We start from the raw sequence: 42,869 nt of genomic DNA, 5'->3' as shown, positions 1-42,869 counted from the left end.
CCCCCCCCCCCCCCCCCCCCCCCCCCCCCCCCCCCCCCCCCCCCCCCCCCCCCCCCCCCCCCCCCCCCCCCCCCCCCCCCCCCCCCCGCTCCTGTTCGCTGTGCGGAGGACTCCCGCCCGGGTCCGCCGGCGTCAGGCCGACTTCCGGCTGTCCCGGGGGTGGACCGCGATGTTCATCGCACCGGAACGCAGGACGGCGAGGCGCTCCTCGAGGACCTCTTCGAGCTCCTCTCGGGTGCGCCGCTCCATCAGCATGTCCCAGTGCGTACGCGCGGGCTTGGCCTTCTTCTCCTCGGGGCCGTCGCCGTCCACCAGGAGTGCCTGGGCACCGCAGACCTTGCACTCCCACTCCGGCGGGATCTCCGCCTCGACCGAGAAGGGCATCTCGAAGCGGTGCCCCTTCTCGCATGCGTACTCCACGGCCTGGCGCGGGGCCAGGTCGATGCCGCGGTCCGTCTCGTAGCTGGTCACCACGAGGCGCGTGCCGCGAAGAGCTCGCTCACTCATGAATCGTGCCTCCCGGGCTTGTCGCCCACAGGACAGGTGTCGCTGTCGTCGTCATCCGGTCAACGTCCGGGCGGCGATAAAGATTCCCGTACCGAGTCCCGTTCCGGGTCAAGCGTCGCCGTCGTAGCCGCAGCCTTGTCAACCAGTGCAGTACCCTCCGACGTCCGGTTTGTCACCTCTACTGGCAGATGTGACCCAGCGTTTCGGTGTTTTTGACGCGCAGTAACGGTACGCCTGGCAGGCCAAACGCGTACACTACCGCCCTTTCGTGCCCCGTGTTAAATCCTTTCGGGGACCGGGTTCCCCGCGTCGGCGATCGCCCGCCGCACCGGGACCCGCGCGAGCAGCACGAACCCGAGCACGAAGAAGCCCACCAGGGAGACGATCGCGTCCCGGTAGCTGCCCGTCGTCTGGTAGGCGAGCCCGAACAGCAGCGGCCCGAGCCAGCTCATCCCGCGGTCGCTCATCTCGTACGCCGAGAAGTACTCGGCCTCCTTGCCGGGCGGCACGAGGTGGGAGAACAGCGACCGGGACAGCGCCTGGCTGCCGCCCAGGACCAGCCCGATCCCCGCGGCCAGGACGAAGAACCACCCCGGGGCGCCCGCGGGCAGGAAGTAGCCGGCGACCAGCGTCAGGGTCCAGGCGACCAGCGAGCCGAGGATCGTGCGCTTCGCCCCGTACCGCCGGGCCAGCCGGCCCAGCGCCAGCGCGCCGGCCACGGCCAGCACCTGGACCAGCAGCACGGCGACGATGAGCGTCGACTGCCCGAGCCCCAGCTCCCGCGAGCCGTAGACCGAGGCCTGCGAGATCACCGTCTGGATGCCGTCGTTGTAGACCAGGTAGGCCAGCAGGAAGCCGAGCGTCAGCGGATGGCGGCGCATGTCGCGGACGGTCGCCGCGAGCTGCCGGAAGCCCGGCAGGGCCGCCTCCCGCGCCGGGACGCGGCGGTCGCGCAGCCGGCGCAGCGGTATCAGCGCGAAGGCGCCCCACCACAGACCGGCCGACGCCAGGCAGATGCGCACCGCCGTGCCCTCGGAGACCCCGAAGGCGTCGTGTCCGGTGTACAGGACGAGGTTCGCGACCAGGACCAGGGCCCCGGCCGCGTACCCGAAGGCCCAGCCGCGGGAGGAGACCGCGTCGCGCTCCTCGGGCGGGGCGATCTGCGGCAGGTAGGCGTTGTAGAGCATCATCGCCACGGACTGCGCCGCGTTCGCCACGACCAGCAGCGCCCCGCCGAGCAGGTAGCGGTCGCCGTCGAGGAAGAACATGCCCGCCGTCGCCGCGGCGCCCGTGTAGGCGGCGGCCGCCAGGAACGGCTTCTTGCGGCCGGTGCGGTCGGCGGCGGCGCCCACCAGCGGCATCACCAGCACGGCCAGCACCACCGACAGGGACACCGCGTACGCGAAGAAGGAGCCCGCGCGCACCGGGACGCCCAGCGGGTGGACGAAGCCCCCGGCGTCCGCGGCCGACTCGGCGACCGACGTCAGATAGGGGCCGAGGAAGACGGTGAGCACGCTCGTGGAGTACACGGAGCACGCCCAGTCGTAGAAGTACCAGCCGCGCTGCTCGCGCCGCCGGGCGGCGGTCTCGTCCGCCGCCGGTGACCGCACGGTGTCGGTGCCCACCCCGTGCCCTCGCTTCCCCGTGAACGCGCGAGGGCGCCGGGGCGCGGTGTCTCAGACCCAGGCGCCGCGGTCCTCCATGACCTCGCGCAGTGTGCCGATGTGATCGGTCATGATGCCATCCACTCCCAGGTCCAGGAGCCGGTGCATCCGCTCGGGTTCGTTGACCGTCCACACGTGCACCTGCAGCCCGCGCGCGTGGGCCGCGCGCACGAAGCGCCGGTCCACCACCCGGACGCCCGACTGCACCTCCGGCACCTGGGCGGCGACCGCCGACCGGCGCACCGCGGCCGGCAGGCCCCACGCCCGCAGCCGCAGGTTCAGCACACCCCGGGTCCCGTACGACGTGGCCAGCCGCGGACCGGCCAGCCGCTGGGCGCGCGCCACCCGGGCCTCGGAGAACGAGCCGAGGCAGATCCGCTCCCAGGCGTTCGCGCGCCCGACCAGTTCCAGGAAGGGCGCCAGGGCCGGTTCGGCCTTGACGTCGACGTTCCAGCGCACCTCGGGGAAGGTCTCCAGGAGTTCCTCGAACAGGGGGACCGGTTCCTCGCCCGCCACCCGCGCGTGCGCCACGTCCCGCCACGGCAGGTCGGCGATCCGGCCCGCGCCGTCCGTCACCCGGTCCAGGGTCGCGTCGTGGAAGGCGACCAGCCGGCCGTCGCGGGTGGCGTGGACGTCGGTCTCGATGTATCGGTAGCCCGCCTCGACGGCGCGCCGGAACTGGCGCACGGTGTTCTCCAGGCCGTCCGCCGCCCCGCCCCGGTGGGCGAAGGCGATCGGGCCGGGGTGGTCGAGGTAGGGGTGGCGTATCCGCGGGGTCACGGACGCAGTATCGCCTCCCGCGGTCGCCCCGTGACGACGGCCGTGCCGGCGTCGGGCGCCGAGGGGACGGCGAACAGGCGCAGGAACAACTGCGCGAGCGGGCCGATCGTCACCGCGTACAGCAGGGTGCCGACGCCCACCGTGCCGCCGAGGAGGAAGCCCGTGACCACGACGCCGACCTCGATGGCCGTGCGGACCAGGCGGATCGAGACGCCCGTGCGCCGGTGCAGCCCCGTCATGAGCCCGTCGCGCGGGCCCGGACCGAAGCGCGCCGCGATGTACAGCCCGGTCGCCGCGCCGTTCAGCACGATGCCCGCCGCCGTCAGGGCCCCGCGGACCGCGAGGCCGTGGGCGTCCGGCAGCACGGCCAGCGTCGCGTCCATCGCCGCGCCGATCACCAGGACGTTGGACACCGTGCCCAGCCCCGGCCGCTGGCGCAGCGGGATCCACAGCAGCAGGATCACCGCGCCCAGGACGGTCAGCACCACGCCCATGGGCAGCCCCGTCCGCTCGGACAGGCCCTGGTGCAGCACGTTCCACGGTTCGAGGCCGAGTCCCGACCGCACGAGCAGTGCCGAGCTCGCGCCGTACAGCGCCAGGCCGGCGTACAGCTGGAACAGCCGCCGCGCGAGGTGCCCCTGCCGGGGTGAATGGCTGGACAAGACGTGCCCCCCTGTGGTGGAAGTGGACCGGTGCGTGACACCCTGTGGCACGGAAGGAGCGGCCATCCATGGCCAATCCGGGGAAGGTGGACTGATTCTCATGGCGCAGTGGACCTCGGCGGTGGGCGCCGCACAGCTCGCCCGGCTGCTCAACTCCCAGCAGGACCGCCCGGCCGGTCCCGGAACCCGCCGCCCGCCCGCCTACCGCGCGCTCGCCGACGGCATCCGGCTGCTGGTGTTCGAGGGGCGCGTGCCGGTCGCCGCACGGCTGCCCGCCGAACGGGAGCTCGCCCTCGCCCTGTCCGTCAGCCGCACCACCGTCGCCGCCGCCTACGAGGCGCTGCGCACCGAGGGGTTCCTGGAGTCACGGCGCGGCGCGGGCAGCTGGACCGCCGTCCCGGCCGGCAATCCGCTGCCCGCGCGCGGGCTCGAACCGCTGCCGCCCGAGGCCCTCGGCTCGATGATCGACCTCGGCTGCGCCGCGCTGCCCGCGCCCGAACCGTGGCTCACGCGCGCCGTGCGGGGCGCCCTGGAGGAGCTGGCGCCGTACGCGCACACCCACGGCGACTACCCCGCCGGACTGCCCGCGCTGCGCTCGATGATCGCCGACCGCTACACCGCGCGGGGCATCCCGACCATGCCCGAGCAGATCATGGTGACGACCGGGGCGATGGGCGCGATGGACGCCATCTGCCACCTCTTCGGCGGGCGCGGCGAGCGCATCGCCGTCGAGTCGCCGTCCTACGCCAACATCCTCCAGCTGATGCGGGAGGCCGGTGCCCGGCTCGTCCCGGTGGCCATGGCCGAGGGCCTGGCCGGCTGGGACCTGGACCGCTGGCGGCAGGTGCTGCGGGAGGCGGCGCCCCGGATCGCGTACGTCGTCGCCGACTTCCACAACCCGACCGGTGCGCTCGCCGACGAGGACCAGCGGCGCCGCCTGGTGGACGCGGCGCGTTCGGCGGGAACGGTGCTCGTCGCGGACGAGACGATGGCCGAACTGTGGCTCGAGCCCGACGTGGAGATGCCCCCTCCGGTCTGCGCCTTCGACCCGGCCGGGTCCACCGTGATCACGGTCGGCTCGGCGAGCAAGGCCTTCTGGGCCGGGATGCGCATCGGCTGGGTGCGCGCCTCCCCCGAGGCGATCCGCAGCCTGGTCGCCGCGCGCGCCTACGCCGACCTGGGCACGCCCGTGCTGGAGCAGCTGGCGGTGAACTGGCTGTTCGGCACGGACGGCTGGGAACAGGCCGTCGAGGTGCGCCGCGCGCAGGCCCGGGAGAACCGGGACGCGCTGGTCGCGGCGGTGCGGCGGGAGCTGCCCGGCTGGGAGTTCGAGGTCCCGCGGGGCGGGCTCACGCTGTGGGTGCGCGCCGGAGGGCTCTCGGGCTCGCGGCTGGCCGAGGCGGGGGAACGGGTCGGCGTGCGCGTGCCGTCCGGGCCGCGCTTCGGGGTCGACGGGGCGTTCGAGGGGTACGTGCGGCTGCCGTTCACCGTGGGCGGCGCGGTGGCGCAGGAGGCGGCGGTACGGCTGGCCGCGGCGGCACGGCTGGTGGAGAGCGGCGGGACCACGGGGGCGGAGGCGCCGCGCACGTTCGTGGCGTAGCGGTCACGGCGGCGGCGCGGCACGGGGACGTGTGCCGGGGTCCGGCAGCCTCTCCGGCGGGCCCCTTCGGGACCCCTTCAGGAGGGCTCCGCGACCGCCGCTTCCCTGGGCACCGCTCCCGCGGTCACCTCCTGCGGGACGGCGGCCCCGGGGGACTCCTCCCCGGGACCGGCCGCCACCGGGCACGGCCCGCCGGGGAGCGCCTTCACGGGCAGCGGCTCCTTCTCCTCCGGCTCCCCCTCCGCCACCTCGTTCCGCACCGTTTCCCCTTCCTCCTCCGCCACCGCGTTGCTCACCGGTTCCTTCTCCACCGGTTCCTTCTCCACCGGTTCCTTCTCCAGGGGCACGGGATCCACGGGCAGCTTGTCCAGGAGCACGGACCCCGCCGGAGCCGCTTCCGGGCCCGGCCGCCCCGTGTCCTTCGCCGGGGCCGTGCGCGGCGGCAGCAGGTCCAGCACGGCCTGCCGGTGGGCGTCGCTGGTGGCGTCGTCGTACGGGTCCGGCGTGGCCGGCACCTGAAGGCGGTGGACCGGTCCCGCGCCCAGGCGGGCGTAGCCCCGGCCCGGGGGGACCTGGTCGACGGGGGTGGTGTGCGGCGGCGCGCCCAGGACGGCCTCCAGCTGCTCCGCCGTCGCCGGGCCGAGGACGACCCGCGCGCGCGTGTGCTGCCGCACCGGGGCGCTGAGGGTCTCCAGGCCGTCGAGCTGGTCCGCGACGACCACGGTGACGTTCGCCGGGCGGCCGTGGCGCAGCGGGAGGCGGAGCAGCGACTGGGGGTCCTCGCGGCCCTCCTCGGCGGCCAGGTGCGTGAACGCGCTCGGCCGGTCCAGCAGGATCCACAGGGGCCGCCTGGTGTCCTCGGGCGGCGGATCGCCCGCCTGGTGGGCGCGGTTCGCCGCGCTCAGCCGACGCTCCGTCTCGCGCGCGGCCCACTCCAGGCTCGCCAGCGCCCCCGCCGGCCCGCACTCGACGGCGAGCACGCCGTCCCGGCCGGTCAGGCAGGCGTACTCACCGGTGCCGCCGCCGTCGACGATCAGCACGTCCCCGTGGTGGAGGGCCTGCAGGGCGATGGAGCGCAGCAGGGTCGAGGTGCCGCTGCCCGGCTGGCCGAGCACGAGCAGATGGGGCTCGGTGGAGCGGATGCCGGTGCGCCAGACGACGGGCGGCACGTCGCGCTGCTCCTCGCCGCGGGTGAGCGGCAGCGTCCGCCGCACCCGGGTGGGGTCGGTGAAGCCGAGCACCGTCTCGCCGGGGGAGGTGACGAAGGGCTGGGCGGCGATGTCGGTGGGCAGGGGCGGGAGGACCTGGACCGTGAGCTGGTTGCCCTCCTCGTCCCACGCGAAGTGGTACTCGCGGTCGCGCCCCGACTTGGCGCCGAGCAGGTGCTCGATCCGCGCCCGGGGCTCCGGCTCGCCGTCGGTGAAATAAGCGGGATAGCTGACCACCAGGCGGGTGATGCGGCCGGTGTCGTCGAACTCGTACTCCGGGAAGGCCCTCTTCCAGTCGCCGCCGTGGGAGTAGAGCGGATCCGGGTCCTCGGCGGTCGAGAAGTACGGCACCAGTGCCTCGTACAGGGTCCTCAGGCGCCGGAGACAGGACTCGTCGGGCCCTTCGGCCGCCGACGGGGCGCGGTCCCGTCCCTGCCAGGCCGCGACCGCCGTCAGGGCGGTGACGGCGAGCAGCGGGCCGTACGGCGCGAGTGCCACGACCAGCACGACCGACGCCACCAGGAAGAGCAGCGCGCCGCGCCTGTCCTGGGGCGTGTCGGCCCACCGGCGCCGTCCGGCCGAGGCCAGCCGGCGCAGGCCGCGCGCGATGGTGATCAGCGGGTGGAGGATGTCCGTGGCGCCGTCGGCCGCGGTCCTGGCCAGCTCCCGGCTCCGGGCGAGCTGCGCGCCGCCGTTGCTCAGGATGCGGGGGAGAGGGCGCCGGGCCACTGCGGTCTCCAGAGGGTGCGTACGGACGGGGGGCGCAGGGAGCCGGATCAGAACCTGAACCCGCCCAGGAGACTGGCCAGGCTTTCGCCGCCCGCCTTGATGCTGGGCGCGAGGGCCGTACTGGCCAGATAGAAGCCGAACAGCATGGCCACCAGGGCGTGCGACGCCTTCAGTCCGTCCTTGCGGAAGAAGACGAAGACGACGATGCCGAGCAGGACCACGCATGAGATCGAGATGATCATGTCAGTTCTCCTGGTTCACGGGGACAGTCACCATGAGTACTTCCAGGATCACAGGATGTATCTATACGACAAAAGGTGCAACTGGGTGGTTCCTCGGGTTTTTCGCCCGGTCGGTGGAGTGTCCCGCGCCGGTCCGCCCGACGACTGGGACGGTGTCCTCGCGGCCGGGAGGACCCGCCCCGATCCTCACCCCGGACGCACCGGGTCATGCGCCGCGCGAGCCAGTACCCTGGCGATTCACCCGTACGGCTCTGCACCGACCGCAGACGTACGCCCTGTCCCCGATGCACGAAGCACTGCGCACTGAGAGGCGGTCCGGCCGATGACCGACACCCCCGACCCGGAGGTCGTGGAACTGGCGACCAAGATCTTCGGTCTGGCCCGGAGCGGCCGGACCGACGAACTCGTGGCCTACGTCGACGCGGGGGTCCCGGCCAACCTCACCAACGACCGGGGCGACTCGCTCGTGATGCTCGCCGCCTATCACGGCCACGCCGGGACGGTGCGCGCGCTGCTGGAGCGCGGCGCCGACGCCGACCGCGTCAACGACCGGGGCCAGACCCCCCTCGCGGGAGCGGTCTTCAAGGGGGAGACCGAGGTGATCGAGGCCCTGCTGGAGGGCGGCGCCGATCCGTCCGCCGGTACCCCCTCGGCCGTCGACACGGCCCGGATGTTCGGCCGCACGGAAGTGCTCGGCCTGTTCGGCGAGCAGTGAGCGAAACGCTCTGAGCTGCGAAAATACAGAAAACGGGGGAGGCGGTACGGGGCCGCCGAAATTTCGGTCGCGGGAGATGTGACCGCCGGGTCATCATGACGACGTGATTCACGGACGCGATGGCCGGGCAGGTGTTGCCGCACCGCGCGGGCCGTGACGCGGCCCGCACGGGCCACCGACGAGAGGCAGAGAGATGGTCTACAGCGAGCAGGAAACGGCGGGTGCCCCGACGTGTTGTCACGCGGCCAGGTAATGCACGTCCCCGGTTGCGTCGACGCTTGATGTGAGGCTGTTTCCCATGTTCGATCCGGTCATAGCGCCCAGCGGTACGCTGCTCGGCCTGCTCCAGCGGGGCCGCGGCGACGGCACGCTGCACGCGCTCACCGCCCCGCGCCCCGAAGCGCTCGCGGCGCTGAACCACTGCGTGCTGCGCGACCCGCGCCACGACTGGCAGGTGGAGAACCGCTCCCTCTACTACGCCCGCCTCTACCTCGATCTGCACGGCGAACTGGACGCGATCGAGGCCCACCTCTTCGACCCCGAGGACGTCCTCGACACCGACGAGTCACGCACCGGACTCGCCCTCGCCGTCCTCGGACACCTCGCCTCCTACGGCAGGCGGGACGCGCTCGAACTCCTGCGCAGGTACGCCGCCCACGGCACCAACTGGGCCTGGGCCCTGGACGAACTCGCCCTCCGGGACGACGACGCGGGCCTGCGCGCCCTCGCCGTCCCGGTGCTGGCGCGGTTCACCACCGACGCCGAGGGCGAGGCGGAACTGGCCGCCGCCGTCCGCGACGCCTTCGAGCCGAGGCCCTGGCGCCTGTGGGCCGACGACCCGCGCGCCTCCGTCGCCGCGCGGGTGCGCGCCGCCCGCGAGGCCGGCTGCTTCGACCGCTGGCAGCGGCAGATGCGCCCCACCGGGCCCCGTCCCGGCTGGAGCGTGCAGGCCGTGTTCGCGTGGGCCCAGCAGGGCGTGGAGCGCGGCGCCGCGCTCCACGTACCGGCCGCCCGCTGTCTCGCCGCCGTGGCGGGCCCCGAGGACCGGCCCGAGATCGTCCGGGCCGCCCGGGACGGCACCGAGGGAGCCCGGTGCACCGCCCTGCGGTACCTCGCCGACGGCAACGATCCCGACGTCCTGGAGCTGATCGAGGGCGCCGTGGCCACGGGCTCGCCGGCCGTCGTGGAGGCCGCCGTCGACGCCTTCGAGCGCATGCGCGGTCCCGAGGCCGTCGACCGGGCACGCGGCTGGGCCCGCCGGCCCGGCCCGCTGGGCGCCGCCGCCGGCCGCGTCCTCGCCTGCCGGGGCGGGACCCGGGACCGCGACCTGGTCCTCGCGGCGCTCCGCGAGGCGGTGCGGGGCGAGGGTCCCGACGCCCTCACCCTGTGGACGCTCGTCGACGGCGCCGGACGCCTCGGCATCGCCTGCGCCGCACCCGTCCTCCGGCACGTCTACCGGGAGACCGCCTCGTCCCACCTGCGGGGCCGGGTGGCGCGCGCCCTCGCCGCCACCGACCCCTCCTTCGGCACCGGCTTCGCCGTCGAGTGCCTGTGGGACTGCGAGGAGTCCACCCGCGAGATCGCCGCCCGGCACGCCGAGACCGGGGACACCCGGGTGGTCGAGCGCCTGCGCCGGCTCGCCGCCGACCCGGCCGAGGAGGCCGAGGTGCAGACCGCCGTCCGCAGCCGGATCGGCCCCGAGGAGACCGCCGTGTGACCCGCTCGGGCGAGCGGCGCGAACGGGAGGTGACCCGCGGGCCGGGCGTGCGCGGCCCCGTCCGACCCGGCCGGGCGCACGGGGCAACGCTCACGGCGCGTTCCCCGGACGGAAAGATCCACTCTGGCGCGGCCACGTCCGGTGCGGCGACAACACCGGTATGCGTGTCGTCATCGTGACCGAGTCCTTTCCCCCCGACGTGAACGGCGTCGCCCACTGCGCGTTCCAGACCGCCCGGCACCTCGTCGACCGCGGTCACACCCCCCTCGTCGTCGCTCCCGCCCCCGCCGGCCCCGCTCCCGACGACCGGGCGCCGTGCCCCGTCGTCCGCGTCCCCTCCCTTCCGCTCCCCGGTTACCCCCAGGTCCGCGTTGCCCTCCCCGGCCGCCGCCCCGCCGCCGCGATCGCCGGGCACCGGGCCGACGTCGTCCACCTGGCCGGCCCCTTCGTCCTCGGCGTGCGCGGCATGGCGGCCGCCGCCCGCCTCGGCCTGCCCGCCGTCGCCGTCTACCAGACCGACCTCGCCGGCTACGCCCGTACGTACCTGGGCGCGGGCGGGGCGGCGGCCTGGCGGCGCATCCGCGCCGTGCACACGGCGGCCGACCTCACCCTGGCCCCGTCCGGCGCCGCCCTGCGCGACCTGGAGGCGCACGGCGTGCCCAGGGTCAGGCTGTGGCCGCGCGGTGTGGACACCGCCCGTTTCCGGCCCGGCCTCCGTGACGAGGCGCTGCGCCGCGGGCTCGCCCCGGACGGCGAACTCCTCGTCGGCTACGTCGGCCGGCTCGCCCCCGAGAAGCGGGTCGAACTGCTCGCCGGGGTGTGCGCCCTGGCCGGGGTCCGGGTCGTGGTCGTCGGGGACGGGCCCAGCCGGCCGGGGCTGGGGCGGGCGCTGCCCGGCGCGGTCTTCCTGGGCCGCCGCACCGGCGGCGAACTCGCCCGGATCTTCGCCTCGCTGGACGTCTTCGTGCACACCGGGCCGTTCGAGACCTTCTGCCAGACCGTGCAGGAGGCCATGGCGAGCGGCGTGCCCGTGGTGGCGCCCGCGGCGGGCGGCCCGCTGGACCTGGTCGCGCACGGGCGCACGGGACTGCTCGTACCGCCGCGCGACGCCGCCGCCGTGCGCGACGCGGTGTGGTCCCTGGCCGCCGATCCCGGGCGGCGGGCCGCGTACGGCTCGGCCGGGCGCGCGGCGGTCGAGGGGCGTACCTGGGCCGTGGTCGGGGACCGGCTGATCGGGCACTACACGGACGTGCTCGCCGGACGCAGGACGACGGTGGCGGCATGACCGCCATGACCGGTACGAACGGCGGGAGCGCGACGCCGGCGGGGACCGGCCGGTGCTCGTCTCGGGCGGACGGGGGAGCGACCGCGGGACCGAGCGGAGGAGGGCGACCGCACCGCCGGGTCCTGCGCCGCCCGGCACCGGGGCCGCCGCGTCCTCACCGACCGGGAGCGGATCGCTGGCCGCTCCGGGAACCGCCCCCGGCCGCCCGGAGGTGCCCGGCCGCACGACCCCGCGCCGGGCCGGCGGACGGGCCCGGGGCCCGTCCGCCGTGATCTCCCCCGGGACCGCCGGCGGGGTGCTGCGCGCCCGGGGCCGTCCGCGAGCGCCGTCGACGCCCCCGGCATCCGCACCGCCCGCACGTGCGCGCGTGGTGTGCGCCACCGGGTTCGCCGAGCGGGAGTCCGTGCGGCCCGGGGCCCGCGGGGTCGTCCGCGCCCCGCCGGGCGCCGGCCCGGGGGAGCGGCGCCCCGCCCCGCGCGCTCCGGGCCGGCGGCGACCGCGCCGTCCCCGGGGAGCGACGGCCGGACCGGGCGTTCAGCGGCGGCGCACGGCGACGAAGCGGACCGGGGTGCCGGGCGCCGCCTGGGCGGCGGCCGGGAGGTCGGCGCGGCGGACGACCGCGACCACGGGATAGCCCCCGGTGGTCGGGTGGTCGGCCAGGAACACCACCGGCCTGCCGTCGGGCGGCACCTGGACCGCCCCCAGCACCACGCCCTCACTGGGGAGTTCGCCCGGCCGGGCCCGCTCCAGGGCCGGCCCGGTCGTGCGCAGCCCGATGCGGTTGCTCGCCGGGGACACGCGGTACGCGCGGGACGTGAGGACCCGGACCGACTCCGGGGTGAACCAGTCGTCGCGCGGGCCCGGTGTCACGCGCAGCACGAGTTCGTCCGGGGGCGCCGGCTGCGGGGCGACGTCCACGCGCGCGGGCAGCCCCCGCGGGGCCCCGAGGGGGAGGACGGCGCCGTCCGTGAGCGGGGCCGGGCCGAGGCCCGAGAGCAGGTCGGTGGAGCGGCTGCCGAGCACCGGCTCGACGGCGATCCCGCCGGAGACGGCGACGTAGGCGCGTACGCCCGGGGCCGCCGCCCCGACGTCCAGGACCGCCCCGGCCCGCACGCGCACCGGCGCCCCCCAGGCGGCCGGACGGCCGTCCACGGTGACGGGGCAGGGGGCGCCGGTGACCGCCACGACGACCGCCGAACGAGGGCGCAGCGCGCAGCCGTCGAGGGTGGTCTCCAGGACGGCCGCGTCCGGCGGGTTGCCGACCAGCCGGTTGGCGAGCGCCGCCGCGGGCCCGTCCAGCGCCCCGGAACGGGGCACGCCCAGGTGGGCGTGGCCCGGGCGGCCCCGGTCCTGCACGGTGGTCAGGGCTCCCGCCCGGACGACGGCGAGCGCACGGTCCGTCATGCCGCCGGCTCCGCCGCCACCGGGACGAACCGCACGCGGGTGCCGGGGGAGAGCAGCGCCGCCGGGACCCGCGCGTGGTCCCACAGCACGAGGTCGGTCGTGCCGATCAACTGCCAGCCACCCGGCGAGGAACGCGGGTACACCCCCGTGTACGGCCCCGCCAGCGCCACCGAGCCGGCCGGCACGACCGTGCGCGGGGTCGGCCTGCGGGGCACCTCGTACCGCGGCGGCAGCCCCGTGAGGTAGCCGAAGCCGGGCGCGAAACCGCAGAAGGCGACGCGGAACCCGGTGCCCGCGTGGATGCGCGCCACCTCCCGCACGGGGACGCCCCAGTGCGCGGCGACGTCGGCGAGGTCCGGGCCGTCGTAGCGCACCGGGACCTCGACCGTCCCCTCCTCGTGCGCGGGCGCGGGCGGCAGCCCGCGGGCGGTCAGTTCGGCGGCCAGCGCGGCGGGGTCGGACAGGCCGTCGAGCAGGACCGTGCGGGCCGCCGGCACGATCTCGCCGACCGGCAGCGACCCCTCCGCGCGGCGCCGCAGCAACTCCGCGTGGAGCGCCCGGGCCTCGTCGCCCGAGGAGACCTCGACGAGCAGGGCGTCCTCGCCGACGGGCAGCACCCTCATGCGAAGGCCTCCACCCGGATCCCCGAGGCCTCCAGGCCGCCGCGCACCCGTCGCGCCAGGTCCACCGCGCCGGGCGTGTCGCCGTGCAGGCACAGGGAACGCGCCCGCACCTCGATGCGCCGTCCCGAGCGCGTCCCCACCTCACCGGAACGGGCCAGGTCCACCGAACGCGCCACGACGGCCGCGGGGTCGGTGACCACGGCGCCCTCCTGCCGGCGCGGCACCAGGGTGCCCTCGTCGGTGTACGCGCGGTCGGCGAACGCCTCCGGGACGACCGGCAGGCCCGCCTTCCCGGCCAGTTCCAGCAGCCGCGAACCGGGCAGGCCCAGCACCGGCAGCGCGGCGTCCGCGAGCAGGACCCCCTCGACGACCGCGCCGGCCTGCTCCTCGTCGTGGACCACCCGGTTGTACAGCGCCCCGTGCGGTTTGACGTAGGCCACGCGGGCGCCCGCCGCGCGGGCGAACACCTCCAGGGCGCCGATCTGGTAGGCCACTTCGGCCGCCAGCTCGGCGGGCGGCACGTCCATCGCGCGCCGCCCGAACCCCGCCAGGTCCCGGTAGGAGACCTGGGCGCCGATCCGCACCCCGCGCTCGGCCGCGAGCGCGCACACCCGGCGCATGGTGGCCGCGTCCCCGGCGTGGAAGCCGCAGGCCACGTTGGCGCTGGTGACGACGGACAGCAGCCGTTCGTCGTCGGTGAGCCGCCAGCGGCCGAAACCCTCGCCGAGGTCGGCGTTCAGATCGATGGAGGTCATGGATCCCTCGTTTCTCCTTCTCGGGCCGCGCGGGACCGCTCGGACCGCGCGGTCCCGGCGCCCGCGACCGGCCGGACGCCCCGTCCTCGTCGGTGCGTCAGGTCCGTGCGGGGTGTGGCCGGCCGGTCGGGGGCCCGCGGTGGAGGGGGTGTGCTCATGAGCACCTCGCAGCGGGGGGGGGCGGAAGGGCGCGGGACGAAGCGGGCGGTGCGGTGCCGTGCCGCGGTGCGGAAGGCGCCGGCGCCCCGCGCCCGAGGGGCGGCGCCATGCGGAGCACCGTAGAGGATCGTTGAACGATCCCTCAACACCCGTGTTGTTCCGTCCTGTCGCGTGCGATTGAATCCCGGGCATGGCAGAGGAGCTGAGGGGACTGGCCGACGACCGCGCCCTGCTGGGCCGCACCAGCACCGCCGAGCGGGTCTCGGACATCCTCCGGAGCCGGATCGCCGAGGGGTACTTCCCGCCCGGGACGCGGCTGTCGGAGGACGGCATCGGCGGGGCGCTGGGGGTCTCCCGCAACACGCTGCGCGAGGCGTTCCGGCTGCTCACGCACGAACGGCTGCTCGTCCACGAACTGAACCGGGGCGTGTTCGTCCGGGTGCTGACCGTCGAGGACGTCGAGGACATCTACCGCACCCGCCGGCTCGTCGAGTGCGCCGTCGTGCGCGGCCTCGGCGAGCCGCCGTACGCGCTGGACGCACTCGCCGGAGCGGTGGAGGAGGGCCGCCGGGCGGCGCGCGAAGGCGACTGGAAAGGCGTGGGCACCGCCAACATCCACTTCCACCGCGAGCTGGTGGCCCTCGCCGCCAGCGAGCGCACCGACGAGCTGATGCGCGGCGTCTTCGCCGAACTGCGGCTCGCCTTCCACGTGGTGGACGAGCCCGGACGGCTGCACGAACCGTACATCGAGCGCAACCTCGCCGTTCTCCGGGCGCTGCGGGCCGGTGACCGGGAGGAGGCCGAGCGGCTGCTCGCGGCCTACCTCGACGTCTCGCTGGAGCGGGTGGTGGAGGTGTACCGGCGCCGGGTCGGGCCGGACGGGCAGGGCGGCTGAGCCGCGGCGCCGCGCGGCGGCGGAACGCGGGCGCGGCGCCCGCGGCACCGGGGCGCGTCGGCCTCGTTTGGGTCGTTGTCGGACCGAGGACCTAGTCTGTTCACCGTGACATCGCCAGCACCCACGGACAGTGCTCCGCCCCAGCTCAGCGCGGGGCCGCGGCCCGCACCGGGCCCGGCCGCCGACGAAGGGCTGGCGCGGCGGCTGCGCGCGCTCGCCTGCACGGCGCCGCTGCACGACCTGGACGCGCGCAAGGCCAATCTGGCCGGCGAGTACACGGTGTACGGCATGGCGGAGATCGCCCTGGCCGCCATCGACCTCGTCACGCTGAACATGGACTTCGACACGGGCGCGGACCACGAACAGATCGTCACCCGGCTCGTCCCCCGCATCGCCGCCCAGGCCCCGGACCGCCCCGCCGCCGAGCACGAGCGGGTGGCCCGCTGGGTCCTGGAGAACCTGATCAACGTCGGCAGCGTCGACCGCGGCTTCCGGGCGGTGTACGGCGTGTTCGGGGCGGACGGCACCTATGTGCGCCGCGACTACGACTTCAAGCTGATCGAGGAGGTGCCCGGCCCCGGCGGCACGGTGTACCTGCGGACCACCGACGAGGCCGTCAACGTCCTGGTCGGCGCCCTGGACACCGACGTCACCAGCGCGCAGATCGCCGCCGAGGTCAAGCTGGAGGTGCTGATCAGCCGCGGCCGGCTCGCCGACGCCCAGCTCGCCGCGGAGCAGGCCCGCTACCGGACCGTGCAGTACTCCGAGAGCCTGCGCCGGGCGCTGGAGGCCACCCGGCGCAACGTCCGCGCGGTGGACTGGCTGAGCGCCGTCCCCGACATGATCGCCGAGGCCCTGGACCACGTGGCGGACCGGTACCGCCACGAGAACGCGATCCTCACCAACATCCGCAAGGCCCGCGACGAGTCCGAGGACCCCGAGCACAAGCGGCGGGCCGCCGAGCTGGTGGACATCGTCAAGGACTGCATCCGGCGGCACACGCAGCTGCAGGCCCGGCTGCTGGAGGCCGGCCCCCTGTTCCGGGCCGAACAGGACCGGCAGGCCTTCGCCGCCCCCGCGCCGACCTCGGGCACGGACCTGTACGGCCACCTCCTGGCGCCCCTGCTGCCGCTGCCCGTGGAGCAGGCGGCCCGGGTCACCGGCGCCTTCTTCGCCCGCGGCACCGGGCTGCGCACCCCGGTGTCGGTCCGGGTCGCCGACCTCGTCGAGATCCTGCTGACACCGCCGGTGGAGCGGGAGCACCTCGGCGCCGAGATGCCGGAGCCCGACCTCATCGCCACACCGGACGACAGCCGCTTCAGCGAGGAGCAGCTGGCGGCCGCCACGGAGCTGCTGGACCTGCCGGCCGACGCGCCGCGCCGGCTGTCCGGACTGCTCGCCGACGCGCGCCGCCGGGACCCCGAGCTGCCGTACCTGGTCGCCCTGCTGGCGATCCACGCCGCCAGCCCGCCGGTCGGCACCGCCTACCGCCAGGGCGAGCGGAAACTGCTGTTCGCCGTGGACGACGGCACCGAACTCGACGACCCCGAGTTCGGCGGCGCCGACCTCATCGTCGGCACGGCCCTGCTGGACGCGGCGGGCATGGCGGCGGACCGGACGGAGGCGGCGTGATGGTCCCGCCGCGGGACGGCCGGGGACCGGCGCCGGCCGGCCGGGCCCACCCGGCGCGGCCGCGGCCGACACGGCCCCGCGCCCCCGAAGGGGCCGACCGCACCGTTGTCCTCCAGAGCAAGGAGCCGAAACCGTGACCGAGCACGTCGAGTGGAGCGAGCCGGAGGCCGGTGCCGCGCCGGCCGCCACCGCCGTCACGCCCGCCGACGCCGCCGACGCGGCGCGGCTCGTCGCCTTCGGCCTGCAGCCCAAGCTCCAGCCGGCCCGCGACCAGGAGTACGCGGACCTGCTGCGCCGCTACCGCGAGGACCCGCCGTTCGCGCGGCTCGCCGACGCCGTGGCCACCGGCCTCGGACTGGTCGTGCTGGAGGTGTCCCCGCGCGCGGGCATGGCGGTGACCGCCGCCGAGGACTCCGTGTTCGCGGTGCGCATGGGCGACTACGCGCGGCGCACCTCCGCCGACGGCGGCGACCGGTTCCTGCACGGGCTCGCCCACCTCGCCGTCGCCGCCCTGGCCTTCCCGCGCCCGGAGGACCTCACCGACGACGGCTACATCGGGCGCGTCACGGTCAACGGCGTCGACGCCTTCGTGCGCCAGGCCTGCCACCGGCTGGAGGAGCGGGCCGCACAGCAGGGCGAGAACACCGACCCGGCCAGCGACGCCCCCGGCCTGGAGGCCGCCTGGCGGGTCTGGGCCAGACGCAGCGCGACCGGGGCCACCAAGGACGCGCGCCGGCTCGCGGGATCGACCACCGGCATCGTCGCCAAGGCCGTCGCCTTCCTCACCGACTCCGGCTTCCTGCAGCGCACCGGCGACGACAACGGCGGCACGTACCGCACCACGGCCCGCTACCAGCTCCAGGTGCGCGACATGGCGGGCAGCGCCGCCCTGGCCGAACTGCTGGAACTGGGCGTCGTCCCGGTCACCGACGGCACGCCCACCCTGCTGCCCCCCGAGGACGCCGACGACCTGGAACTCGTCGCCGACGCCGGCCTGCCCTTCCACTCCTCCTGAGCTCCCCGCTCCACGCCGAACTCCCCGTTCCACGAAGCCCCACGAGAGTCCGCCATGTACGAGCTGTCCCGGGTCCGCCTCTACTCCATCGGGCCCGCCGGTGCGCGCTACGCCGACACCGTGCTTGACCTGCGCGGTGTCGGCGGGATCGTGCCCGATCCCGCGCCGACGCAGGCGGAGTTCTTCGAGGAGGAGCCCGTCGGCCCGCCGCGCCGGCCCGCGCCCGCCGGGGTGCTCTTCCTGGAGAACGGCGGCGGCAAGTCCGTCCTGCTGAAGCTGATCTTCTCCGTGATGCTCCCGGGACACCGCAACACCCTCGGCGGCGCCAGCTCCGGCGTCCTGCGCAAGTTCCTGCTCGCCGACGACTGCGGCCACGTGGCGCTGGAGTGGCAGCACGTGCAGACCGGCGAGTGCGTCGTCGTCGGCAAGGTCAGCGAGTGGCGGGGCCGCCAGGTCTCGGGCGACCCCCGGAAGTTCGCCGAGGCCTGGTACTCCTTCCGGCCCGGCCCCGGGCTCAGCCTGGACAACCTGCCCGTCGCCGAGTCCACGGCCGTGCGGCCGTCCGTCGAGGGCCAGTCGGGCGCGCGGGGGCGGCGCCGCACCATGAAGGGCTTCCGGGACGCCCTCACCGAGGCGGGCAGGACGTACCCGCACCTCGAGGTGCACTGGGAGGAGGTCCACGAGCGCTGGACCGAACACCTCGGCGAACTGGGACTCGACCCCGAACTCTTCCGCTACCAGCGGGAGATGAACGCCGACGAGGGCGAGGCCGCCGGCCTCTTCGCCGTCAAGAAGGACTCCGACTTCACCGACCTGCTGCTGCGCGCCGTCACCGACACCCGGGACACCGACGGGCTCGCCGACCTGGTCGGCGGCTTCGGGAACAAGCTGGGCCGCCGCGCCGAGCTGATCGCCGAACGGGACTTCACCGCCGGCTCCGTCGACCTCCTCGGCCGGATCGTCGAGGCCGCCGACGCCCGCACCCGCGCCCGGGAGATCCACGCCGCCGCCGAACGCCGCACCCGCACCCTGGCCCGCCGGCTCTCCGCGCGCGGCGCCCTCGAACGCGACCGCGCGGCCGACCTGGCCGGGCGGGTCACCGCCGCCGCGTACGCCGTCACCCACGCCGAGGCGGCGCGCGAGCGCAGCGCCCTGATCTCCGCCGAACTCGCCTACCGGCACGCCTCCCTGGCGCTCGCCGCCGCCGAGAAGGCCGCCGCCGCCCAGAAGCGCGAACTCGCCGACGCGCGCACGCTGTACGCGGCCTGGCAGGCCGCCGAGGCGGTGCTGCGCCACCGCGCCGCCGCCGACCGCGTGGCGCGCGTGTCCGCCGCGATCCAGGATGCCGAGCGGGACGCGGCGCCCGCGCTGGCCGCGCGCGCCGGGGCCGCCGCCGACCTCGTGCGCGCCCTGCACGCCGCCGCGCAGAAGGCCGAAGGCCTCGCCAACGAGGAGGAGGAGCGCTCCGCCGCCCTCCAGGAGGTCAGCGACGCCGCCTACCGCGACTCCACCGCCGCCGCCACCGAGGCCCAGCGCGCCCGCAGCGAGATCGGACACCTGCGGCAGCGCCTCACCGAGGTCGAGCAGGAGACCGCCGAGGCGGTCCGGGCCGGCTGGCTCGACGACAGCGCCCCCGACGCCGACCCCGCCCGGGCCGCCCTCGCGGCCAGCGACGCGGAGAAGACGGCGGTCGCCGCGTGGGACGCCGCCCGCGAGGCGTCCCGCCGGGCCGCCGAGCACGCGCGCGAGGCGGCCGCCGCCGAGAGCCGCGCGGAACTCACCGCGGCGCGCGCGGCGGACGCGGCCACGGCGGCCGAGCGGGCCCACGAGGGCGAGCGCCGCACCGCCGAGGCCCTCGCGGCCGAGGAGCGGCTGGCGGAGCTGCTGAGCCTGACCGGCACCGCCCCCCGGCCGTCGCCGGTCCCGCGGCCCCGGCACGCCACGGACGCCGGACCGGAGGACACCCCCGCCGACGGCGCCCTCACGGCCGAGGAACTCGACCGCTTCGCCGACGACCTGCGCGAACTGCTCGACGACGCGGTCTCCTCCGCCGAGCGGCAGCTGTTCGAGCTGCGCACCGCCGCCGCCGACGACGCCCGCATCCTCGGGGCCCTCGGCGACGGCGGACTGCTGCCGCCCGGCCCGGACGTGCTGGCGACCGTGGAGTTCCTCGGCGAGCACGGCATCCCGGCGCTGCCCGGCTGGCGCTACCTCGCCCAGGCCGTCGACCCCGCCGACCACGCGCGCGTACTGGCCGCCCGGCCCGAGCTGGTCGACGGCGTCGTCATCACCGACCCGGACTCCCACGCCCGGGCCCGCGAGGCGCTGGGCGGCGCCGCCCTGCTGCCCCGGTCCGCCGTCGCCGTCGGCACGGCCGCCGCCCTGCTCGCGCCGGCCCCGGCGCCGGACGCGGACACCGGGGAGGTCTTCCTCGTCCCGCCGAACCCGGCCATGCACGACGAGCACGCCGCCGACGAGGAACGGCAGGCGCTGCGCGCGCGGGCGACCGCGCGGGACGAGGAGATCCGGGTGCTCGCCGCCCGGCTCGGCAAGGACCGGGAACTGGCGGCCCGGCTCGCCTCCTGGCGCACCGGCTGCCCGGCCGGCCGGCTCACCGAGCTGGCGCGGGCGGCGCACGAGGCGCGGGCGTTCGCCGAGGAGTCCGAGGCCGAGCTGGCCGAGGCACGCGCCGCACGCGCCGAGGCCGAGGAGGCCGCCGTCGAGGCCGCCCGGGTGCGCGACGAGCGGCAGGAGGCCGCACAGAGGGCCCGGCGCGCCGCCGACGCCCTCGCCGGGCTCGCCTTCCGGCTGCGCGAGCGGGCCGCCTGGCAGGCCAAGCTGCGTGAACTGGCCGACGACGCGACCGAGGCGGAGGCGCGCGCCCAGGCCTGCCTGGACCGTGCGCGCGCCGCCGACGAGGACCGGCGCGGCGCCCAGCGCGCCGCCGACGACGCCCGGCGCACCGCGCGTGCGCTGCGCGCCGAGCGCTCCGAGATCGCGGGCGCCCCCGACGACGTGCCCGAGGACGGCGCCGAGGCGCCGCAGGCGTCGCTGCCCGCGCTGCGCGAGGCGTACCGGGCCGCGTCCCAGGTGTACGAGAAGGTCGGCGTCGGCGCCGACCTGCGTGCCGAACAGGCCCGCGCGGAGAGCGACGAGAGCGCGGCCCGCGCCGAACTGGACCGGCTCAGCAACAGGGTCCGCACCCGCGCCGAGCAACTGCTCCAGTCGCCCGACGGTTCCGACGGACCCAGCCGGCAGGCCGCGGCCGCCCGCGCCGAGGAACTGGTCCAGCTCCTGGAGACGCGCATGTCCGGCGCGAGCGAGCGGCTCGGACGGCTGCGCGGCGAGGCCGAGCGCCTCGCACCCGAGGACGGCGGGGCGCACACCGGGCTGCCCGACGAACTGGTGCCGCGCGACGCCGAGCACGCCCAGGCCCTCCTGCGCACCGCCACGGCCGAACTCGCCTCCCACGACGAGGCGTTGGATCGGGCCCGGGAGGCGCACGCCGAGCTGCTCGAGGCGCACCGCGCCGCCGAGGACGCGGCCGGAGGCTTCGACGAGATCGCCGCCATGCTCCGCGACCTGCTGCGCGAGCACGCCCCCGAGGAGGAGCAGGAGCAGCCCGAGCCCTATCCGGGCACCCCGGAGGAGGCTCGGCAGGCCGCCGCCGAGGCCCGCCGCTCGCTGCGCGGCTGCGCCGCCGACCTGTCCGCCGCCGAGTCCGCCGTGCGCGAGGCGAGCGACGTCCTCGTCCGGCACGCCAACTCCACGCGCTACGAGCAGGTCCGCACCCCCGCGCGGCAGCAGATCCGCGAGCTGCCCGCCTCCGCGCTGCCCGAGCACGCCCGGAAGTGGGCGGACGCCTTCGCGCCCCGCCTGCGGGTGCTCACCGACGAGCTGGAGCAACTGGAGCGGAACCGCGACTCGATCGTGGACCGGCTCAGGGGGCTCGTGGAGTCGGCCCTCGCCACCCTGCGTTCCGCCCAGCGGCTCTCCCGGCTGCCGGAAGGGCTCGGCGAGTGGTCGGGGCAGGAGTTCCTGCGCATCCGCTTCGAGGAACCGGACCAGGCCACGCTCACCGAGCGGCTCGGCGAGGTCATCGACGAGGCGACCCGGGCGGCCGTCAGGAAGAACTCCGACCTGCGGCGCGACGGCATGTCCCTGCTGCTGCGCGGGGTCGCCGCCGCTCTGCGGCCCAAGGGCGTCGCCGTCGAGATCCTCAAGCCCGACGCGGTGCTGCGCGCCGAGCGCGTCCCCGTGGGACAGATGGGCGACGTGTTCTCCGGCGGCCAGCTGCTCACCGCGGCCATCGCCCTGTACTGCACGATGGCCGCCCTGCGGTCCAACGACCGGGGCCGGGACAAGCACCGGCACGCGGGCACCCTGTTCCTCGACAACCCCATCGGCCGCGCCAACGCCACCTACCTGCTGGAGCTCCAGCGTGCGGTCGCCGACGCGCTCGGCGTGCAGCTGCTCTACACCACGGGCCTGTTCGACACGACGGCGCTGGCGGAGTTCCCCCTGGTCATCCGGTTGCGCAATGACGCCGACCTCCGGGCCGGCCTGAAGTACATCAGCGTGGAGGAGCACCTCCGGCCCGGCCTGCCCCTGCAGGACCCGGCCGAGGAGGCGCACAGCGAGATCACGGCGACACGGATGTTCAAGCGGCCCGCCCCGGCGAGCGGGTGACCGGGCCGCCGTCCCCCCTCGTCCCCCTCGCGCGGCCGGACGCAGGGCTCAGAAGCCGTAGCCCATGCGCCGGGACAGCTCGGCCGCCGCTGCCGCCGTCCGCCTGCCCAGTTCCGGCAGCCGCTCCGGAGCCAGCCGGTACACCGGCCCCGAGACGCTGATCGCCGCGATCACCTCGCCCTCGTACGAGCGGACCGGCGCGGCGACGGCCGCGAGTCCCGGCTCCAGCTCCTCGAGCGTGGCGGCGTACCCCCGGGGCATCACCGTCTCCAGCTCTTCCCGCAGCGCGGCTTCCCCGGTGATCGTGCGTTCCGTGAAGCGGTGCAGCGGGCCGGCGAGGAAGTCCTCGCGCGAGGGGGGCGGCATGTGCGCCAGGAACACCTTGCCGCCGGCGGTGGCGTGCAGCGGGGTGCGCCTGCCGAGCCAGTTCTGCGCGGAGACGGACGCCGTTCCGCGGGCCTGCATGATGTTGACGGCGGCGGTGTCGTCCAGGACCGCGATGTTCACCGTCTCGCCCAGCTCGTCGGCCAGTTCCCGGCAGACCGGGACCCCTTCCTGCGAGATGTCCAGCCGCACGGCCGCCGGACCGGCGAGGCGCAGGACGCCGGCCCCCAGGTGGTACTTGCCGCGTTCCCCGGCCTGGGCCACCAGACCGCGGTTCTCCAGGACCCCGAGCAGCCGGGAGGCCGTGGACTTGTGCACTCCCAGCGCGTCGGCGATCTCGGTGACGCCCGCTTCGCCGTGCCGGGCGAGCATCTCCAGCACGCTCACCGCACGGTCCACCGACTGGACGGCGCTCGCCGCGCTCCTCCTCGCCGGCCCCGCCGTGTGCTCCTCCGCGTCCTCGGACCGCTTGCGCGCGCCGGTCATGACTCGGTCCTCACCACCTGCCGTCCCGGTGCGGACCCCGTTCGGAAGAACGTCGGTGCGAGGGGCGCCCGCCCGGATTCCGTTGCCCGTGACGCCTGCTTCTCGCGCCACGGGGGAACATCATGCCACCGGGCGGTCCGGCCCCCGCAGGGGTGCCGTGCCCGCGCGCCCCCGGTGGCGGGAGGCCGGAACGCGTGAGGGCGCCGCTGTCAGGAATGTGACAGCTGCCCGGCTCCGCCCCGCCGGCGCACGCGCGCCCGCGCCCGCTCGGCGGACCGCTCCCGGCGCCGGGCGCGGCGCCGCTCGCGGCGCAGGGCCCGCGCGGTGCTGCTGGGGGTGGACACCACGCCGTGGCGCTGGTTCCAGACCTGGCGGGTCACCCACACGTCCAGGACCGCCCAGGTCGCCAGGATCGTGCTGACGACGCCGCTGATGACCATGGGGAAAGCCAGCCAGGAGCCGGCCAGCGTGCACAGGAAGGCCACCATGGCCTGAATCAGCGTCACGGCGATGACGAGCACCGCCCGTACCGCCGCCGTCCGCACCGGATCCGGCAGCCGGCGCCGCCGCGCCGGCTCCTCGACCCACAGGGGCCGGCGGTGCGCCTGTCCGCGGGCACCGGCCGCACCGGCGTCCTGCGCGGCCCCGCGTGCTCCGTCGTCGGCCCGCTCCGCCCGTTCCCCCCGTATCCCGCCGTCGGCCCGCTCCCGCCGCTCCGCCCGCGCCCCGTCGCCGCGCCGGCCCGTCGGAGCGCCGGGGCCGCCGGCCGTTCCGCGCCCGGCCGCGAAGGCGTCGCGCCCCGGTGTCCCGGCATCCGGCCGGATCCCCGCTCGCGCCGCCGCGCCGTCCCCGGGCGCCCCGCGCCGCTCCGCCGTGCCCCTCGACATGTCACTCCCCACCGCCGGCAGACCGTTCACTCGTGTCCCAGGACCTGGTTCCCCGTGACTGCCCGCTTGCACTGTCTCGCGCCGTACCGGATGCGGGACGCGGCTCCCGTGGCCGATTCCGCCCCCATCCCCCATATCCCATGGAGAAGGACGAACGGAACGTCACGAAGATTCCCGGGCGGGGAAAGAAATCGGCCAACCACCCCCACGGGCCCGGGACATCGGCCCGCGGCACTCCACTCCGGCCGCGGGCGGCAATCTCCTGACATGCCCGGACAACCCGCCACGTCCCGCCGCCGGAGCGGAACTTGGCCCTCCGGTCAGTTCTTCGAGTCGGCCGGGGCTCGGTAGTAGGCTCGCGCCGTTTGTTGACGCACATGTGTACCCCCGTGCGGTCGGGGGCGAGCTGGGGGAGGCCATGCGCTTTCGCGGGAAGTCCATCCGCCGGAAGATCGTGGCGCTGCTGCTCGTGCCGCTGGTGTCCCTGACGGCGATCTGGGCCTTCACCACGGTGCTCACCGGCCGCGAGGCGAGCCACCTGTTCGACGTGTCGTCGGTGATGGAGGAGATCGGCTACCCCGTCGAGGACACCGTCCGCGTCCTCCAGCAGGAGCGCCGGCAGACCCTCGTCCACCTCGCGGACCCCCGTGCCTCCGACGCACTCGCCGCCCTCCGGCGCAGCCGGGCCGCCACGGACGAGGCCGTCGAGCGGGTCCGCGCGAGCGCGGCCGACCCCGACGTGCGCGAGGCCATGCACGAGGACTCCGGCGAGCTGAGCGCGGTGCTGGACTCCTTCGAGGGCATCGAATCCCTGCGCCGCAGCGTCGAGGACGGCACCGTCGACCGCTCCCAGGCCCTCGACCTCTACAACCGGCTGGTCGACCCGTGCTACGCCCTGCTGGCCAATCTGCACGTGGTCGAGGACGTCGAGCTGGACAAGCAGTACCGGGCCCTCGTCCACCTGGCCCGCGCCCGCGAACTGCTCGCCCGGGAGGACGCCCTGCTCGGCTCCGCCCTGATCGTCGGCAGGCTGTCCCCCGCCGAAGTGCGGGAGGTCTCCGACCTCGTGGCCCAGCGCACGCTGATGTACGAGGCCGGCCTGCCACTGCTCCCCGCGTCCGAGCGCGAGCGCTACGAGAGCTTCTGGAAGAACGCCGCGTCCGCTCCGCTGCGCGTGGGGGAGGAGGCGGCCGTCTCCTCCGGCGCCGGACCGCCCCGCGGGATCACCGCGAAGAGCTGGGACACCGCCGCCGGCCACGTGCTCGCCGAACTCGGCACGCTCAACGACCAGGCCACCGACCGCTACCAGGACCGCGTCCGCCCCGTCGCCATGGGCGTCATCGTCCAGGCCGTCGTCGCCGGCACCCTCGGCCTGGTCGCCCTCCTGCTCTCCCTCTTCCTCTCCGTACGCATCGGCCGCGGCCTCATCCGGGACCTGCGGCAACTGCGCCTCGAGGCGCACGAGGCGTCCGGTGTCCGCCTGCCCAGCGTGATGCGCCGCCTCTCGGCCGGTGAACAGGTCGACGTCGAGACCGAGGTCCCGCGGCTGGAGTACGACAAGAACGAGCTGGGCGAGGTCGGCCAGGCGCTCAACACCCTCCAGCGCGCCGCCGTGGAGGCCGCCGTCAAGCAGGCGGAGCTGCGCGCCGGCGTCTCCGAGGTGTTCGTCAACCTCGCCCGCCGCAGCCAGGTCCTGCTCCACAAGCAGCTCACCCTGCTGGACGCGATGGAGCGCCGGACCGAGGACACCGAGGAACTCGCCGACCTGTTCCGCCTGGACCACCTGACCACCCGCATGCGGCGGCACGCCGAGGGCCTCGTCATCCTCTCCGGTGCCGCGCCCTCCCGGCAGTGGCGCAAGCCGGTGCAGCTCATGGACGTCGTCCGCGCCGCCGTCGCCGAGGTCGAGGACTACGAACGCATCGAGGTCCGCCGCCTGCCGAGGATCGCCGTCACCGGACCGGCCGTCGCCGACCTCACCCACCTCGTGGCCGAACTCCTGGAGAACGCCACGGTGTTCTCGCCTCCGCACACCGCCGTCCAGGTCCTGGGCGAGCGCGTGGCCAACGGCTTCACCCTGGAGATCCACGACCGCGGTCTCGGCATGTCGGCCGAAGCGCTCCTGGACGCCAACCTCCGGCTCGCGGAGACACCCGAGTTCGAGCTCACCGACACCGACCGGCTCGGACTCTTCGTGGTCAGCCGCCTCGCCAGGCGCCAGAACATCCGCGTCTCCCTCCAGCCCTCCCCGTACGGCGGCACCACGGCGGTCGTCCTCATCCCCGACACGCTGCTGACGGACGACGTGCCGGACACCAACGGCGCCGGTTTCCGCCTCGACCGGCCCCGGCGGGCCAAGGACGGGGAACCGCGGGAGAGCCGCCGCACCACGCCCTCCCGGACCCCCGCGTCCCTGCCCGGACCGCCCGCCCCGCCGCTGGACGGGCCGGTGGAACTGGAGGCCCCGGTCGACCTGGACGCCCTCGGCGCCTTCCCCGGCGAGCCGGGGGACGAGGACAGCGGGCACGGCGGCCTCCTCCGCTCCCTCTCCCGCTCCGGGGACGAGCGGTCCGGGCGCCGCGAGCAGCACCGGCAGACCCCCGGCACCCGCGAGGGGGAGGAGCGGGACGCGGACGACCGGACGGGCGCCCCGGCCCCGCTGCCCCGCCGGAGGGCCCCCAAGCTGGTCAGCTCCCACGGACGCCCGGTCGAGGACCGGCGCACCCGCCGGGAACGGACGGACGAGGACCCGGCGGCCCCGGCCACCCCGTCGGACCGCGAGCAGGGGCCGCCGGACGCCGGGACACCGCCGGCCCTCCCCGCCCGCAGACGGCGCACCGGCCCGGCCCGGCCCGGGACCGGTGCCCGCGCCGGGGAACGGAACGAGACCCCGGAACCCTCCGGACCGGCGCGCGACGACCTGCCCGGGCCCCCCGCGCTTCCTCCCCGGCGCACGCGCCGCCCCGCGGTCGCGTCGAGCGGCCCGGACGGCGCCCCGCCGGCCGCGGACGCGACCGCGGGGACCGGACCCGGGGACACGGCACAGGACACCGGCGCCGCGCGGCCCGGCGCCGGAGCACTGCCCCGGCGCACCCGGCAGGCCAGCCTCGCCCCGCAGCTGAAACGCGACGCCGGACGGCACGACCGGGACGGGACCGGCGGGACCCGGCCCGTCGAACGGGACGCGGAGGAAGTACGCAGCCGCATGGCCTCGCTCCAGCGGGGCTGGCAGCGCGGCCGCGAGGAGAACGCCGCGGGCGACGACGCCGGCAGCGGCACGGCACCACGACGAACGACAGAGGGGAACGGTCGATGACCGCACCGAAGGCCACCGGCCACACCGAGACCGGCCAGGGGGAGCTGAACTGGCTCCTCGACGACCTGGTGGACCGCGTCGCGAGCATCCGCAAGGCCCTCGTGCTCTCCGGCGACGGCCTGCCCACGGGGGTCTCGAAGGACCTGACCCGCGAGGACGGCGAGCACCTGGCCGCCGTCGCCTCCGGGTTCCACAGCCTCGCCAAGGGCGTGGGACGCCACTTCGAGGCGGGCGACGTCCGCCAGACCGTCGTCGAACTCGACGAGGCGTTCCTGTTCGTCACGGCCGCCGGGGACGGCAGCTGCCTCGCCGTCCTCGCGGACGCCGACTCGGACGTCGGGCAGGTCGCCTACGAGATGACGCTCCTCGTGAAGCGGGTCGGCGCACATCTGGGCGCCGCTCCGCGCACCGACCTGCCCTCGGGCGGGTAGTGGGATGACATGAGCGCTGACGGTCAGGGGAGAAGCCACTGGTTCGACGACGAGGCCGGGCCGGTCGTCCGTCCGTACGCCATGACGCGGGGCCGCACCACCAGTGCGGTCCAGCACCGCCTGGACCTGATCGCGGTGGTCGTCACGGAGCCCCACGCCGACGACCCGGAGAAGGACCCCACGCTCTCCCCGGAGCACGTGGACATCGTCGAGCTGTGCCGCGACGCCCCGCAGACGGTCGTCGAGCTCGCCGCCGGACTCGACCTGCCGGTCGGAGTGGTCCGGGTCCTGGTCGGAGACCTCGTCGACACCGGGTTCGTCCATGTGAACCGGCCCGTACCCCCGGCCGAACTGCCGGACGAGAGTATTCTGCGCGACGTGATCAACGGCCTCCGGGCACTGTGACCGGCGCGGAAGCGGGGTACCGACGTGGCAGGCTGGCAGTTCTGGATCGACCGGGGCGGCACCTTCACCGACATCGTCGCGCGGCGCCCGGACGGCCGGCTGCTCACGCGCAAGCTGCTGTCGGACACCCCGGCCCTGCGGCACTCCGGGTCCCGCCCGGACGCCGGGGCGTCCGCCTCCGACGCGGCCGTCACGGGCATCCGCGCGCTGCTGGCCGAGGCCGGGGACCCCGCCGGCGCCGTCGACGCCGTCCGCATGGGCACCACGGTCGCCACCAACGCCCTCCTCGAACGCAAGGGCGAACGCACCCTGCTGATCATCACCCGCGGTTTCCGCGACGCCCTGCGCATCGCCTACCAGGACCGCCCCCGCATCTTCGCCCGCCGCATCGACCTGCCCGACCAGCTGTACGAACGGGTCGTCGAGGTGGACGAACGCATCGCCGCCGACGGCACCCTCCTGCGCGCCCCGGACCTGGAGGCCCTCGCCGGACCGCTGCGGCAGGCGTACGACGACGGGATCCGGGCCGTCGCCGTGGTCTGCCTGCACAGCCACCTCCACCCCGCCCACGAGCGGGCGATCGGGGAACTCGCCGCCCGGACCGGATTCCCGCAGATCTCGCTGTCCAGCGAGGTCAGTCCGCTGATGAAGCTCGTCCCGCGCGGTGACACCACCGTCGTCGACGCCTACCTCTCGCCCGTGCTGCGCCGCCACGTACGGCACGTCGCCGACGCGCTCGAAGGCGTACGGCTGATGTTCATGCAGTCCAACGGCGGGCTCGCCGAGGCCGGGCAGTTCCGCGGCAAGGACGCCGTCCTGTCCGGGCCGGCCGGCGGCATCGTCGGCATGGCGCGCATGTCGCAGCGCGCCGGCTTCGACCGGGTCATCGGGTTCGACATGGGCGGCACCTCCACCGACGTCTCGCACTTCGCGGGCGAGTACGAACGCGTCCTCACCACCCGGATCGCCGGAGTCCGGCTGCGCGCGCCCATGCTGGACATCCACACCGTGGCCGCCGGCGGCGGCTCGGTCCTCCACTTCGACGGCTCCCGCTACCGGGTGGGGCCGGACTCGGCGGGCGCGGACCCGGGGCCCGCCTGCTACCGGCGCGGCGGCCCGCTCACCGTCACCGACGCCAACGTCATGCTCGGCCGCATCCAGCCCGGCCACTTCCCCGCGGTGTTCGGCCCGCGGGGCGACCAGTCCCTCGACGCCGCCCTCGTCCGGGACCGCTTCACCGCCCTCGCCCGGGAGATCCACGGGCGGACGGGCGACGACCGCACCCCGGAGCAGGTCGCCGAGGGCTACCTGCAGATCGCCGTGGCCGACATCGCGGGCGCCGTGAAGCGGATCTCCGTGCAGAAGGGCCACGACATCACCCGCTACGCCCTCACCACCTTCGGCGGTGCGGGCGGACAGCACGCGTGCCGGGTCGCCGACTCCCTCGGCATCCGCACCGTCCTCGTCCCGCCCATGGCGGGCGTCCTGTCCGCGCTCGGCATCGGCCTCGCCGACACCACCGCCATGCGCGAACGCTCCGTCGAGGCGCCCCTCGGGCCCGCCGCGATGCCCGGCGTCCGGGAGACCGCCGACGACCTGGAGGCGGCCGCCCGCGCCGAACTCCTCGCCGAGGACGTCCCCGAGGAGCGGATCGAGGTCACCCGCCGGGCCCGACTGCGCTACGACGGAACCGACACCACCCTCACCGTCGAGCTGACCGGGCCCGACACGATGCGCCGCCTCTTCGAGGAACGTCATCGCGCCACGTACTCCTTCACGCTCGACCGGCCGATCGTCGTCGAAGCCCTCTCCGTCGAAGCCACCGGCATCACCGAACCCCCCGACCTCTCCGCCCTCGCCCCCGGCGAGCGCCCCCGCGAAAGCCGCCCCGCCGTCCCGCGGACCGTCCGCCTCCACACCGGCGCCTGGCGGGACGTGCCCCTCCACCGCCGCGAGGACCTTCCCCCCGGCGAGACCGTCACCGGCCCGGCGGTCATCACCGAGGCCGGCGCGACGACGGTCGTCGACGACGGCTGGCGAGCCGCGACGACCCACGACGGGCACCTGGTCATGGAACGCGTCACGGTCACGCGGAGTTGCGGCCTCGACACGAAGGCCGACCCCGTCCTGCTCGAGGTCTTCAACAACCTCTTCATGTCCATCGCCGAGCAGATGGGCGCCCGCCTCGAATCCACCGCCCAGTCCGTCAACATCAAGGAACGCCTGGACTTCTCCTGCGCCCTGTTCGACCCGGACGGGAACCTGGTGGCCAACGCCCCGCACATCCCCGTCCACCTGGGGTCGATGGGCGCCGGCGTCAAGGAGGTCGTCCGACGGCGCGGCCCGGCCATGCGGCCCGGCGACACCTACGCCGTCAACGACCCGTACCACGGCGGCACCCACCTGCCCGACGTCACCGTGATCACCCCGGTCTTCGGTCCCGGGTCCGCCGGCGGCACGGAGCGTGACCGGAAGGTCCTCTTCCACGTCGCCTCCCGCGGCCACCACGCCGAGATCGGCGGCATCACCCCCGGCTCCATGCCGGCCGGCAGCCGCACCATCGAGGAGGAGGGCGTCCTCTTCGACGACTGGCTGCTCACCGAGAACGGCCGCTTCCGCGAGGAGGAGACCCGCCGGCTCCTGACCGGGGCGCCCCATCCGTCCCGCGCCCCGGACACCAACCTCGCCGACCTGCGGGCCCAGATCGCCGCCAACCACAAGGGCGTCGACGAGGTCGGCCGCATGATCGAGGACTTCGGCCTCGACGTCGTCCAGGCGTACATGAGGCACGTCCAGGACAACGCCGAGGAGGCGGTGCGCCGCGTCATCGACGCCCTCGACGACGGCGAGTACGCCTACGAGACCGACTCGGGCGCCGTCATCCGCGTAACGGTGCGCGTGGACCGGGCGGGCCGCTCGGCGACCATCGACTTCACCGGCACGTCCCTCCAGCTGCCCACCAACTTCAACGCCCCGGCCTCGGTCGTCGACGCGGCCGTCCTGTACGTCTTCCGCACGCTGGTCGCCGACGACATCCCGCTCAACGACGGCTGTCTGCGCCCGCTGCGGATCGTCGTGCCGCCCGGCTCCCTGCTGGCGCCCGAGCCGCCGGCCGCCGTCGTCGCCGGCAACGTGGAGACCTCCCAGGCCGTCACCGGCGCCCTGTACGCGGCGCTCGGCGTCCAGGCCGAGGGCTCCGGCACGATGAACAACGTCACCTTCGGCAACGCGCGCCACCAGTACTACGAGACCGTCGCCTCCGGCTCGGGCGCGGGGGACGGGTTCCCCGGCGCGTCCGTCGTGCAGACGCACATGACCAACTCGCGGCTCACCGACCCCGAGGTCCTGGAGTGGCGGCTGCCCGTCCGCCTCGAGGAGTTCGCGGTGCGCCGCGGCAGCGGCGGCGCCGGACGGTGGCGCGGCGGGGACGGAGCCGTGCGCCGCATCCGCTTCCTGGAACCCATGACCGTCTCCACCCTGTCGCAGCACCGCAGGGTCCCCCCGTACGGCATGGCCGGCGGCGCGCCCGGCGCGCCGGGCGCCAACCGGGTCGAGCGGGCGGACGGCACGGTCACCCGGCTCGCCGGGAGCGACTCGGCGGACGTCGGCCCCGGCGACGTCCTCGTCATCGAAACCCCCGGCGGCGGAGGATACGGTCCGCCGTCCGACCCCCATCGAGCAGGAGAAGAGATCGATGATCCTCGGGCGCTCCGAGCGCGGCAAGCCTCCGGTCGAGCCGCTCACGCTCAAGATCCTGGTGGCCGGCGGATTCGGCGTGGGCAAGACCACGCTCGTCGGCGCGGTCAGTGAGATCAGGCCGCTGCGCACCGAGGAGCTGCTCACCGAGGCGGGGCGCCCGGTCGACGACCTCAGCGGCGTGGAGGCCAAGAGCACCACCACCGTGGCCATGGACTTCGGCCGCATCACGCTGCGCGAGGATCTGGTGCTGTACCTCTTCGGCACGCCCGGCCAGGAGCGCTTCTGGTTCATGTGGGACGAGCTCGCCGAGGGCGCCCTCGGCGCGGTCGTCCTCGCGGACACCCGGCGGCTGGAGGACTGCTTCGCGGCCATCGACTACTTCGAGCGGCGTTCCATACCCTTCCTCGTCGGCGTCAACTGCTTCGAGGGCGCCGCGCGGTACCCGGCCGACGACGTCCGCCGGGCCCTCGACCTCGACGACCACGTACCGCTGCTGATGTGCGACGCCCGGGACCGCGCCTCGGTCAAGGAGGTCCTCGTCGGCGTCGTCCAGCACGCCATGACGCGGGCCGCGCGGCACCGGGCGGTCACCACCTGAGACCGCCGGCACGGCGCGAACGGCCCGCAGGACGCGGGCACGACGTACGCCCCGCCGTCGTCGTCCACGCTCGCCGCCAACGGCTCGACCCGGTCCGCGCCGCGGAGGACGCCGAGCCGGTCGCGGGACCACCGCACCAGCGCGCCCGTGAGGGCGATCGACCCCTCCGGGCAGTGCCCGGGCGCCCCGTCGCCGATCCCGTGCCCCGGCGCCGTCGGCAGCCCGTTCCCCGACGGCACCGGCCGGTTGCCGGTGCCGAGCAGCGGGAAGCCGCCCGTGCCGCGGGCGCTCTCCGCCGTGCCCACGTCGTGACAGGCCTGCCCGCACACGGCCGCCTGCCGGCCGGCCGGCGCCGAGGCCACCGGCACGCCGGGGAGCCGGCCCCCGGCGGTGCCCTGGACCTCGGTGGAGGACCTGATCCCCGGCCGGGCCGCCCCGGCCCGGAGAAGCGACCGGCCGGCGGGAATCCCGTCCGTTCGCCAGAACGGCCCTGTCCGTCCTGGCCGCCCGACCGGCGGCCCGGCGCGGCGATCCGCGCGGGCGCGAAGAGGGCCGGGGTGCTTCCCGGCGGAGCCCGCTCCTGATAGACGCAGGGAACATGACACGACTTTCCGCAGCGGCGCGCGGCCTGGTCACCGTGCTCGCCGCCCTGCTGACGACGACCGCCGCCTCCGCCCCCGCCCGGGCGAGGCCCGAGCCCGGGGCGCCGGAGGACTTCGTGGCGCTGAGCAGTGTGGACCCGACGATCCTTCAGGAGATGCGCTACTTCACCCCGCACAACTTCGTGGGCGAACCCGTCGACGGCTACCGGCAGCCCCTGTGCCTCCTCACCCGCCCCGCCGCCCGGGCCCTGCACACGGCCCAGCGGAAGCTGCTGCGCCGGGGCTACTCCCTCAAGGTGTACGACTGCTACCGGCCGCAGCGGGCCGTGGACCACTTCGTGCGCTGGGCCGGGGACCTCGACGACCAGGACATGAAGGCCGAGTTCTACCCGAACACCGACAAGAGCCGGCTGTTCGCCGACGGCTACATCGCGGAGAGGTCCGGTCACAGCCGCGGCTCGACGGTGGACCTCACCCTCGTGGAGCTCCCCGCCCGGCCGACCCCGCCGTACCGCCCCGGACAGCCCCTGACGCCCTGCTTCGCCCCCGCGGACGAGCGGTTCCCCGACAACTCCGTCGACATGGGCACCGGCTACGACTGCTTCGACACCCTCAGCCACACCCTCGACCCCCGCGTCCGGGGCGAACAGCGCGCCCACCGGCTGCTGCTCAAGAACACCCTGGAGGACCTCGGGTTCGTGAACCTCCCCGAGGAGTGGTGGCACTACACCTTCGCACCCGAACCCCACCCGGACACCTACTTCGACTTCCCGGTGTCCCGCAGGTCGCTCACCGCTCGTCCCTGAGCGAGGCCTCCCGCGGATGCCCCCCGCCGCGATCGGACACACGCGATCGGATACAGTCCGCGCGTGTCCACGACCCGCGTCCCCCTGCCCGGCTCCGCGCCCGGATCGCACTGTTCGAGCTGCGGCGCGCCCTTCGGGGAGGGCGTCTCCGGCTGGCCCCGCACCTGCCCGGCCTGCGGCGCCGTGGCCTACCGCAACCCGCTGCCGGTCGCGGTGGCCCTCCAGCCCGTGCACGACACGGAGGGCACCGGCCTGGTCGTCATCACCCGGACCGTCGCCCCCGCGCGCGGGGGCACGGCGCTGCCCGGCGGCTACATCGACGACCGCGAGGACTGGCGCCGGGCGGTCGTCCGCGAGCTCCGGGAGGAGACCGGCATCGACGCGGCGAGCCACGACGTGCGGCTCGCCGACGCGATGAGCTCGCCCGACGGGCACCTGCTGCTGTTCGGGCTCCTCCCGGAGCGTTCCGCCGAGGACCTGCCGCCCTTCACCGCCACCGACGAGACGGAGGGCCGGCACCTCCTGCGCCGCCCGGAGGAACTCGCCTTCCCCCTGCACACCCTGGCCGTGCGGGCCTGGTTCGAGGGCCGCTACGGCTGACCCCGGCCCGGCCGGAGCCCGCGGACGCGCACCGGACGGGCCGGCTCACCGGCACCGTCCTCGCCCTCCCGCTCGACGACGAGCCGCGGACCGGCCCAGCGGGCGGTGTACCGCTCGAGCTCCGGCTCCTCCCACCCGTCGCCGGCGTCCGGCACGGCCCACCCGCCCCCGGTCCGCCCCCGCGCGGGCGCCCACACCTCCAGTTCCGGCCCGCCGTCCTCCCCCCGCACGGGAAGGACCGCCCCCGCACGCGCGAACACCGGGATCCGCTCCAGGGGAGCCTCGACCAGCACCCGGGCCGGCCCCTCGTACGCCCGCTCCGTCGCCGTGTCGTACCAGCGCCCCGCGGGCAGCCGGACGGCCCGCCGGTCCGCCCCCGGCTCCAGCACCGGCGCCACCAGCAGGAAGTCGCCCAGCAGGAAGGCGTCCTCGCAGTCGCGCAGCGCACGCTCCTCGGGAGCCGACCACCACAGCGGCCGCACGCAGGGCGCTCCGGTGCGCCGGGCCAGATGCGCCAGCGTCATGAAGTACGGCAGCAGCCTCCGGCGTCCGACGAGCGCCGCACGCGCGTGCTCCAGGACCTCGGCGCCGAACCCCCACGGCCCCCCGCCGCCCGCGGGCGGCCCGGTACGGGTGCGCAGCAGCGGCAGGTGGGCGCCCAGCTGGAGCCGGCGCAGATACAGCTCGGGCGACGGGTCCCCGTCGAACCCGCCGACGTCCGCCCCGACCCAGGGAACACCGCACAGTCCCAGCCCCAGGGCCAGCGCCAGCCACGCACGCAACCCCGGCCACCCCGCAGCCGCGCCACCCGGCCACGTCCCGCCGTAACGCTGCGCACCGGCCCACCCGGAACGCGAGAAGACGAACGGCCGCTCGCGGGGCGCCAGGTCCCGCACCCCCTCGAACGCCGCCCCGGCCATGCACAGCGCGTACACGTTGTGCGCCTCGCGGTGGTCACCGGCCCGCCCGTCCAGGGCGTGGCGGGCCGAGCGCGGGAGCGTCGGCTCCCCGAAGGCCGTGAACGACGTCGGCTCGTCCAGGTCGTGCCGGAACCCGGCGAACCCCCGCGCCAGGCTCTCCGCGTACAGCCCGCCCCACCACGCGCGCACCCGCGGGTGCGTGAAATCCGGGAAGACCGCCTCCCCCGGCCACCCGACCCCCCGCACGACCTCCCCCGAGGAGTCCCGCACGAACGCGTCCCGGGCCGTCCCCCCGTCGTACACGGCGTCGCCGGGCGCGACCCCGACCGCCGGGCCGACGACCGGCACCAGCCGGATCCCGTCGGCGCGCAACTCGTCGGCGAGGACCGGCAGCTTGGGGAACCGTTCCCGGTCGACGGTGAACACCCGGCCGGCGTCGAGGTGACCGGCGCCGAGGTGCACGGCGTCGACCGGCAGCCCGTGCTCCCGGTGGTCCGTGACGGCCCTGCGCACCTCCTCCTCCCCGCCGGGACCCTCGTGCGCGAGATGGTGGCCGAGCGCCCACGCGGGCGGAAGCGCGGGCGCGCCGGTGAGCGACGCCCAGGCGAGCAGCACCCGCGCGGGAGTGCCCACCATCACCCAGCAGCGCAGCGGGCCGCCGTCCATCCGCAGCTCGCTCGTCCCGGCCCGGTCGTGCCCCGAACCGGCGCCCTCCTGCCCCTCCCGCAGCGTCACGGCGCCGTCCCACGTGTTGTCGTGGAACACCAGGTGCGTGCCCGCGTCGGCCACCACCAGCTGCACGGGCATCGTGATGCCCGACGGACCGTCGCCGGCCCCGGGGGCCCGGCCGGGGGCGGTGTTCCACAACCGGTACGTGCCGTCCCGCAGCCGGGGACCCGACGCACACCCCCCGAGCCCGAAGAAACGGGCGTCCGCCGGCACCTCCGAGCGCTGCACCCAGCGTGCCGCGCCACCGCCCACCGGCTCCCACCACCGCGGCGGCTGATCACGCCGCAGCGTCACACCCCCGGGGGTGAGCACCTCCACCGCGCCGTGCCGCGAGACGGCCACGGTCACCCGCTCGGCCACCACCCGCCAGCCGCCGTCCTTGTCCGGCTCCAGCACCGCCCGCGGATCCGGCTCGGGACAGCGGCCGGCCAACGCGTAGGACGGCGTCGGGTCCGCCCCGTCCCAGCTCCAGAAGACGGCCCCGTTCACCGCGACGAGGATCCGCAGCTCCGAGCGGCCGAACCGGACGACGCCGCCACCGGGCCCCGTCTCCGCCCCCCGCACGGTCCCGGGCACCCGCGCCCGCTCCGGCCCGCGCGGCGGCAGCCCGGTGGCGTCGCTCCGCCGCCTGCGCCACGCTGCCCGTACGGCACGCAACCCCTGAACCGCCCCCGCCGAACCGACCGATCTCACCGAACGCACCAGGTCACGACCGTCCATGGTGCTCACCCTGCCATTGACCGCGCACCCCGTGCGTGCCGTTCAACTGCCGTTCACCCGTGATCGGACCACATCCTCACGACACGGACTATGTGGGGCGCGCCCTGGTGTGGCAGTCGATCACGTGGCATCGTCCCTGTCAGCCGCGTCACGCGCACACCCCCGCTCGTGCGCGGAGACGCACACGACGCGCACAGCCCGGGAGCCGCCCCATGTCGACCGTGAACCCCCAGCCGCTCTGGCAGCCGGATCCGGACCGTATCGCCCAGGCACGGATCACCAGGTTCCAGGCGTGGGCCGCCGAGCACCACGGAGCCCCCGCCGAGGGCGGCTACGCGGCACTGCACCGCTGGTCCGTGGACGAGCTGGAGACCTTCTGGAAAGCGGTCACGGAGTGGTTCGACGTCCGCTTCTCGACCCCGTACGCGCGCGTGCTGGGCGACCGCTCGATGCCGGGCGCCCAGTGGTTCCCCGGAGCGACCCTGAACTACGCCGAGCACGCCCTGCGCGCGGCTGCGTCCCGCGCGGACGAACCGGCCCTCCTGCACGTCGACGAGACCCACGACCCGCGCCCCGTCACCTGGACCGAACTGCGCCGCCAGGTCGGCTCCCTCGCGGCCGAACTGCGCTCCCTGGGAGTACGCCCCGGTGACCGGGTCAGCGGCTACCTCCCGAACATCCCGCAGGCCGTCGTCGCCCTCCTCGCCACCGCGGCGGTGGGCGGCGTGTGGACCTCCTGCGCGCCCGACTTCGGCGCCCGCAGCGTCCTCGACCGCTTCCAGCAGGTGGAACCGGTCGTCCTGTTCACCGTCGACGGCTACCGCTACGGCGGCAAGGAGCACGACCGCCGCGCCGTCGTCGCCGAGCTGCGCCGCGAACTGCCCACCCTGCGCGCCGTCGTCCACATCCCCCTGCTCGGCACCGACGCCCCCCGGGGCGCACTGGACTGGTCGGCCCTCACCTCCGCGGACACGGAGCCGGTCTTCGAGCAGGTGCCCTTCGACCACCCGCTGTGGGTGCTCTACTCCTCCGGCACCACCGGACTGCCCAAGGCGCTCGTCCAGTCCCAGGGCGGCATCCTCGTCGAGCACCTCAAGCAGCTCGGCCTGCACTGCGACCTGGGCCCCGGGGACCGCTTCTTCTGGTACACCTCGACCGGCTGGATGATGTGGAACTTCCTCGTCTCCGGCCTGCTGACCGGAACGACGGTCGTCCTGTACGACGGCAGCCCCGGCCACCCGGACACGGGCGCCCAGTGGCGGATCGCCGAACGGACCGGCACCACCCTCTACGGCACCTCCGCCGCCTACGTCATGGCCTGCCGCAAGGCCGGCGTGCACCCCGCGCGCGACTTCGACCTCTCGGCGGTGAAGTGCGTCGCCACCACCGGGTCCCCGCTGCCCCCCGACGGCTTCCGCTGGCTGCACGACGAGTTCGCCGACAGGGGGACCGGCCTGTGGATCGCCTCCGTCAGCGGCGGCACGGACGTGTGCTCCTGCTTCGCCGGCGCCGTACCCACCCTCCCCGTCCACGTCGGCGAGCTCCAGGCCCCCGGTCTGGGCACCGACCTGCAGGCCTGGGACCCGGAGGGCAACCCCCTGACCGACGAGGTCGGCGAGCTCGTCGTCACCAACCCCATGCCCTCCATGCCGGTCCGCTTCTGGAACGACCCCGACGGCAGCCGCTACCACGACAGCTACTTCGACACCTATCCCGGCGTGTGGCGGCACGGCGACTGGATCACCGTCACCTCCCGCGGCTCCGTCGTCATCCACGGCCGCTCCGACTCCACGCTCAACCGCCAGGGCGTCCGCATGGGATCGGCCGACATCTACGAAGCCGTCGAACGCCTCCCGGAGATCAAGGAGTCCCTCGTCATCGGCGTCGAACAGCCCGACGGCGGCTACTGGATGCCCCTGTTCGTGCACCTGGCACCGGGAGCCGCCCTCGACGAGGACCTGCTGGACCGCGTCAAGCGGACCATCCGCGAGCAGCTGTCGCCCCGCCACGTCCCCGACGAGATCATCGAGGTGCCCGGGATCCCCCACACCCTCACCGGCAAACGCATCGAGGTGCCGGTCAAGCGCCTCCTCCAGGGCACCCCCCTGGAGAAGGCGGTCAACCCGGGATCCATCGACGACCTCGACCTGCTCGGCTTCTACGAGGAGCTGGCCCGCAAGCGCGCCTGACCTCCCCGGGGCGACGCCACCCGGCGGACGGCCCCGGACCCGCCGCGCACGACCACGGGCCCGGAGCCGTCCGCTCCGGGCCCGGCACGGCCGCTTCTCCGCCCGGCACGCGGGAACGCTGCGTCACCGGTAGCCCTCCCGACCGGCTTCGATCGACCGTTCCCCCACGTCACCGCCCTCCTCGGACGCCGTTGTCAGTGCCGACGATTACTGTGAGTGAGCATTGATCGACATGCAGAGGGGGAGACATGGCGTACACCGACCACCGGACCTTGCGACGTGTCCTGCACCGCGAAATCGCGGGCACCATCGGCCTGCTGACCGACGAGCACGACTTCCGCGCCATGCGGCACTACCGGAGCTTCGCCTTCGACGACCACACCACCTACCTCGCGCACGTGGAAGCCGTCCTCAGGACGCGCGCACTGCGGGGGAGCCACACCACGCTGGCCCTCTTCGACCCCGAGGAGTACACGGAGTTCTGCAGGGAGACGGGCCTCGACCCCGACAGCCGGACCAGCCGCACACGGTTCACGGCCGAGATCGCGGCCACCGGACCCACGGTCCTCTACGAGGGGCAGCCGCTGGCCGACCTGCTGCCCGCCCTCGTCGCCGAGGCGGTTCGCCGGGCGACCTGGGAGTACGCGACCACGCTCCTCGCCCGCCTCGGCCCCTGCGCCTCGTGCGGCGAGGACCTGGGCCGCGCCGCCTTCGCCCGCGCCTCCCACCTCCTCACCCGCGTCCTCGACACGGCCGCACCCGGGGAGCGCCACCTCGTGTGCAGCGTCTCCGGACCGCCCGAGACCCTCATCGCCGTCCTCCACGCCGACGACGACGCCGGCCGCGGGGAACCGGACGAGACCGAAGTCCTCGAGTTCACCGCCGTCCTGGCCGTCGGCCTCGCCACCGAGCGCCCCGGCGGACTGGTCATGCGCACCAGCGCACCCGGCCGCCACGACCGCGTCCACGGCTGGCGCCTGCGCGGCCACGGCCTCGAGCCCCTCACCGCCGGAGAGGTCTTCGACGCCTACTGCACCGACGTCGAGTCCGGGGACCTCATCGCCCCGGAGTCCGGCGTCGACTACTGCGCGCCGCCCGACCTCGGGGAGGAGGGCCCGGCCCACCACCACTGAACCGAGAAACCGGGGAGGGGCGCCCCACGCGGGTGGAGCGCCCCTCCGGACAGACCGAACACCTCCGGACTACTCGCCCGAGAGCACCGCCTGCGCGGCGTCGCGCGCCTCCTCGGCGCTGTCTGCCGCCCGGGCCGCGGCGGCGGCCCGCTCGCACTGCGCCAGCGTGGACTTCGCCAGCTTCGCCCGTACATAGGGAATGGACGCCGCGCCCATGGAGAGAGAGGTGACTCCCAGCCCGGTCAGCACACAGGCGAGCAGCGGGTCCGACGCGGCCTCGCCGCAGACACCGCAGCTCTTGCCCTCGGCCTTCGCCGCTTCCGCGGCCAGCGCCACCAGGTCGAGCAGCGCGGGCTGCCACGGATCCTGCAGCCGGGAGACCGCACCCACCTGGCGGTCGGCGGCGAACGTGTACTGCGCGAGGTCGTTGGTCCCCAGGGACAGGAACTCCACCTCCTGGAGGATCGAGCGCGCCCGCAGCGCGGCCGAGGGGATCTCGACCATCGCACCGAACTTCGCCCGCAGCCCCGCCGCACGGCACGCGTCCGCGAACGCCTTGGCATCGGTCCGGTCCGCGACCATCGGAGCCATGACCTCGAGGGAGACGGGCAGCCCCGCCGCGGCCTTCGCCAGCGCCGTCAGCTGGGTGTGCAGCACCTCGGGGTGGTCGAGCAGCGCCCGCAGACCGCGCACGCCCAGCGCGGGGTTCGGCTCATCGGCCGGAGTGAGGAAGTCCAGCGGCTTGTCCGCGCCCGCGTCCAGCACGCGCACCACCACACGGCCCTCGGGGAACGCCTCGAGCACCTGCCGGTACGCCGCGACCTGCTTCTCCTCGGAAGGAGCGTTCTTGTTGTCGTCCAGGAAGAGGAACTCCGTGCGGAAGAGACCCACGCCCTCCGCACCCGCCTCGACAGCGGCCGCCACATCCGCCGGACCGCCTATGTTGGCCAGCAGCGGAACCGTGTGACCGTCGGCGGTCGCACCGGGCCCGGTCGACGCCGCGAGCGCCGCCCTGCGCTCGGCCGCCGCCGCCTCGAGCTGCGCCTTCTTCTCCTCGCTCGGGTTCACGAAGATCTCGCCGCTGCTGCCGTCGACCGCTATCACGGTGCCCTCGGCGAGTTCGCCCGCACCCGGCAGGGCGACCACGGCGGGCACGCCGAGCGCACGCGCCAGGATCGCACTGTGACTGGTGGGCCCGCCCTCCTCGGTCACGAAACCGAGCACCAGGGTCGGGTCCAGCAGCGCCGTGTCCGCGGGAGCGAGGTCCCGGGCCACGAGAACGTACGGCTCGTCGCTGTCCGGCACACCCGGCATCGGCACCCCGAGCAGCCGGGCGACGATACGGTTCCGCACGTCGTCGAGGTCGGCCACCCGGCCCGCCAGGTACTCGCCGGCCCCCGCCAGCAGCTCGCGGTACGCGGCGAACGCGTCGTACACGGCACGTTCGGCGGTGCTGCCGACTGCGATGCGCCGTTCCACGTCCGTCATCAGCTCGGGGTCCTGGGCCATCAGGGCCTGGGCCTCGAGCACCGCCTGGGCCTCGCCCCCCGCCAGATTGCCGCGCGCCGTCAAATCGGCGGCCACAGCCTCCACGGCCTTGTGGGCGCGCCCCTGCTCGCGCTCCGCCTCCTCCGCGGGGATCTGCTTGGCCGGCGGTTCGAGCACCGCCGTCCCCATGTGCCGGACCTCGCCGATGGCCACCCCGTGGCTCACACCGACGCCTCGCAGCGTTGTCTCCATCTCACCCGTCTCCCGTCAGCGCGGTGGCTCCCGCCGCCGCGGTGGTCGTCCTGCTCGCCGTCCGGGACGGCACCGGCGTCACTCCCAGAGGAAGAGACTGTCGCCTACCTTCACATCACCGTCGTCACGAAGCTCCAGGAGGGCCTCCGCCGTGGCCTCGAGGGCCACGATCGGGCACACCGGGGACTTGCCGGCGGCCTCGACGGCCGCGGGGTTCCAGCGCACGATGCCCTGGCCGCGCGTGACGGTGTCGCCCTTGTCGACGAGCAGTTCGAAGCCTTCGCCGTTGAGCTGCACGGTGTCGATACCGAGGTGGGTGAGCACGCCGTGTCCGCTCTCGTCGACGACGACGAACGCGTGGGGGTGCAGGGAGACGATGACGCCGTCCACGGGGGAGACGACCTCGGAGGGCTCCCGTACGGGGTCGATCGCCGTACCCGGGCCCACCATGGCCCCGGAGAAGACCGGATCGGGCACGGACGCCAGTCCGATGGCCCGTCCTGCAAGCGGGGACGTCACGGTGGTCATGGGAAGCCTCCCGGATGGGGATCTGTAGGGGTGCCGTCACTGTTCCGTCCCGGACAGTGCGCTGTTCAGCAGCGTATGTCATATGACGTACCGGTTCCGGGCGACAGGTCCAGATCAGAGGTCTAGACCACCCACTCTAATGGATTTGCATGCGGTGCGCGACCCCGTGTAGAGTCTTAAGTCCTGTCGGGGGCTGAGTGGCGCAGCGAGCGCCCTGGCCCGGCAGGAAATCGACTCGCTCAGATCCTAACTTCGGATCATCTCCCGCATGTCCGCAGGAGGGTGGTCAGAGGGCCGAGGAAACACTGGTAGAGTCGGAGACGCAGGACCGAAGGGAAGCGCCCGGAGGAAAGCCCGCGAGGGCGAGTACGAAGGAAGCGTCCGTTCCTTGAGAACTCAACAGCGTGCCAAAAGT

The 42,869-nt window shown here is 75.2% G+C and carries 31 protein-coding genes and 1 pseudogene; 17 read left to right on the top strand and 15 right to left on the bottom strand.

The genetic code is table 11. The features are described 5' to 3' along the window. Positions 1-132: 132 nt before the first annotated feature. The 4 genes from ACZ56B_RS28490 to yczE form a co-directional block, all read right to left on the bottom strand. The gene (locus tag ACZ56B_RS28490; RefSeq protein ID WP_003977404.1) at positions 133-507 is read right to left on the bottom strand and encodes an RNA polymerase-binding protein RbpA; all 375 of its coding nucleotides are present in this window, start codon (positions 505-507) and stop codon (positions 133-135) included. A 278-nt stretch (positions 508-785) separates the two neighbouring features. After that, positions 786-2,132, bottom strand: coding sequence for an MFS transporter (locus ACZ56B_RS28485; RefSeq protein WP_468796529.1), 1,347 nt, complete (start codon positions 2,130-2,132; stop codon positions 786-788). Between the two features lie 51 nt (positions 2,133-2,183). Next, positions 2,184-2,951, bottom strand: a complete 768-nt coding sequence (locus ACZ56B_RS28480; RefSeq protein WP_468796527.1) for a glycerophosphodiester phosphodiesterase — start codon at positions 2,949-2,951, stop codon at positions 2,184-2,186. Next, on the bottom strand, positions 2,948-3,679 hold the full coding sequence (gene yczE, locus ACZ56B_RS28475; RefSeq protein ID WP_468796525.1) for a membrane protein YczE: 732 nt from the start codon (positions 3,677-3,679) through the stop codon (positions 2,948-2,950). Before yczE ends, ACZ56B_RS28480 begins: the two co-directional genes overlap by 4 nt. Before the next feature lie 34 nt (positions 3,680-3,713). On the opposite strand from yczE, the gene ACZ56B_RS28470 reads away from it, so the two are divergent. Next, a complete protein-coding gene (locus tag ACZ56B_RS28470) occupies positions 3,714-5,213 on the top strand; it encodes an SCO1417 family PLP biosynthesis transcription factor (RefSeq protein ID WP_468796523.1) in 1,500 nt (499 codons plus the stop codon). Between the two features lie 77 nt (positions 5,214-5,290). Here the strand turns inward: ACZ56B_RS28470 and ACZ56B_RS28465 are convergent, their stop codons facing one another. Continuing rightward, positions 5,291-7,150: a P-loop NTPase family protein gene (locus ACZ56B_RS28465; protein ID WP_468796521.1), complete on the bottom strand. Its 1,860-nt coding sequence runs from the start codon at positions 7,148-7,150 to the stop codon at positions 5,291-5,293. Between the two features lie 47 nt (positions 7,151-7,197). Further along, entirely contained in the window at positions 7,198-7,392 is a 195-nt protein-coding gene (locus ACZ56B_RS28460) for a hypothetical protein (RefSeq protein ID WP_468796519.1), read from the bottom strand. A 322-nt stretch (positions 7,393-7,714) separates the two neighbouring features. Here ACZ56B_RS28460 and ACZ56B_RS28455 point away from each other — a divergent pair, with 322 nt between their 5' ends. The 3 genes from ACZ56B_RS28455 (at position 7,715) to ACZ56B_RS28445 (ending at position 11,109) form a co-directional block, all read left to right on the top strand. Then, positions 7,715-8,107 (top strand): ankyrin repeat domain-containing protein, encoded by a 393-nt coding sequence (locus ACZ56B_RS28455; protein WP_468796517.1) that lies wholly within the window; start codon positions 7,715-7,717, stop codon positions 8,105-8,107. Between the two features lie 298 nt (positions 8,108-8,405). Then, the gene (locus tag ACZ56B_RS28450) at positions 8,406-9,824 is read left to right on the top strand and encodes a HEAT repeat domain-containing protein (RefSeq protein WP_468796515.1); all 1,419 of its coding nucleotides are present in this window, start codon (positions 8,406-8,408) and stop codon (positions 9,822-9,824) included. A gap of 160 nt (positions 9,825-9,984) precedes the next feature. Continuing rightward, on the top strand, positions 9,985-11,109 hold the full coding sequence (locus ACZ56B_RS28445; protein WP_468796513.1) for a glycosyltransferase family 4 protein: 1,125 nt from the start codon (positions 9,985-9,987) through the stop codon (positions 11,107-11,109). 534 nt (positions 11,110-11,643) lie between these two features. On the opposite strand, the gene ACZ56B_RS28440 is transcribed toward ACZ56B_RS28445, so the two are convergent. Genes ACZ56B_RS28440 through ACZ56B_RS28430 form a run of 3 tightly spaced genes read right to left on the bottom strand, consistent with a single transcriptional unit; the run spans position 11,644 to position 13,891 of the window. After that, positions 11,644-12,513, bottom strand: coding sequence for a 5-oxoprolinase subunit C family protein (locus tag ACZ56B_RS28440; RefSeq protein WP_468796511.1), 870 nt, complete (start codon positions 12,511-12,513; stop codon positions 11,644-11,646). Continuing rightward, positions 12,510-13,136, bottom strand: coding sequence for a 5-oxoprolinase subunit B family protein (locus tag ACZ56B_RS28435; protein WP_468796509.1), 627 nt, complete (start codon positions 13,134-13,136; stop codon positions 12,510-12,512). The genes ACZ56B_RS28440 and ACZ56B_RS28435 overlap by 4 nt, the downstream gene beginning before the upstream one ends. Further along, positions 13,133-13,891 carry a LamB/YcsF family protein gene (locus tag ACZ56B_RS28430; RefSeq protein ID WP_468796507.1) on the bottom strand — a complete coding sequence of 253 codons (759 nt, stop codon included), beginning with the start codon at positions 13,889-13,891 and terminating at the stop codon, positions 13,133-13,135. The genes ACZ56B_RS28435 and ACZ56B_RS28430 overlap by 4 nt, the downstream gene beginning before the upstream one ends. Positions 13,892-14,240: 349 nt before the next feature. On the opposite strand from ACZ56B_RS28430, the gene ACZ56B_RS28425 reads away from it, so the two are divergent. The 4 genes from ACZ56B_RS28425 (at position 14,241) to ACZ56B_RS28410 (ending at position 22,281) form a co-directional block, all read left to right on the top strand. After that, positions 14,241-14,945 carry a GntR family transcriptional regulator gene (locus ACZ56B_RS28425; RefSeq protein ID WP_468796505.1) on the top strand — a complete coding sequence of 235 codons (705 nt, stop codon included), beginning with the start codon at positions 14,241-14,243 and terminating at the stop codon, positions 14,943-14,945. 105 nt (positions 14,946-15,050) lie between these two features. After that, positions 15,051-16,577, top strand: a complete 1,527-nt coding sequence (locus tag ACZ56B_RS28420) for a hypothetical protein (RefSeq protein ID WP_468796503.1) — start codon at positions 15,051-15,053, stop codon at positions 16,575-16,577. 133 nt (positions 16,578-16,710) lie between these two features. Further along, a complete protein-coding gene (locus ACZ56B_RS28415; RefSeq protein WP_468796501.1) occupies positions 16,711-17,592 on the top strand; it encodes a hypothetical protein in 882 nt (293 codons plus the stop codon). A gap of 54 nt (positions 17,593-17,646) precedes the next feature. After that, positions 17,647-22,281 (top strand): hypothetical protein, encoded by a 4,635-nt coding sequence (locus tag ACZ56B_RS28410; protein WP_468796499.1) that lies wholly within the window; start codon positions 17,647-17,649, stop codon positions 22,279-22,281. A 48-nt stretch (positions 22,282-22,329) separates the two neighbouring features. Here ACZ56B_RS28410 and ACZ56B_RS28405 read toward each other — a convergent pair whose 3' ends face one another. Both ACZ56B_RS28405 and ACZ56B_RS28400 read right to left on the bottom strand, forming a co-directional pair. Continuing rightward, positions 22,330-23,151 carry an IclR family transcriptional regulator gene (locus tag ACZ56B_RS28405; RefSeq protein WP_468796497.1) on the bottom strand — a complete coding sequence of 274 codons (822 nt, stop codon included), beginning with the start codon at positions 23,149-23,151 and terminating at the stop codon, positions 22,330-22,332. A 209-nt stretch (positions 23,152-23,360) separates the two neighbouring features. Next, positions 23,361-24,038 carry a hypothetical protein gene (locus ACZ56B_RS28400; protein WP_468796495.1) on the bottom strand — a complete coding sequence of 226 codons (678 nt, stop codon included), beginning with the start codon at positions 24,036-24,038 and terminating at the stop codon, positions 23,361-23,363. A gap of 418 nt (positions 24,039-24,456) precedes the next feature. Here ACZ56B_RS28400 and ACZ56B_RS28395 point away from each other — a divergent pair, with 418 nt between their 5' ends. Genes ACZ56B_RS28395 through ACZ56B_RS28375 form a run of 5 tightly spaced genes read left to right on the top strand, consistent with a single transcriptional unit; the run spans position 24,457 to position 32,487 of the window. Beyond that, positions 24,457-27,354, top strand: coding sequence for a sensor histidine kinase (locus ACZ56B_RS28395; RefSeq protein ID WP_468796493.1), 2,898 nt, complete (start codon positions 24,457-24,459; stop codon positions 27,352-27,354). Continuing rightward, on the top strand, positions 27,351-27,785 hold the full coding sequence (locus ACZ56B_RS28390) for a roadblock/LC7 domain-containing protein (RefSeq protein ID WP_468796491.1): 435 nt from the start codon (positions 27,351-27,353) through the stop codon (positions 27,783-27,785). Before ACZ56B_RS28395 ends, ACZ56B_RS28390 begins: the two co-directional genes overlap by 4 nt. 9 nt (positions 27,786-27,794) lie before the next feature. After that, a complete protein-coding gene (locus tag ACZ56B_RS28385) occupies positions 27,795-28,190 on the top strand; it encodes a DUF742 domain-containing protein (RefSeq protein WP_468796489.1) in 396 nt (131 codons plus the stop codon). A gap of 24 nt (positions 28,191-28,214) precedes the next feature. Next, on the top strand, positions 28,215-32,000 hold the full coding sequence (locus tag ACZ56B_RS28380; protein ID WP_468796487.1) for a hydantoinase B/oxoprolinase family protein: 3,786 nt from the start codon (positions 28,215-28,217) through the stop codon (positions 31,998-32,000). Continuing rightward, on the top strand, positions 31,885-32,487 hold the full coding sequence (locus ACZ56B_RS28375) for a GTP-binding protein (RefSeq protein ID WP_468796485.1): 603 nt from the start codon (positions 31,885-31,887) through the stop codon (positions 32,485-32,487). The genes ACZ56B_RS28380 and ACZ56B_RS28375 overlap by 116 nt, the downstream gene beginning before the upstream one ends. Here the strand turns inward: ACZ56B_RS28375 and ACZ56B_RS28370 are convergent. Next, positions 32,463-32,921: pseudogene (locus tag ACZ56B_RS28370) on the bottom strand (glycerol kinase); the annotation flags it as partial. The gene ACZ56B_RS28375 and the pseudogene ACZ56B_RS28370 overlap by 25 nt on opposite strands. A gap of 164 nt (positions 32,922-33,085) precedes the next feature. On the opposite strand from ACZ56B_RS28370, the gene ACZ56B_RS28365 reads away from it, so the two are divergent. Further along, a complete protein-coding gene (locus ACZ56B_RS28365) occupies positions 33,086-33,895 on the top strand; it encodes a M15 family metallopeptidase (RefSeq protein WP_468796483.1) in 810 nt (269 codons plus the stop codon). Positions 33,896-33,958: 63 nt separating this feature from the next. After that, positions 33,959-34,495 (top strand): NUDIX domain-containing protein, encoded by a 537-nt coding sequence (locus tag ACZ56B_RS28360; protein WP_468796481.1) that lies wholly within the window; start codon positions 33,959-33,961, stop codon positions 34,493-34,495. Here ACZ56B_RS28360 and ACZ56B_RS28355 read toward each other — a convergent pair. Continuing rightward, positions 34,486-36,864: a glycoside hydrolase family 31 protein gene (locus ACZ56B_RS28355; RefSeq protein WP_468796479.1), complete on the bottom strand. Its 2,379-nt coding sequence runs from the start codon at positions 36,862-36,864 to the stop codon at positions 34,486-34,488. The two genes, ACZ56B_RS28360 and ACZ56B_RS28355, sit on opposite strands and share 10 nt — an antisense overlap. A gap of 212 nt (positions 36,865-37,076) precedes the next feature. Between ACZ56B_RS28355 and ACZ56B_RS28350 the strand changes: the two genes are divergently transcribed. Further along, a complete protein-coding gene (locus tag ACZ56B_RS28350; protein WP_468796477.1) occupies positions 37,077-39,053 on the top strand; it encodes an acetoacetate--CoA ligase in 1,977 nt (658 codons plus the stop codon). A gap of 248 nt (positions 39,054-39,301) precedes the next feature. Next, positions 39,302-40,186, top strand: a complete 885-nt coding sequence (locus tag ACZ56B_RS28345) for a hypothetical protein (protein ID WP_468796475.1) — start codon at positions 39,302-39,304, stop codon at positions 40,184-40,186. Positions 40,187-40,255: 69 nt separating this feature from the next. Here the strand turns inward: ACZ56B_RS28345 and ptsP are convergent, their stop codons facing one another. Together ptsP and ACZ56B_RS28335 are read right to left on the bottom strand one after the other, a co-directional pair. Next, the gene (ptsP, locus tag ACZ56B_RS28340; protein WP_468796473.1) at positions 40,256-41,926 is read right to left on the bottom strand and encodes a phosphoenolpyruvate--protein phosphotransferase; all 1,671 of its coding nucleotides are present in this window, start codon (positions 41,924-41,926) and stop codon (positions 40,256-40,258) included. 78 nt (positions 41,927-42,004) lie between these two features. After that, a complete protein-coding gene (locus tag ACZ56B_RS28335; protein WP_468796471.1) occupies positions 42,005-42,454 on the bottom strand; it encodes a PTS sugar transporter subunit IIA in 450 nt (149 codons plus the stop codon). Positions 42,455-42,869 lie beyond the last annotated feature (415 nt).

The sequence above is a fragment of the Streptomyces sp. NPDC034670 genome (assembly GCF_055574875.1).
Note: the sequence above shows the minus strand (reverse complement) of the source record. Positions and strands in the feature narration are given on the sequence as shown.

What these genes read in the sequence shown, in the direction of transcription:
- ACZ56B_RS28490 (WP_003977404.1), bottom strand. Translation starts at nt 507, where the DNA reads ATGAGTGAGCGAGCTCTTCGCGGCACGCGCCTCGTGGTGACCAGCTAC.
- yczE (WP_468796525.1), bottom strand. Translation starts at nt 3,679, where the DNA reads ATGGCCGCTCCTTCCGTGCCACAGGGTGTCACGCACCGGTCCACTTCC.
- ACZ56B_RS28470 (WP_468796523.1), top strand. Translation starts at nt 3,714, where the DNA reads ATGGCGCAGTGGACCTCGGCGGTGGGCGCCGCACAGCTCGCCCGGCTG.
- ACZ56B_RS28460 (WP_468796519.1), bottom strand. Translation starts at nt 7,392, where the DNA reads ATGATCATCTCGATCTCATGCGTGGTCCTGCTCGGCATCGTCGTCTTC.
- ACZ56B_RS28455 (WP_468796517.1), top strand. Translation starts at nt 7,715, where the DNA reads ATGACCGACACCCCCGACCCGGAGGTCGTGGAACTGGCGACCAAGATC.
- ACZ56B_RS28450 (WP_468796515.1), top strand. Translation starts at nt 8,406, where the DNA reads ATGTTCGATCCGGTCATAGCGCCCAGCGGTACGCTGCTCGGCCTGCTC.
- ACZ56B_RS28445 (WP_468796513.1), top strand. Translation starts at nt 9,985, where the DNA reads ATGCGTGTCGTCATCGTGACCGAGTCCTTTCCCCCCGACGTGAACGGC.
- ACZ56B_RS28440 (WP_468796511.1), bottom strand. Translation starts at nt 12,513, where the DNA reads ATGACGGACCGTGCGCTCGCCGTCGTCCGGGCGGGAGCCCTGACCACC.
- ACZ56B_RS28435 (WP_468796509.1), bottom strand. Translation starts at nt 13,136, where the DNA reads ATGAGGGTGCTGCCCGTCGGCGAGGACGCCCTGCTCGTCGAGGTCTCC.
- ACZ56B_RS28430 (WP_468796507.1), bottom strand. Translation starts at nt 13,891, where the DNA reads ATGACCTCCATCGATCTGAACGCCGACCTCGGCGAGGGTTTCGGCCGC.
- ACZ56B_RS28425 (WP_468796505.1), top strand. Translation starts at nt 14,241, where the DNA reads ATGGCAGAGGAGCTGAGGGGACTGGCCGACGACCGCGCCCTGCTGGGC.
- ACZ56B_RS28410 (WP_468796499.1), top strand. Translation starts at nt 17,647, where the DNA reads ATGTACGAGCTGTCCCGGGTCCGCCTCTACTCCATCGGGCCCGCCGGT.
- ACZ56B_RS28405 (WP_468796497.1), bottom strand. Translation starts at nt 23,151, where the DNA reads ATGACCGGCGCGCGCAAGCGGTCCGAGGACGCGGAGGAGCACACGGCG.
- ACZ56B_RS28400 (WP_468796495.1), bottom strand. Translation starts at nt 24,038, where the DNA reads ATGTCGAGGGGCACGGCGGAGCGGCGCGGGGCGCCCGGGGACGGCGCG.
- ACZ56B_RS28395 (WP_468796493.1), top strand. Translation starts at nt 24,457, where the DNA reads ATGCGCTTTCGCGGGAAGTCCATCCGCCGGAAGATCGTGGCGCTGCTG.
- ACZ56B_RS28390 (WP_468796491.1), top strand. Translation starts at nt 27,351, where the DNA reads ATGACCGCACCGAAGGCCACCGGCCACACCGAGACCGGCCAGGGGGAG.
- ACZ56B_RS28385 (WP_468796489.1), top strand. Translation starts at nt 27,795, where the DNA reads ATGAGCGCTGACGGTCAGGGGAGAAGCCACTGGTTCGACGACGAGGCC.
- ACZ56B_RS28375 (WP_468796485.1), top strand. Translation starts at nt 31,885, where the DNA reads ATGATCCTCGGGCGCTCCGAGCGCGGCAAGCCTCCGGTCGAGCCGCTC.
- ACZ56B_RS28365 (WP_468796483.1), top strand. Translation starts at nt 33,086, where the DNA reads ATGACACGACTTTCCGCAGCGGCGCGCGGCCTGGTCACCGTGCTCGCC.
- ACZ56B_RS28355 (WP_468796479.1), bottom strand. Translation starts at nt 36,864, where the DNA reads ATGGACGGTCGTGACCTGGTGCGTTCGGTGAGATCGGTCGGTTCGGCG.
- ACZ56B_RS28350 (WP_468796477.1), top strand. Translation starts at nt 37,077, where the DNA reads ATGTCGACCGTGAACCCCCAGCCGCTCTGGCAGCCGGATCCGGACCGT.
- ACZ56B_RS28345 (WP_468796475.1), top strand. Translation starts at nt 39,302, where the DNA reads ATGGCGTACACCGACCACCGGACCTTGCGACGTGTCCTGCACCGCGAA.
- ptsP (WP_468796473.1), bottom strand. Translation starts at nt 41,926, where the DNA reads ATGGAGACAACGCTGCGAGGCGTCGGTGTGAGCCACGGGGTGGCCATC.
- ACZ56B_RS28335 (WP_468796471.1), bottom strand. Translation starts at nt 42,454, where the DNA reads ATGACCACCGTGACGTCCCCGCTTGCAGGACGGGCCATCGGACTGGCG.